The organism is Enterobacter sp. FW301-JW81 (assembly GCF_058788735.1).
The window spans coordinates 1023049-1078855 of the sequence record NZ_JBYTBA010000001.1 but is presented as its reverse complement, the minus strand read 5'-3'; the positions used below and the strand labels follow the sequence as shown (position 1 = coordinate 1078855).

Here is a 55807-nt window from a genome sequence, read left to right as displayed (position 1 = left end):
CCGCGTTCTGGCAGCGGCCGCTGCAGGCGTGTTTTTCCGCCTGGCTGCCGGAAGCGGGAAAGGTCAGAGGCTTCACGCCAGCGCAGCTGGATACGCTCATGGCGAGCGGCCAGCCGGACATCGTGCTGGTAGAAGCTGACGGCGCTCACGGTTTTGCACTTAAAGCGCCGGATGTGCACGAACCTTGCATCCCTTATTCCTGTTGTTGCGTAGTTGCCGTTACCGGAGCGGGGATGCTCGGGAACCCCGTTGGTCCAGCTACTGTCCACCGCTGGCCACTTTTTTCCCGCATCACCGGCGCCACGGCGCATGACGCGCTGACGTGGCCGATGCTGTATCGCCTGGTTCAGCATCAGGAAGGGGCGTTTAAAGGCGCGCCGACGGGCTGTCGGCGTATCTGGCTGCTCAACCGGCTTTCTCAAAATGAGAATTTGCAGCCTGGCAATTTGATAATGAGAAACGACGTCGACGCTATCTGGGCCGGTTCGGTCCAGTCGCGTCCGGCTATTACGCGCAGACGAGTGAGAAAGTGACTCCATTCTGGGGTAATGAAGGGATATCCATTTGAGGTTGTTATGAATATTTTCTCAGAAGCGGCAAGACTCGAAGCACAAAACCGTCCGTTCGCGCTGGCACAGATCGTCGACAGCCGTGGTTCCACTCCCCGACATTCCGCACAGATGCTGGTTCGTGATGATGGCAGCATTGTTGGCACCATCGGCGGCGGCATGGTCGAACGCCGGGTGATTGATGAAGCGCTTGATGCCCTGCGTGAAAAGGCCTCGCGCATGTTTCATGGCCGAATGACACGCACCGGGGCCGATGCGGTGGGCTCGGACTGCGGCGGCGCGATGTCGGTGTACATCAGCGTTCACGGGCTGCGTCCCAGGCTGGTGTTGATTGGTGGCGGGCACGTGAATCGCGCCGTCGCGCACAGCGCTGCGCTGCTCGGTTTTGAACTCGCGGTGGCGGATATTTATCCGGAAAGCCTCCATCCTGAACGTTTCCCGCCGTTCACCCAGCTGGTTTACGCCGAGAGCTTTGCCGCGGCCGTCGATAAGCTGGCCGTTCAGCCAGATAACTATGTTCTGATCGCCACCAATAACCAGGATCGCGAAGCGCTGGATAAGCTGGCCGTACTGCCTACCGCCTGGCTGGGGCTGCTGGCCAGCCGTCGCAAGGTACAGGTGTTTTTACGCCAGCTGCGCGAAAACGGCGTCGCGGAGGAGCATATCGCCCGGCTGCATGCGCCGGTGGGCTACAACATTGGCGCTGAGACGCCGAATGAGATCGCCATCAGCGTGCTGGCGGAGATCTTACAGGTCAAAAATAACGCGCCGGGCGGGCTGATGATGGCCAGCGACTCTCCCACGCAGCCGCTAAGGGTAGCCATTCGCGGGGCGGGGGATATTGCGACGGGCGTGGCGCTGCGGCTGTGGCACGCCGGGTTTAAAGTGGTGATGCTGGAGGTGGAGAAACCGACGGTGATCCGCCGTACCGTGGCCTTTGCCCAGGCGGTTTTTGACGGAGAAATGACGGTAGAGGGCGTGACCGCACTCCGCGTCGATTCCGTCCAGGAGGCGATTCAGGTAGCGGATAACGGTGTGATTCCCGTGTTGGTTGATCCGCTCTGTGAATCGCTGCGCGAGCTGAATCCTGGCTGCGTGGTCGACGCCATCCTCGCGAAAGAAAACCTGGGTACCCACTGCGGGCTGGCGCCGGCGGTCATTGCGCTGGGACCGGGCTTTTGCGCGGGTATCGACTGCCATGCGGTGATTGAAACCAACCGCGGGCACTGGCTGGGTCAGGTTATCTATCAGGGCCGCGCGCAGGACAACACTGGCGTACCGGGTAACATTATGGGGCATACCGCAAAACGGGTGATCCGCGCGCCCGGCGCGGGGGTGATGCGCTCGCGCGTGAAGTTGGGCGATATCGTCACCGAGGGCGAGGTGATTGCCACCGTCGGCGAGACGGAGATTCGGGCACCGCTAAGCGGCATGGTGCGCGGGCTGCTGAACGACGGTCTGGTGGTGGATAGTGGTTTTAAAATCAGCGATATTGACCCACGCGGCGATAAGGCTGACTACACCAGCGTATCGGATAAGGCGAGGGCGATTGGTGGTGGCGTGCTGGAAGCGCTGATGACGCTGACAAACCAGCGTATTAAACAGCAAAATCGTCGCCCGGTTGAGGTGTAAGCCAACGGCGGGGCGGCTAAAAACCCGCCCCGGCGTCACTTCTTGCGGTCGGACGACGTTTACCCTTCGATAATCGTGCCGGTTTTTCCTTCAATACCTTCTTTCGCTTTGCTCAATACGGTAATCAATGCTTTACGCCCCGGACGAGAGCGGGCAAAGGAGGCTGCGGCCTCCACTTTCGGCAGCATAGAGCCTTTGGCAAAGTGGCCCTCGGCAATAAAACGGTCGGCATCGCCTAAGGTGAGTTTATCCAGCCACTGCTCGTTGGGTTTACCAAAGTTAATCGCCACTTTCTCCACAGCGGTCAAAATGATGAGCATGTCGGCATCAATCATCGCCGCCAGCTTCGCGCTAGCCCAGTCTTTATCAATGACCGCGCTGGCGCCGCGAAGATGATTCCCCTCGCGGATCACCGGGATCCCGCCGCCGCCGGCGGCGATCACCACATGGCAGGCATCTATCAGCGCCTTCACCGTCTCTTTTTCAATAATATCGACAGGCTGCGGCGAGGCGACCACGCGACGATATCCGCGCCCGGCGTCCTCTTTCAGGACATCGCCTTTCAGGGCCAGCTGTTCCGCTTCTTCTTTGCTAAAGAAGGAACCTATAGGCTTGGTTGGGTTGCTGAACGCCGGATCGTTGGCGTCGACTTCCACCTGGGTAATCAGCGTGGCGACTGGAATATGCATATTGCGCGACAACAGTTCCTCGCGCAGCGCATTTTGCAGGTCATAACCGATATAGCCCTGGCTCAGCGCCACGCACACCGACATCGGCAGCATCGGGGTATGGGCATCGGTTTTGGCGGCCGCTTCAAACGCCAGGTTGATCATCCCTACCTGCGGGCCGTTGCCGTGCGTCACCACCACCTGGTGGCCGTGAGCAATCAGGTCGACGATGGCCTGCGCGGTTTGTTTAACCGCCTGCATTTGCCCGGCCAGGTCGTCGCCCAGCGCGTTTCCGCCCAGCGCGAGTACAATTTTTTTACTCATGACATCCTCTCTTTAAGATGATATTCCGCTCATGGGGATCGGAGCGGAAGAAAAAGGGGCGCGACGCAGGAAACGGCCCTGTCCGGCGACGCCGCTAAAGGTCCCGTTGCTGAAAATCACCCGGCCGTGCGACAGCGTCTGGCGAATGGAGCCCTGACAGATAAACCCTTCCCACGGTGAATAGTCGGCGTTGTCGTGCAGCATTTCGTGACGAATGGTGGTGGTGCGAAGCGGGTCGATAATCACCACGTCGCCGTCCGCGCCCGGCGCCAGCACGCCTTTTTGCGGCCACAGGCCGAACAGCTTCGCCGGGTTGGCGCTGGTAAGCGCCACAAAATGCTCGGGCGTGATGCGTCCGGTCATTACCCCGTGGGAGAACAGCAGCAGCAGACGGTTTTCTACCCCCGGCAGGCCGTTCGGGCAGCGGCTAAAATCGCCGTTCGATAAATGCTGACGCTGGGCCATCGAAAAGGCACAGTGGTCGGTGGCCATCACGTCGATCGAACCGTCGCTCACCCCGCACCACAGCGCGTCATTGTTACTGGCGTTGCGCAGCGGCGGGCTGAGCAGATACTTCAGCGCATCCTCGCGTTCATAGCAGCGGTCATCGAGCAGCAGATACTGCGGGCAGGTTTCAACCCATACCGGCTGATGACGTGAACGCGCCAGCTTCAGATATTCCAGCCCCAGCCCGTTCGACAGGTGCACAATGTACAGCGGCGCGTTACCGGCGAGCTGCGCGAGGTTAATCATGCGGGCGATTGCTTCCGCCTCGCACTCCAGCGGCCGACTCAGGGCGTGATAGCGGGGCGCGGTTTTTCCCTGGGCCAGAAACTCAGAGCGTTTAAGGGCAATGGCCGCGTCGTTTTCCGGGTGTACGGTGGTGAGCGCGCCCGCGGCGTGCAGATGACGCATCGCCTGCAGCACATCGTCGTCGCTCAGTTTGTACTGGTAGGTTAAATAGAGCTTAAAGCTGCTGATCCCCGCATCGACCATCATCGGAATTTCATCGAGAATGGCGTGGTTGATGTGCTGAATGACGCCGTGAAAGCTGTAGTCAATCACCGCTTTGTAGGCGGCGTAGCCGCGATAGGTTTCCAGTTGGTGACGTAATCGGCAGCCTGCCGGGCCAAATCCCATATGATCGACGATGGTGGTCGTACCGCCGCAGGCTGCCGCGCGGGTGCCGGTAAAGAAATCGTCACAGCTGCGGGCCAGGCCGGTATCAATATTGAAATGGGTATGAACATCAACGCCGCCGGGCATTACGTAGCAACCGCTGGCGTCGATCGTTTCACAGGGTTGTTCAACGGTGATGTTATCGGCCAGCTGGCTAACGAGGCCGTTTTCAATCAGCAGGTCCTGTCTGGCTCGTCCGTCGGCGTTGACGACGGTGCCGTTTTTAATCAGTACGCGCATATAAACTCCAGATTCCCGCCGCGAACGGCGGGAGGAATAGCGGACTACAGTGACTCGGTGGCCAGCCAGCTCAGCGGAATAGCGGCATACATTGCGGCGCAGGTGGCCAGGTGAGACTTCCAGGTTTTTTCGTTTGGCGCGTGGGCTTCAGGCTCTTTACCTGGGCCAAAACCAATCACCGGAATGCCGTGACGGCCCATGATTGAGACGCCGTTGGTGGAGAAGGTCCACTTATCCACTACCGGAGCCTTGCCGAAGAGTCCCTCATACGCGTTGCTCAGCGCGCGCACGGTGAAGTGGTTCTCTTCCACTTTCCAGGTCGGGAAGTAGCATTCGGTTGGATACACCAGCCCGGTCCACGATGGGCGGTCATAGTTGTACATGGAGACAACCGCACCGGCTTTTTGCACCGCAGGCAGGGCGCGAATTTCGTCCAGCGCACCTTCCCAGGTTTCGCCCCAGGTCAGACGACGGTCGATGGAAACGGCGCAGCTGTCGGCAACCGCACAGCGGCTTGGCGAGGTGAAGAAGATTTCCGAGACGGTGAGGGTGCCTTTACCCAGGAATTCGTCGTTGCCCAGCTTATGGGAGAGATCCTGCAGCTCGTTGAGAATCGGCCCCATTTTAAAGATGGCGTTGTCGCCGCGTTCCGGCGCGGAGCCGTGGCAGCTAACGCCAGAAACATCCACGCGAATTTCCATACGCCCGCGCTGGCCGCGGTAAATCTGACAGTCGGTGGGTTCAGTACTGACCACGAACTCCGGGCGAATACCGGACTGTTCGATAATATACTGCCAGCACAGCCCGTCGCAGTCTTCTTCCTGCACCGTACCGGTCACCAGCAGGGTGTATTCATCTTCCAGCCCCAGATCTTTGATAATTTTTCCGGCGTAGACCATGGACGCCATCCCGCCTTCCTGGTCCGACGCGCCGCGCCCGCCGATGAGTTCGTCGGTTTCCATGCCCTGGTACGGGTCGAAGCTCCAGTTTTTGATATTACCGATGCCTACGGTATCAATATGCGCATCCATCGCTACCAGGCGCGGGCCGTGGCCAATATAGCCCAGCACGTTGCCCATAGGGTCGATTTCCACTTTATCGAAGCCGACTTTCTCCATCTCTTCTTTGATGCGGTGCACCACGCGTTTTTCGTCGCAGCTTTCGCTTGGGATGGCGATCATATCGCGCAGAAAGCGGGTCATGTCTTGCTGGTAGTAGTTGGCTTTTTCAACAATCAGTTTAAAAGGAATATGCTTAGCCATGAGGATGTTCTCCAGTTCTTAATTGGTAAGGGTTATTGCGCAGCCGGATGCTTGCCTTCCCAGACGATTTCCCGGTAATGCTTCACGTCGGTATCGCCCTCGGTGCTGACGATCAGCACGACGGAGCGGCTATCCAGCTGCAGCTTGTCCATCAGCGCATCGCGCTGCGGGTGGTAGTGAACGGCGGCGAGCACGCCAAGACCGACCGCGCCGGACTCCCCGGAAATAACGCGCGGATCGTGGCCGATCGGGTTGCCCAGCACTCGCATACCGAGTGCGGAAACCGCGTCCTGACACGAGATAAACTGGCTGGCGCAGTTGCGCAGGACGTCCCACCCGAGCGGGTTGGGTTCACCGCAGGCAAGCCCCGCCATGATGGTGGCCATGTTGCCGCCGACGTTGACGATTTGCCCCTTCACCCCGGAGCGGTAGAGACAGTCGGCTAGCTCAGGCTCAACGATAACGGAATGCAGGTTACCCGCGCCGTAAACGTCGACCAGATAACCCAGCACGCCGCCGGCCAGCGCGCCCACGCCGCCCTGTAAGAAAACGTGCGTCGGGCGGGCGATGCCCATTGCCGACATCTGTTCGACGGCTTCATCAGCCAGCGTGGCGTAGCCCTGCATAATCCAGGTGGGGATTTTGGTGTAACCCTCCCATGCGGTGTCCTGGACCACTTCCCAGCCATTTTTCTGCGCCGTCTGCATGGTGAAGCGCACGGTGTCGTCGTAGTTCATGTCGGTGACGATGCATTCCGCGCCCAGGCGTAAAATGGCGTCCACGCGTTCCTGCGCCGAACCTTTCGGCATATAAATCACCGCGTTCTGGCCAAGCTGCTGCGCTGCCCACGCCACGCCGCGACCGTGGTTACCGTCGGTGGTGGTGGCGAAGGTCATTTTCTCTTTAATGCGTGACTTCAGGCCGTCAAGCGACAGTCCGTTGATATCCAGCTGATACTTTTCACACAGCAATTGTGCAATCGCGTAAGAACCGCCGAGCATCTTGAAGGCGTTCAGGCCAAAACGCCGCGACTCGTCCTTCACCAGAATTTTGCTCACGCCGAACAGGGCGGCCAGATCATTAAGCGCGTACAGCGGCGTCGGCTGATAGCCGCTAATTTTTTGATGAAAACGGCGCGCCTGTTGCGCAGGCTGGCGCGAGAAGAGCGGCGTCGTTTCGCCGGTGTAAAAACGGTTATCGGCAATATCCATTTTCAGCGAGAAAGCAGACATACTCTGTCCTTATTCGTCATTACGGGGAGAGATGCTGGCCCACAGGCCAGCAGGGAAGGCTATTTGATGCGTTTTTGCGCTTCGGCCAGCAGTTGCTCCAGCAACATGCCCGGCTTCGCGTATTTACGGCAGAGGATCATGGCGGCGATGATGTACGGCTTCCAGCTGGCCTCTTTGTAGGTGGCGATACGGTATTTTTCGAACACGGCTTCGGTGACTTCGCCTTCATTGCAGGAGACGCCGGTAATATCCGCGGGCAGGCAGTGCATATACAGCGCATCGCCGTCGCGGGTTTTTGCCATCATATCTTCGGTGCAGTGCCAGTCTTTATGCTGGGCATTCTGCGCCAGGCAGGCTTTCTCCAGCGCCTTCAGGCCGTCGCGATCGTTAGCGCGCAGTAGCTCAGTACGCTGCTCCATGACCTGATACGGCGCCCAGGATTTCGGGTAGACGATATCGGCATCTTTAAAGGCTTCCGCCATATCCGTCACCTGGCGGAAGCTGCCGCCGGACGCTTTGGCGTTGTTTTTCGCCACTTCAATCACGTCAGGAATCAGGTCGTAGCCTTCCGGGTGGGCGAGGGTGACGTCCATACCGAAACGGGTCATCAGGCCAATAATGCCCTGCGGCACAGAAAGAGGCTTACCGTAGCTTGGGGAGTAGGCCCAGGTCATAGCAATTTTCTTGCCTTTAAGATTCTCCAGCGACCCGAAGTATTCACGTAACCACGCCAGATCGGCCATCGCCTGCGTAGGGTGGTCAATATCGCATTGCAGGTTAATCAGCGCCGGACGCTGCGGCAGCACGCCTTGCTTGTAGCCATCATCCAGCGCTTCGCCAACCTCACGCATATAAGCATTACCCGCGCCAAGATACATGTCATCGCGAATACCGATAGCATCGGCGCAGAAGGAGATCATATTTGCGGTTTCACGCACCGTTTCACCGTGGGCAATCTGCGATTTTCCTTCGTCGAGATCCTGCTGCGCCAGCCCAAGCAGATTCAGCGCCGAGGCATAGGAGAAGCGGGTACGGGTAGAGTTATCGCGGAATACCGAAATTCCCAGCCCGCTGTTGAACACGTTGGTGGCGATATTTTCCGCACGCAGCGTTTTTAACGCTTCCGCGACGTCCAGCACCTGCTTGAGTTCATCCGGCGACTGTTCCCATGTCAGCAGAAAATCCTTCTCATGCAGATTCGAATTCAGCGTGTTGATTTCCTTAATCAGTTCGTTAACAGTTTTCATATTTCAATCCTGGTCGTGAATGACGGGCTTATTGATTGCTGGTTACCGCTGCGGCAAATGCCAGCGCTGATATTTCACTAACAATAAGCATGCCAATTTCAAAACGACCTGATTAGCCGCGGATGAAACAGTGGAATTATGAGAGGGCTGTCACGAAAAAGTAGCCGCTGTGGCGATGGGTAATAAAAATGACGGCGAGCGGTTTTGTTATATGTTTATTTGTACAGGCTGTGTTTTCGCGAAATAAAAGACTTTCGCGAGAAAAGTGCGCCAAATTGATAAAATCATCATCAGAATTATCACATTGATATAAAAATGTGATACCGCCTCCATAATTGACGCAAGAATTGAAAAAGAGAAGGCACCTGCATCAATTATTGCTAAGGGCTGCGGTAGTATCATTACAGAGAAATAAACGTTGTCGTTCACCCAGTTAGCTTTCAGTGAGTGATATTATGATACCTTGCAGTTCGTCATCTATTTTGATGCAGATTCAGCCAACCATTCAACGTTTTGCCCGCATGCTCTCCAGCGTACTCCAGCTTGAAGTTGAGATTGTCGATAATACCCTGTGCCGCGTGGCCGGTACGGGAAGCTACGGTAAATTCCTTGGCCGCAAATTAAATACAGACTCGCGACTTCTTCGTTACATTATTGAAACAAAAAAAGAGAAGGTGGTGACCCATTCGCGTTTCGACCCCTTATGCAAAGGGTGTGAGAGTAAAGAAACCTGCAAAGAAAAGGCCTTCCTGGGTACACCGGTGATTTATCAGGAACAGTGCGTTGGCGTTATTAGCCTGATTGCCCTGACGCGCGAGCAGCAGGAAAGAATCAATGATAACATCACCGAGTTTTCCGATTATGTTCGTCACGTCTCTTCAATATTTGTCTCCCGTTTACTTGAGGATCAGAGCGGCGGCGACAATATCCAGAAAATGTTTTTAACGATGCTTGACAATATGGACCAGGGTGTACTGGTTGTCAGTCAGGAGCAGAAAGTCAAATTTGTTAATCAGGCAGCGTTAAAAATCCTTGGTGTGAGCCAGGGGAATATGGTGGGTAAAGAGATTCACTTTCGGCCTCTGACGTTCGCGCAAAACTTTATTCGCGGTCACGTTCAGCACGTCATTTCTATTGATGATAAGAAAGAGCTTATTATCGGTCAGCTGCATGCCATTCAGGATCAGTGGCTGTTTCTGATGGCGTTTCATCAATCACACTCTTCGGCAGAGATTACCGCGCCGCAGGAAGGGCCGCAGATTGAACAGATGGTCGGCGAGTGTCGCCCAATGCGGCAGTTGAAAAAGCTGATTACCCGCGTGGCGCCCAGCCCGTCAAGCGTGATGATTGCCGGGGAAAGCGGAACCGGTAAAGAGGTGGTTGCGCGTGCGGTGCACAAGCTGAGCGATCGCAAAGATAAGCCGTTTATTGCCATCAACTGTGCCGCCATTCCCGAACAGCTGCTGGAAAGTGAACTTTTTGGTTATGTGAAAGGGGCTTTTACCGGCGCGTCAGCCAACGGTAAAACGGGACTGATTCAGGCCGCTAACCATGGGACGCTGTTTCTCGATGAAATTGGCGATATGCCGCTCACTCTGCAAGCCAAGCTGCTGCGGGCCATTGAATCTCGCGAGATCCAGCCGGTAGGGGCTAGCCATCCGGTACCGGTGGATATTCGAATTATTTCCGCCACCAATCAAAACCTCGATCGGTTTATCGCCGACGGTAAGTTTCGTGAGGATCTCTACTATCGGCTTAACGTCATTCCGTTACGCCTGCCGCCGCTGCGTGAACGTCAGGATGATATTGAACTGCTGATTCACTATTTCCTGCATCTGCATACCCGTCGGCTGGAACTGGTGTACCCGGGCGTAGCGCCGGAGGTGATTACGCTGCTGAAAAGCTACCGCTGGCCGGGTAACATTCGTGAGTTGAGCAACCTGATGGAGTATCTGGTCAACGTGGTCCCATCCGGCGAAGTGATCGATCTCTCGCTGCTGCCGCCAAACCTGGTGAGCAGCGGTAAATCCGGCGAACGCGAAGGGGCTTCTGGGACAACGGGAGGCAGAGCCGCAAAAGAGGAGGAGGGCGTAACCGGGCTTGAAGAGATGGAACGGCAGATGATACGCGATGCCCTAAGCCGTTATAGCAACAAGAAACAGGCGGCAGACGAATTGGGGATCGGGATTGCCACGCTGTATCGCAAGATCAAAAAATACGAGCTGACCGTTAGCTAGACTCTGGTCCTGGGCTAATGGCTGGAGACAGGAACGCTTTGTCATAATAGAGGAGGAAAGACCCCAACAGATTATACGAGGCTTATCACCTCAAATATCTAATTTAACATAATATACATTATGCGCACTAACGTCTAAGTACGCTTATTGTAGCATCTCAGTCTCACCATCCCATGGATTCAATTAAGGACCTGCACACATCCACTAAATGCATATCGACTTTCTCACTGCTCCCCGGCATGACGTTGAAATGACCTCCCGAACGAATCACCGCAGCACCCTGTTGATATAACCCTGTAAATCCTCAGCCAGAAAATCAAATACCGTTTTACAGGCCTGGCTATGGCGTAAGTCCTCATGCATCACCAGCCAGACGTCGAGATGAAACGCAAAGAATTCAGGCATTATCCTCTGCAACGGCACTGGAAAATCGGCCAGCTGTACCTGACACATCCCGATCCCGGCTCCTGCGCGTATGAGGTTTAATTGTGCAATATCACTGTCAGTTCGCACGTTAAACCGATCGCGGTTAAGCTGCGGGAATTGCTTAAGCGACTGTAAAATAAATGTAGCGTGATTGTCCATGCCGTTAACCCGCCGGGCTATCGGAACTGGGAACAGCTGGTTTTGCCCATGCTGCATAACACCATCAGCGCAGCGGAGCGAAACGATGCTCTAATCGTTCTTCCGGGCACGATTTATAACTACGGTCCGGATGCGTTTCCCCTCTTACGTGAAGATTCTCTCCAGAATCCTGTTACCCGAAAAGGAGCCATACGAGTGCAAATGGAGCAGGCACTCGAAGCCTATGCTCAGCGTGGCGGCAAGGTGCTGATTTTGCGGGCTGGCGACTTTTTTGGTCCCCACGCAGGCAACAACTGGTTTTCACAGGGATTGGTCAAACCGGGGCAACCACCGAAGGTAATTAAAAACCCTGGGAAAACCGGCGCAGGCCATCAGTGGGCTTATCTGCCGGATGTCGCCGAAACGCTCGCAGCACTGCTGGCGCGTCGGGATGAGCTCGAGCCGTTTGCCAGTTTCCACATGCGTGGGCACTGGGATCCTGATGGGACAGCGATGACCACAGCCATAAAGCGTGTCGCGGAGCGTACCGGTATTAAGGCGAAGGTAAAGTCATTTCCCTGGTGGCTTATCTCTATGATGAGCCCTTTTAACATCACACTGCATGAAATGCGGGAGATGCGCTATCTTTGGGAGCAGAAAACAGAGATGGATAATGCAAAACTTATGGCCTTTTTAGGCCATGAACCGCATACCCCTCTTACCGAGGCCGTGCATGCCACATTAGCTGGCCTGGGCTGTATTTAACATAATCCTAACCTGCACGTTTACAAAGGGTTGAAAGATGTCTGATATACTTCAGCTTTTGAAAAAAGCAGCCCTAAGCAAATGGAAATTGAATTAAATAAAAGCATTAAAGAGAGAATCTTCCATGCTGTCATTTTTGAAGTGATAGCGAACGTTATCATCGCGCTGTCGCTTGCCTGGCTGATGAACGTGTCGGTACTCCAGTCAGGCTCGCTGTCCGTGATATCTGCCCTCACCGCGACGGCTTGGAATTTTGTGTTTAATAAACTCTTTGACTCGCTGCAGAAAAAACACCGCTTTCAGCGAACCTTCCTCATTCGTGCAATCCATGCGGTTGGTTTTGAAGCGGGACTGATCGTCACCTTAATCCCTGTCGCGATGGTGATGCTGAATTTAACAATGACCGAGGCATTTTTTGTTGAGATTGGTCTGGTGCTGTTTTTCCTGCCATACACGATGCTGTTTAACTGGCTTTACGACTACCTGCGCTGGACATTTGTTGGACGGAAACGGTCAGCCATGTAGCGGTTGTGCGTTATAACGCACAATGTTAAACTGGCCTTCTTGATTGACAATAAGCAGTGAGGCGCCGCGTTATGAACAAACTTCTTATACTCTTCCCCGCTCTGTGTTTAAGCGGCTGCGTGGATTTGGGTAAAATTGGAACGCATCCGGAAGTGGCATCCTTCTATATCAATCATCCAAAAAACCAGGTTGCAGATTGCCTCATATACGCATCAGCCAGAGAACATTTATCGCTGGAATTTGATGATACCCTTCCTGATGGCAGCGAAAAATATAATCTGAAGGATAGCAATTCTACCGATGTTGCCTGGGTCGAAGTCAGTAAATTCAGCGGAAAACAGACTTCCGTTGAATTTTATTATGCGCCTCACGATCCAGGGCTGCATAAATCAATACTGTCTATAGTGGATCAGTGTAAAAAATGAAGAGGAAGATAAAATGCGTAATCTCCTGACTAAAGGCATTTGCCTTGCGTTAGCGTTGTCCGCAGCCGGGGCGGCTCAGGCCGTTGAGAAAGAGAGCCATGGCGACAAGTTTACCGGGATCACTATTTTCGCTCAAAAAGAGTCTCAGGGAAGCCAATGGAACAGCGTAACGGGTGAAGCGAAATACATGGTCAGCTATAAGGTGACGCTGGATAACGCGTCGGGCAAAAGTATTGAGCCGGGCAAAGATAATAAAATATGTTTCTTCCTGTTTGATAAAACCGGAAAAACATTTATGAGCACCGGCATTCAACTGGAAATGTTGAAAAAATACGAACCACGGGACAACAGAACGGGCGAGGTTTATTTTGCCAGTTCAAACCCTGACGTTTTAAATATGCCATTTGTCCGTTTCGGCATGGGTAAAGACTGCATAAATTGATGTCTGTCACATTGACGCGTTATTTGGCATGTTCGATCCCCCTCTCCTTCTATACTTTTTATTTCTCACTTTTATAAGGAAGGAACAATGTTCGATCATGTGAAATTCGGCGTCAGTGATTATGAAAAAAGTAAAAGCTTTTTCCTCCAGGCACTTCGGCCGCTTGGCGTGGAACTCATCGATGAAGGCACGCCAGACTACGGTGTTGAAATGAGTTCAGGCGACGTTTCGCTCTGTCTTTTTCAGACCAATGAAAAACCAGCACCTCTGCATCTGGCGTTTGTGGCCGACACGCGCCAGCAGGTCGATGCGTTTTACCATGCCGCCCTGCGCGCCGGCGGATACGATAACGGCGCGCCGGGGTTGCGGCCATACGGTGAAAATTACTATGCCGCTTTTGTCATCTCGCCTGATGGTCATAACATCGAGGCGGTGTGCCATGTGCCGGAGTGCCCGTAGCTCAACGCGTCTTTAATCACTATCTGAGGTCAACAGGACGGATACCCCTCTTTCCGATACCGCACGGATCCAGTCCTTATCGGTATTATCTTCAACCACGATAGTGTTCACCGAAGACACATCGCCAATCACGAAAGATGACGCGGTGTTTATCTTTTCCGGAGACGCCAGGACAACCGTCTCGGCGGCTCTGCCGGAAAATGCACGTTTGATGCTTGCCTCTTCAAAATCACCGGTGGTCAGCCCTGCCTCAGGATGGATCCCGGTCACGCCCATAAAAAACAGGTCCGCATGAATATTTTCGATGCCTTCAATGGCCGCTGCGCCGACTGCGACAATCGAGTGTTTATACAAACGACCGCCGATCAGTATCACCTCGATGGAAGGACGATCGACAAGCCCCAGGGCAATACTCGGGCTGTGCGTCACCACCGTGATACGCAGGTTAGTCGGTAAAAACGTAATCAGCTCCGAGGTCGTCGTGCCGCCGTCGACAATAACCACCTGGCCTGATGAGATCAGCTGTGCGCCTTTGCGGGCGACCCTTTTTTTCGCATCCATCTTCACCGATTGACGCTCGGCGAATGGCGCAATAGCGGAAGATGAAGGCAGCGCGCCGCCGTGAACGCGCTGCAAACGCCCTTCTGCCGCCAGCTCGCGTAAATCACGCCGGATAGTGTCTTCTGAGACGTCGAAAAGAATGCTGAGCGCCTTAGACTGGACCTGGCCTTCGGCTTCAAGCTTTTCGAGGATCAATTGTTTTCGCTGGCTGGTGAGCATCATGAATTCCTGATGTTGCATGTTTTATCTTGAAGTTGCACGATAATGCTGTTTATGATGATTACTCTACGTAAGGAGGAACAAACGTGCAATCAAAACGTGCAGATGTGCGCATCATTGAAAGTGAAACGCTGTCAGATAACTGGTACGTCCTGAAAAAATACACCTTCGACCTGCAGCGACGCGACGGCGAATGGCAGCGTCAGCATCGGGAAGTCTACGACCGTGGGAACGGCGCGACAATCCTGCTCTACAACCGTGATAAAAAAACGGTGATCCTGACCCGCCAGTTCCGTTTCCCCGTTTTTATCAACGGCCATGAGGACGATTTGATCGAAGCCGCTGCGGGGCTGCTGGACAATATGGATCCCGAAAGCCGCATAAAAGCAGAAGCGGAAGAAGAGACCGGGTTTCACGTTTCACGCGTTCAGAAAATCTTTGAGGCCTACATGAGCCCGGGCTCCGTCACGGAAAAACTCTACTTTTATCTTGCCGAGTACCAGCCTAAAGACAGAACCGGCGCAGGCGGCGGGATCAAGGCAGAGGGAGAAGATATCGACGTGCTGGAAATGACGCTTGAAGAGGCATTACGCGGCATTGAAACCGGCAAGATTGTTGACGGGAAGACCATCATGCTGCTTTATCATGTTGCGCTCAAAGGCATTCTCTAGCCTGCCGCTCTCCGGACACCTGCCGCCGTGCAGGTGTTTGCCTGTGCTATTCTTGCAGAAGCCTGCAAAATGGAGAACCGAAGATGGCCGACTGGAACCCCTCTCTTTACCTGCAATACGGCGCAGAAAGAACGCGACCTGCCGCTGAACTCCTCGCCAGGATCCCGCTGGATGATGTTACCACCGTCGCTGATTTAGGCTGCGGGCCAGGAAACAGCACGGCGCTGTTGAGGCATCGCTGGCCGTCGGCACACATCACCGGGGTGGATAATTCCCCCGCAATGCTCGTGGAAGCACGCGCCGCGCTACCTGACTGCCACTTTGTTGAGGCCGATATCCGCCGGTACAGGCCCGAACAGCCGCTGAGCCTGATTTATGCCAACGCCTCGCTGCAGTGGGTCCCTGACCATTACGAGCTTCTGCCTCACCTTGTCTCTCTGCTTAGGCTTAACGGCGTGCTGGCGATCCAGATGCCTGACAACTGGCTTGAACCCACTCACGTGGCGATGCGTGAAGTGGCGCTGGAGCAGGACTACCCTGACCGCGGCCGCGAACCTCTCCCGGGCGTGCATGCCTATTACGATATTTTGTCCGAGGCGGGCTGTGACGTGGATATCTGGCGGACAACCTATTTCCACAAAATGAGCTCGCACCAGGCGATTATTGACTGGGTAAGCGCCACCGGTTTGCGCCCGTGGCTCCAGGAACTGAATGAGAGCGAGCAGAAACGGTTCCTGAAACGCTACCATGAACTGCTCGAAGAGCAGTATCCGCTCCAGGAAAACGGGCAGATACTGCTGGCTTTTCCGCGGCTATTTATCGTGGCGCAACGTCAGCCCTGACCCGGCTATGAGCGGGCTTCTTTGAGCAGTTGCTGAATAACCTTCTCCTGCTGCTCATAATCCCCTTCGCCAAAGGCGGTGTAGCGCAGCTGCCCTTTGGCATCAAAATAGTAATGCGCTGGCCAGTACTGGTTACCGAAAGCATTCCAGATTTGATAGTTGTTATCCGTCACAACCCGATACGGCAACTGCCATTTGGTGACCGCATTTTTTACCGACGAAAGCGGTTTTTCCCAGGGATATTCCGGAGTGTGGACCCCAATCACCACCAGACCCTGCGGCTGATACCTTGTGGCCCAATCCCGCACGTGGGGAAGCGTATGCTGGCAGTTAATACAATCCCACGTCCAGAAATCGATCAGCACAACCTTGCCGCGCAACGATTCAGACGTGACAGGGTCACCGTTTATCCACCCTGTCCCACCGCTGAGCGAAGGCAACTGGCTGCTGGGCTCCGTCATCACTACCGGCTGGAGCTTCACCGGCGCGGCTGCGGGTTTCGCCAGATTTAAGAGCGCGGTCTCCAGACGGTCAGCGACGCCGTTTGCCCCTTTCAGCAGCGAGGTCATCCCCGTCGCGTTTAAGACGACCGCCGCTAACATTGCTACTCCTGCCCCCTGACGAAGTTTCACCATCAGCGCAGACTTGGCTCTTAACGGCGCCATCAGCGTGCGGCCGCCGACAGCGAGCAGGCCCAGCATCAGCGCGCATCCGCTGCCATAGGCGGCCAGCAGTGCGCCAGTGGCGATGGCCGAATGCCCCGCAATGTTAATGCTGAAAATAGCGCCCAGAATGGGCCCCGCGCAGGGAGACCAGAGCAACCCGACCGCAAGTCCGGCCAGAAAAGCCGATGCCGTGCCGCGCGTTTGCCCGCTTCGGGCGTTAAGGACGTTCCCGGCGCCGACTGCAGGGCTCGCCATGCGCTGGGCGAAGGACGGGAAAATTAAGGCCAACGCGGCGGTAGCCAGGATCAATAGCGCGACCCAGCGCCCGACTATGGTTGCCTCCGTTATCCACTCGCTGGCGACGGTGACGACCATCGCGACCAGGGTGAACATCACGATCATCCCCGCGAGCAGTGCCAGAATATGTCGACGCTGCCCCTGAAAACCGGCGAACAGCAGTGGAATAACCGGGAGCGTACATGGGCTGAGCAGGCTTATCATCCCGCCCAGAAAAGCGATTACCAGAAACATAGTGACCTCACAAAACAAGTCCTGCGACGCTGCAGTGAGGCTATTTCATCGTTCTGATGTGTTCAGGATGTGTGTAAAAGCGCGGGATTTGTCTGGCTCTGTATCACCCCGGCCGGTAGATACAAAGCCGTACAATTAACGGCGCGGAAGCGTAATGGAGACCTGCAGCCCGCCCCCGGCGCGGTTCGCCAGGTTCAGCTTTCCATCAAGCTGGGCGGTGAGCTGCGCGGCAATCGCCAGGCCGAGCCCGGTCCCGCCGGTATCGCGGTTGCGCGATGTTTCAACCCGATAAAACGGCTGTAATACCGCCTCTAGTTCGGCCTCGGGGATCCCCGGCCCGTCGTCCGCAATGTGAATAACCACCTCGCTGTCAGACGAATCATCAATGGCTATTACGGCGCGTTCGCCGAATTTGAGGGCGTTATCCAGCAGGTTGGTCATTACCCGGCGAAGCGCCTGCGGACGCGTGACGATCGGCAGGCGGGCATTGACTGCATGAAACTGCACGTTTTTACCGATGTCCTGATAATCGCAAGCGATGCTGTTGATCCAGGCGTTCAGCTCCAGCTTCAGCGAGGTCTCTTCCAGTGATTCGGATGACCGGGCATACGCAATCCCCTCCCGCACCAGACGCGTCATGCTGTCAAGGTCGTTCAGGAGCTTGTCGCGAAGTTCAGGTTCCCCGGCCATTTCGACGCGCAGCTTCATGCGGGTAATCGGAGTCTGGAGATCGTGCGATATGGACGCCAGGATCTGCGCCCGTTCCCGGAGGTAAGACTGAATGCGCGCCTGCATCGCATTGAAGGCGTGCGCTGCCCGCTGCACCTCAAGCGGCCCTTTCTCCGTCATTGGCGTGCTGGCCGCGGGATCCAGTGAATCCACCGCGCGGGTAAACTGTGAAAAAGGCCGCACCACCTGTCGCACGGCGAACCAGGAGCATGCCGCCAGAAGCAGCAGCTGCAGGATGAGCACAGCGGGCAGCCAGCTGGCGACAGGCGGCATGCGCGGGATCAGATCAATGGTCAGCGGCGCGCCATCGCTGAGCGTCAGATGTGCCTGAATATGCGAAATGGCACCGGGAACCGCGGTAAAGCTGAGCGGGTACTGTGCCGCCAGCGTCGCTTTCAGGGTGCGGATGGCATCCTGCGAACGCTTATCCGTCGGCGCGGATCCGGGCTCACCGGTGCCCAGGATATAGCGGTAGTTACCTCGTTCAAGTCGCGGAAGCCATGCGGCGCGTTCGCTGGCCGGTAACCGGTTTAAAATGGCGACGCTGGTTGCGACATCGTTTTCCAGATTACCGAGCATCACCGTGCGGGCGCTGTGCATTCGTTCAACCATGACCAGCGTCAGGCTCAGGGCGTTAGCCAGCAGCAGACCCGGCAGCACGACCATCAGCAAACGGGCCAGCAGCGAGCGTGGCCAGAGGGTCATTCGTTAACCTCTTTGATGATGACCGGCATCGTAAAGACGTAGCCTTCGCTGCGTACGGTTTTGATATAGGCCGGCGTGCGGGCATCTTCATTCAGACGCTGTCGAACCCGGCTTACCAGCAGGTCGATGGAGCGTTCAAACAGCTCGGCGTCGCGACCCTGCGTCAGGTTGAGCAGCTGGTCCCGGGTGAGCACGCGCTGAGGATGGTCAAGGAAAACGCGCAGCAGGCGATATTCGGCACCGCTGAGCGCCACAATCACCCCTTCCGGATCGATTAAGTGCCGGGCGACGGTATCGAGCTGCCATTCACCGAACATCACCAGCCGCCCTGCTTCCGTTACCTGTAAATTGGGCGGCATCGTGCGAAAGCGCCGTAAAATGGCCTTGATGCGCGCCAGGAGTTCGCGGGCGACGAAAGGCTTCACCACGTAGTCGTCCGCGCCCATCTCCAGGCCGAGGATCCTGTCCGTCTCCTCGCTGCGCGCCGTGAGCATCAGGACTGGCAGATCTTTATGTTTGCCGCTGCGCAGCTGTCGGCATAGCGTGAGACCGTCATCGCCGGGCATCATCACGTCCAGCACCACCAGGTCGATATGCTGTTTATCCAGCACGACGCGCATCTCCTTGCCGTTGGCCGCGCCCGTGGCGCGATAGCCAGACTTAACGAGATAGTCGACAATCAGTTCACGAATATCCCTGTCGTCATCGACGACAAGGATGTGGTCAATATGCTCCACCGAAATCTCCAGACCGAAGGGTAACGTACTGAAAATAGCACATTTCAGAGTTTATCAGCGTCGACAACGGCCTTGACGAAATCCTGCGGATCTTCCTGAGGCGGGTTGTGCCCCACGGTTGCTCCGAAGGTCCGGTGCTCATATTTGCCGGTAAATTTACCCGCATAGGCCTGCGGTGCCGGGTGCGGCGCGCCGTTGTTTCCGCCTTCGATGGTGATAGTTGGGACGGTAATGTTCGGCAAGGCGGTCAGTTTTTGCTCGTAGCCGTCATATTTCCGCTCCCCTTTTTCCAGCCCTAAGCGCCAGCGGTAGTTGCTGAGCGTCACCGCGACGTGATCCGGGTTATCGAGCGATTTGGCGCTGGCGTTAAAGACAGCATCGCTAAATTTCCAGTCAGGCGATGCCTGCGACCAGATCAGGCGAGCGAAGTCATGCGTGTTTTTGGCATAGCCTTCTGCGCCGCGCGCGGTGGCGAAATAGAACTGATACCACCACTGCTGCTCTGCTTTTGGCGGCAGCGGCTGTTTACCAATCTGCTGGCTGCTGATGAGATACCCGCTTACCGAGACCAGTGACTTCACGCGCTCTGGCCACAATGCCGCAACGATATCCGCCGTACGAGCTCCCCAGTCGTATCCCGCGAACACCGCCTGCCTGATATTCAGGGCGTCCATCAAATTCACAATGTCTTTCGCCATGGCCGAAGGCTGGCCGTTGCGCGGCGTTTTTGCTGACAGGAAGCGCGTGGTGCCGTAGCCGCGCAGCGAAGGCACAATGACCCGGTAGCCTTTTGCCGCCAGCGCGGGTGCGACCTCGGCGTAGCTGTGAATATCGTAGGGCCAGCCGTGTAGTAAAATGACCGGTTGGCCATCTTTGGGGCCGATGTCGACATAGCCGATATTCAGATCGCCGGCGTTAATCTGCTGTGGACGATCAAAGGCGGCCGCGACGTTTGTGCCGGTGGCTTCGGCCTGGCAGGACATCACGGTGGCAAGCGAAACGGTCATTGCAAGGGCTGAGTAAGCAAGTTTGCTGAACATGTTGGTATCTCCGGTTGAGTACAATTCACGGGGATATAACAACACCTCAATGTATAGCGGATATGTGCGAAAGCGGGTTTATTGCAAGCCTGTGTATGCATCAGCGACGCGGATACAGTGTGATACAAACACAGGCGTTTTAGCTTAAAGAGAGAGGCGGTAGCGGACGTAGTCGTCAGCCTCGCCGTATTTGTCATACAGTTTACGCGCCGGGTTGTTCTCCCGGGTGACCCAATACAGTTTTGCCCACCCTTCGCGCTTGCCTTCCGCTATCAGGGCATCAATGAGCGCCTTCCCGGCACCCGCTCCCCGTTCGGAGGCATCAACGAAAAGATCCTCCAGGTAGCAAACGGGGGCCGTTGACCAGGTGCCTTCGTGGAGAATGCACATCGCGAAGCCGATGACCTTTTCGTCTTTCTCTACCACGCGGCAGAACATCGGGGAATGCGCGGAGAGCGCCCTTTCCCACGTCGATACGGTAACCGACTCATCGAGAAAGCAGTCATAAAAATGGGTGTAGCCGTCCCACAGCGGTCGCCAGTGGGAGTAATCGTCTGCGCGTAAAGGTCTTACCGTGACTGCCATGCGTTCCTCACATTACACATTGATCGCCATTTCAAAACAGCGTAAATCAGCGCCCGCCATCCGCGAGTGATGATATTTTTCGCTCAGCGTAGCAAACCCCAGCTTCTGGTAAAACGACCGGGCGTTAGGCGTTGCATCGAGCGTCAGGCGGGTTATCCCCCGGCTGCGGGCCTCCTTTTTGAGCGCCTCGATAATCCGGGTCGCCATGCCTTTACCGGATGCCGCAGGCAAGGTGAATATCGCCTCCAGGCAGTGGGTATCCAGATCCAGATAGCCGGTTGCCGCAATCTCGCCCTTTTCATCTTCCACCACGTAAAATGGGTATTCAATGACCATTTGCCGGTAGCGTTCGGGCATCAGATCGGGCGTCCAGCGCGCAATGACGTCCGCGTCGTAACTGGCTTTACAGCCGTGACGGATCGCCTGATTGCGAATATTCCAGAGTATTTCGGCTTCCTGCGGCTTCGCTTTTCGTAACGTCATATCACCTCTTTAACGGCTATTTAACCGGATTTCACGTGCCAGTCTGGCAAGCCGCTGAGTGCGACAGTAGAGGGTAAACAGCACAAAGCCGCTGCTGTTCATCACTACCCGACAAAGTAACAGCGCGAAGCATGCAATGGCCAGTGGCCAAAGGCTTCCGTCATGAGAAAACAGGAGATGCAGCGCCTGAACGAGAGTCATGACCAGCAGAATGATGAACACAGCCATAAACCCCAACAATCCCGACGTCTTCCCTCGGGCCAGAAGAACGCTGATAACAATGAGCGCGCCTGTCATTAATAATGATGGTACGAAAAAGCTCAGCGCATGGTGTAAAGGTGACAACCCCCGCAACGCGCTGAGAAAAGGCAGCAGATTTAACGCAAACGCCACTGAAAACAGAGGTAACAGCACCGCTACCGGGTAAGGATTTTGACGAGGAAGCTCGCTGAGGGGACGAGAAAAATACCATTCCTCTTTGCCATGCTGAAGGAGATCCTGAAAAACCCGTCCGATTAAAAGAGCCAAAAAACTCATCAATATTTCCCCATCAAAGAAATGATGCCCATTTTTGGTAGTGAATAAACCCAGCGTGCCTCAACTGAATGTGATAGAGATGAAAATACCAGAACGCAAACAAAATCATAACGCTTAAATATGGAGATCCGCGGATGACGATACCTACCCTCACGACAGAACGCTTGCTGCTAAAACCGCTGGTTGCCGAAGATGCCGCCCAGATACAAAAGCTCTATCCGCGCTGGGAGATCGTCCGCTATATGGTCTCTTCCGTGCCCTGGCCCTACCCGGATAACGGCGCGGAGAACTATGTCAACAACGTTGCGCTGCCGGACATGGCAAAAGGAATTGCCTGGTTCTGGAGCATCCGCCGTCGCGAGGTGCCGGACGCGCTGATGGGCATTATCTGTCTGTACGATGTGGAAGATAACAACCGCGGGTTTTGGCTGGCGCCGGAGTTTCAGGGACAGGGATATATGCGCGAGGCCAGCATTGCCGCAACGGATTACTGGTTTAATACGCTGAACAAACCCGTACTGCGCGCGCCGAAGGCCGCCGCTAACAGCCGCTCCCGCCGTATTTCAGACAGTAGCGGCATGCGGCTTATCAGAACGGAACAGAAAGCGTACGTCAGCGGCATGCTCGATTCCGAGCTGTGGGAGATCACCCGCGATGAGTGGAACGGCCGTCAGGTCAGCTGATAGCGCTTATCCGGCATCAGCCTTTCCGGAATGTTCTCTTCATCGTTCATCTGCAGCAGATCGCGTTCCATCATGTTGCAGATGGCGTCCAGCGGCAGGTCGTTATTTTCGGTGCCAAACGGATCTTCCAGTTCTTCCGCCAGGGTATCCAGCGAGATAAAGGTGTAAGAGATGAGGGCCGAGACAAAGGGCGTCATGTAGTGCAGGTCTACGACCAGCGCAAACGGCAGCATGATGCAGAACAGATACACCGTGCGGTGCAAAATCAGCGTGTAGGCGAACGGTACCGGCGTTGTTGCAATACGCTCGCAGCCGGAAAGGACGATAGACATATCGTTCAGACGGTTGTTCAGGCTGTGGAACAGAATGTCTGAGAGTTGCCCGTTACGCCGCCGCACGGCCAGCCACTCCCCCATGATCAGCAAAATACGGTTCGCCGGCGAGTTGGCGTCCATGACTTTACGTAAATCATCCGCAGCAAGATAGCGAGAGAGTTGCTCAGCGTTCAGTTCCCGGCGCAGGGTCATGCGCAGGCAGTTGGCGAAAGCAATCTGCAAACGGACAAACTCGCCCAGGTGTTTATCGTCGGGCAAGGTATTTTTTACCTCGCGAAACAGCGAGCGTGCCGCTATCATCAACTGCCCCCAAAGCAGCCGGGCTTCAACATAGCGGGAATAACAGGCGTTGTTCCTGAAACCCAGAAAGATAGCGATCGCCACGCCGAGAATGCTAAACGGCGCCACGGTAAATTTGATGCCCAGCGAGGAATACCACGGCAGCATCAGGATAACGGCGATAGAAAGCAGGAAGTTGAGCAGCAATCGGGTATAGATCTTAGGAAGTACCGAACCGTGCCAGACGAAAATCAGTTGTAGCCAGTGCTGTTTAGGACGAACAATCATAGTGAGATTCAGGAAAGAAAAGAGCGCGGCTATTAAACGTGATCCCCCTCACAGTTGCAAGCATGTTAACGGAACATTGCATTTTCTCACCTGATTAGCGAAATTTGCACGGTGTTAAAGTTCTTTTTTAAAAATAGGGTAAATAGTATGTTGTAACTAAAGGATATCGTATTTAAACCCGGCCGAAGCCGGGTGAACTCATTAGCAAAGCGGTTTAACCGCGGCGCGCATGCCCTTCAGCAGTATGGCATCCAGGTCCAGCGTGACCTGGTCGACAAGACCGCTCACCTGCGTCAGATCCTGCTCCCAGTGCTCGCTCACGCTCAGCACCGAGTGCACCAGCTCGCGGGTGCTCAACTGGCGATCCCGGTGCTGCGCCCAAAGCTGCTGATAACGTTCCAGCCAGGACGCATCGTCCTGCACCGGATAGCTCTCCCCGTTACGCTCCGCGCGATAAAATGCGATCAGCGCCGCTAAGGCAAACGTCAGGCGCGCAGGTAATTGTCCCGTCGCCTTCTGCCCCGCCAGCAGCTGCGGCAGGATGCGGGTGCGGTATTTGGTCATGCCGTTGAGCGCGATGGAGAGCAGCTGATGTCTGATGTAGGGGTTACGAAAACGCCCTGTGACCGCGCTGGCAAAAGATTCCAGCTCGTCACGCGGCAGATCGAGCACCGGGATAATTTCCTGATAAATCGCTTTCTCGACGAACGCGCACACCTCTGCATCGTTCATCGCCTCGCCTACCGTGTCCAGCCCCGCCTGGAAGGCGACCGGCACCAGCGCGGTGTGTGCCCCGTTCAGGATGGCGACCTTGCGCTCTTTATAGGGTTTGATGTCATCGACAATCAGCACGTTCAGCGGGTGCTTATCCAGACGAAGCTCGCGCGCAAGGGATGCCGGGCCCTGAATCACAAACAGATAGAAATGTTCGGCCGTATCCAGGAACCCATCGTGGTAACCCAGCTCCGCTTCCAGCGCGGCCACTTCATCGCGCGGATAGCCCGTCACGATGCGGTCAACCAGCGTCGAGCAGAAGCTGTTGGCGTCGTTTAGCCAGCGGGTAAAGGCGGCAGGCAGCGCCCACTCCTGCGCATAGCGCAAGACGAGTTCGCGCAATGCAACGCCGTTGTAATCAATCAGTTCACACGGAATGATGACCCAGCCTTTGTCCGGCGCGCCGTTGAAGTGGCTAAAGCGCTCAAACAGCAGCCGCGTCAGCTTCGCCGGATAGCTCACCGCAGGGGCATCGTCGAATTTGTCACCCGCGTGGTAGCTGATGCCGGCTTCGGTGGTGTTCGAGAAAACAAACCGCATGTCCGGATTGTGAGCCAGCTTCAGAAACGCGTCATAGTCGTCGTAGACGCTGATTTCACGGTTAACGGAGCGGATAAGCCGGGCGTCGCTCACCGCCTTGCCCTGCTCATTCAGGCCACGAATAATCGTGGTGTACAACCCATCCTGAGTGCTTAGCGACGGCGGGAAGTCGCTCTTGATCGGGCGAACGATGACCACGCCGGCGTTAAGGTCGGTATGTTCGTTCAGCAGGTCGATTTGCCAGTCGATGAAGGCGCGCAGAAAATTGCCTTCACCAAACTGAATGATACGTTCCGGATAGTGCGCACCGGGAAAATCACGACGGTTGAGAGTGTCCACGTTGGGTTCCTTTTATAATTAGTCATACAGCATGATAAGATTGGTACGATAACTTATCAAAACTTAACGACCAGAAACCCTGTTTTGATCAATCCGCGGTGCGGTTGTGCAAAATAATTATAAGAACTTATAGAACACGGACGTGGCCGTCATGGCTCCGTCCGGCATCAGCGCATAGCGCGGGATCTCACCGACCTTTTGCCAGCCGGCGCGCTGATAGAAGGTCTCGGCCCCGCTGCCGGTGGAAGTATCGAGCACCAGAACGGAGATGTTCCGGGCCCTGGCCTCAACTTCAAGCGCCTCCATAAGCGCCATCGCGGCCCCTTTCCGGCGCGCTTTCTCATGAACCAGCAGCTTCGCCACGTCCGCGCGGTGCGGCTGGTTTTCCGGCTGGTCGACGATCAGCTGCACCGTGCCAATAATGCCGTCCTGCGGGTCGACGCAGGCCAGCACGAGACGCTCGTTGCGTCCTGCGCTTTCTGCCATACTGCGCCAGAAAGAGCGGGCCTTATCGAGGCTAAAGGGAAGCATAAAACTGACGGATGCCCCGCCGTTTACGCAGTTTTCGAGGATCCCGGCCAGCGTATCAAGATGGGTAAGGATTTCTTCCCGGGTGAGGGTTTTGATTTGCAGTGAGGTATTCATTGTTTTTCCTTACGTTGAATACGCTCACTCTGCATTTAACATCTTCTTAACGCAAACGGATCTGACATAGGCTTTTATTATGTCAACGGGACCGCTGGCGCTGCTGCTTCATGGCATACATCTTGTCATCGGCATCCTTCAGCCACTGGTGAAGATCGTTACCGTTATGATCGAATTCACTCAGCCCCCATGAGAACAGCAGCGACCACGGGTGAAGCTTACGGGCGTTGTAGTTTTCCACCTGCTCGGCAAGATACTGCATCGCAATCCAGGCGCCCTGCTCGTCGGTATCCGCAAACAGCACGGCGAACTCATCTCCGCCGTAGCGCACCAGCAGATCAGCCTCGCGGAAGGAGGCGCGCATCAGCTGCGCCATGACCTTCAGCGCCTTATCCCCTTCCTTGTGGCCGTAGCGATCGTTAATTTCCTTGAAGCGATCCAAATCCAACCAGGCGAGCGTTAGCGGCTCAGCCCGGCGTCGGGCAGCGGAAAGCGTGAATCTCACGAGCTGATTAAAGCCGCGACGGTTGAATAACCCGGTTAACTCATCCGTGGTCGCCGCGCTGATTGCGGCAAATTCATCTTCGGCCAGCGCGCTAAGATCGCCCAGAACGGCAAGATCGGCCGCGGAAAATTCCCGGGGCGCGTAATCAATCAGACACAGCGAGCCCACGCTTGCGCCATCGCGCAAGCGCAGCGGGAAGCCCGCATAGAAACGCACGCGAGGTTCACCGGCCACCAGCGGATTATCCGCAAAACGATCGTCCTGCAGCATATCCCCAACCACCAGCGGTGCTTCGGTGAGGATCGTATGGCCGCAAAACGAGATGTTACGCGGAACGGTGTCGGGCGCCTGACCGTCGGCCGACTTCACGATCAGCGAATGCTCGTCAATGAGGTTGACCATCGCCAGGGGTACCTGGAAGAAGCGTTTCGCCAGGCGCGTGAGCCGGTCGAATGCCGGGGAACTGTCGATCTCAAGCAGGCCCGATTCGCGCAGTGAATTCAGTCGGTCCTTTTCATTTTCAGGGGTTGCAGGTGCTTTCATAATGTCTCCTGACGTAAAGCTTTACTAAAAGCGTAGCTTAAACAGAGACATTGTCAGTGTGTTAAGCCGCTTACTATTCACGTCAATGCCTTATGACGATTAACGCAGCTCTGTTTCGCTCCCGGCGGGCGCAGCAACGTGCTCGTCCGATACCCGGGCGCTGGTGCGGTTTCGACCCGCTTTTTTTGAACGATAAAGATGATCGTCCGCTTCGGCCATCAACGCGTTGAAGACCTCGGTCAGCTGCCATGACTCAGACTTTCCGCTCCCGAGGCCAATACTCACCGTCAAATGGAGCGTTTGCTGACGCCATGTAAAAGGATGATTGGCAACGGTCGTTCTGATACGTTCCGCCAGCGCGTAGCCACTTTGCGCATCGCCAGAGTTGACCACCACCGCGAACTCTTCTCCGCCCATGCGCGCGACCATTCCGTCTTCCCCGACCACCTGCTGAACCTGGCGGGCAAACGACACCAGTACGCGGTCTCCACACTCGTGGCCGTAGTTATCATTAATGCTTTTGAAGTAATCGATATCCAGCAGCATGACGGTCAGAAAACGCGAATGGCGGTGCGACTCTTCATGCTTAAGCGCCTCATAAAGCCCGGAGCGCGAATAGACGTGCGTTAAGAAGTCATAATCCGCCCGCAGCGAAACCTGGCGGATAAGTGAATTAATGGCTGCCATGCTCACGGACACCATCACCGGGCAGATCGCCATCGTGGCAATACCCAGCCGGGCTGAGAACATCATGGGGGTCGTAAACGGCGTCGCCACGGCAATGTTGATTACCGAGTTGGCGACCAGAATGATTTCAACTGCTCCCGTGATAAACGTCAGCAGGCAGGTCGCAGGCAGCGAGTAGCGAACCGCACACCAGATAAGCGCGGGCAGCGGAAAGGCGAGACTCCCCGCCCCGCCAATCACCACCGACGCGGCCACCGAGACGAGCAGCGCAATAACCGGTAACAGCTGCTCCAGACGTAGCCTGAATTCACGCACGGGCATGCCTATAGTGAGCATACACGGCACCACCAGCACGCCGGTTGAGAACTGCTCGCTAAACCAGTCGGCAAACAGCGGCCAGAAGGTATGACTGTCGATCCCGACCGACCCTACCGCGCCGAGCAGCGCGCAAAGCAGCGCCGCTATCAGGCAGTAGTTAAACAGGCGTAACGCGTTAAGCGGATCGGGGGTTTTCTTCAACAGCCGCCTGTCGCGCTGAACCAGCACGGCGACCACGACGATAAAGATCATGTTAGACAGGTTAATCACCACCGAGGCCATACCCCAGTTGGTCGTCACCGCGTCGTACAACAGCATCGCGACATAGCACACCGTATAGTAATGCAGACGATTCAGGTAAACATAGCGGGCGAAGATCCCTGCCATCACGCCATTCAGCGGCCAGAACAGCGACAAGGCCTCAACCAGCCGGAGTTCCGCACCCACAAAATAGAATAAGGTGGTGAGAATAAAGATCGTCGCTGCATTACGCAGCGGCGCGTCCGGTTGAAAGAACCTGAAGGCAGTGAGAGCAGAACGCATTAAATATCATTCCATATGATAGCTTATGGCAATTATTGCGGTCGTCAGCGTTGTCGGGACTAACTTAGGATGCATCTATAACACAATTACAACAGGAGCATAACTCGTCAAATTTGGGTGTTCATCTGTAACACCAGCCAATGGTGGATCACGCCGACGATGTAATGCTGCTGTTGCGCCGTGAGTGCAACCCCCGCCGGAATGCTGTGCCACTTAGCCAGGCAGCCCCGACAGCAGGTGGCCGTAGCGTGCTGGGCGATAAACACCGGATGACCGCGCATGGGAGTCTGCTTACCGTCGTTTGCGGGGTGTGCAGGCGCAAGGCGCTTTTCGACAAAATCAGCGGCATGCTGGTCAATGGTGTCGGGGCCTTTGTCCCAGCAGTACCGGCGTTCCTTCTCGCCTAAGCGAAAGCGCGAACGAAAGGTCGATCGCGCCAGGCGGGAAAAGAGAGGATCCAAATCAGACATCAGTATACGGACCGCCCCAGACGCTGGGTCAGCTTCTCCAGAACCGCCACGCCGGCGAGTGAATTTCCCGTTTCATCCAGCTCCGGGCTCCAGACCGCAATCGCCATTTCATGCGGCACAATCGCCACGACCCCGCCGCCGACGCCCGATTTCGCCGGTAAGCCGACGCGCCAGGCAAACTCCCCGGCGTTTTGATACATCCCGCTGGTTGCCATCAGCGCGTTAACCTGGCGGGCCTGTAGCGGTGATACCACTTCCTGATCGAGATGCGGCGCGTGCCCCTGGTGCGCCAGGAACAGGAACGTTTGAGCCAGCTCAACGCAGCTCATTTTCAGGGCGCAGTAATGGAAGTAGTTTTGCAGCACGGTCGCCACGTCGTTATGGAAGTTGCCGAAGGATTTCATCAGCCACGCGATGGCCGCGTTACGGGCGGAGTGTTCAAACTCAGAGCGTGCCACCAGCGGGTCGTAGGCAATATCGTCAACGCCAGAAAGCTGGCGAACAATCTCAAGCATGCGCTGGCGCGGCGCGCTGAGGCGGCTTTGCAGCATATCGCAGACCACCAGCGCCCCGGCGTTAATAAACGGGTTTCGCGGTTTACCCTGTTCGATTTCGAGCTGGAGCAGTGAGTTAAAAGGCTGGCCGGAAGGATCTTTGCCCACGCGCTGCCAGATCTCGTCTTCTTCATACTGGCGCATCGCCGCAACCAGACTCAGCACTTTAGAAATGGACTGAATGGAAAAACGTTCTGCCGCATCGCCGGCCTGGAACCGCTGTCCATCGATGGTACAGATAGCAATCCCCAGCTTATTCCCGCTGACCGAGGCAAGGGCCGGAATATAGTCGGCAACCTTCCCCTTTCCCAATAACGGACGAACCTGCGCCAGAATCTCGTCCAGCATCTCATTATGGATGACCGCAGCCACACTTTGCTCCTTGCCCTCAGGCTAAAACGGGCTGCGAGTATAACAGAGGCTTATGTATTGCGTCAGGCGCTAAGACGAAAACGCGAAACGGCCTGCAATAAAAGATCGGATTGCTTTTGCAGACGTTCCGAGGCCTCCGAGGCGTCAGAGACCAGCCTGTCCGTCTGGCGTGAGACCTGATTCAGCGCCTGAAGCTGACGCGTCATCTGATGAATACTCTCCCCCTGGCTGAGCGTGGCGGTGGAGATCTCATTCAGCAAACTGCTTAAATTGCCCACCAGACCGGTGACCTGCTGCAAATTATCCTCCATCAGGGTAACGGCGCGGGAGCCGTCCTCAATGCCCTGCAGGGAGCGGTTGATCAACGCCTGGATGGTCTGCGTCGAGTGGCTGCTCTTTCTGGCTAACAGTCCGACCTCCCGGGCGACGACGGCAAAGCCGCGCCCCTGGTTTCCGGCATGGGCAGCCTCAATGGCGGCGTTCAGCGCCAGGATGTTCGTCTGAAACGCGACGCTGTCGATCATCGCCACGATCCCGCGCATCTCTGAAGATCGGTCGACGATCGCCTGCATCGACGCATTCACGGTAGACATCATTTGGTCGCCGCCCGCGGCAGCCAGACGCGCTTCATCCGCCCGCGAGCTGGCGAGCCGGGCATAGCCGGTGTTCCCTTCCACATGGGTTTCCAGCGCCGCGATATGCGCCGTTACGTCCTCCAGCTCTTTCGCCTGGCGCGCCGACTGCTGGTACAGCTTCTGGTTACCCTGCGCGAGGGCGCCAATGTTCTCCACCATGGTGGCGGTCGCATGGCTAACCTGGGTTACCAGCTGCTGCAGGCCGTGCTGCATGGTGGCAATACTGTCGCTAAGCTGCCCGACTTCCCGGTTAAAGCGCCTGACGTCCGGCGGCGTGGCGGAGAGATCCCCCGCCGCCAGCTGGTTAATATGCGCAATGAGCCGGCGCAGCGGCGTAATCACCCACCGGGACATGCCAAACCAGACGGCAGCGGCGATGGCCAGCAGGAGCACCGGCGCAAACATAAATAACGTTTGCAGCCCGGAGAGCTGCGCCATCAGGCTCTGACGCCCCTGCATGGCCTGCTTCTCGCTTGCCTGCTGATAGCGCGCATAGTTGTCGTTAAAATCAGTCTGAAAAGCCTGAGACGGTACGGCAAAAAAAGCGTCGATGGTGTTGGTTTTCATCAGCCCTTGCGCCTGCTCCTCGATCGCGCCGTAGAAAAGCTGATAGCTGTTCACCAGGGCATCGTCTTTCGGCGGGTTCAGCGCCAGCCAGGCCTTCCACGCCTGCTGAGAAACCGCCAGCGCCTTTTGCGCGTCATCCATCAGGCTGTGCCAGCTTCCGTCGGAGCCGGTCTCTTTATCCTGCATAAACCAGACGCCGGAGCGGTTAAGCAGATCGCTTGCGGCCAGAAGGGAGACGCGGGCCAGATCCAGCCTGCTCTGCTGCTGCCAGGCCAGCAGATTGCGCTGCTCGTTGCGCTGGGCTTCGTTCAGGGAGGCGTTAAGCAGGAATGACGAGGAGAGCTGCAGCGCGGAGAAAAGGCCAATGATACAAAAAATACCCGTCAGCAGGCCAAAACGACGAGGAGTGAGACGCTGCGCAATACGGCGAAAAATTTGCGTTAGGTTCATGATTTTCTTCATTAACAATGCGTTAGACGCGTGGGAGTCTACGAAATGAAAATGACAGAACCATTGCAGGGAAATGACAACGGCCCTCGTGATGAGGGCCGAATAAATTACACGCGATCCTTCCACACCGTCTGCACGTTGCAGAACTCGTGAAGGCCAAAGTGGGAAAGCTCGCGGCCAAAGCCGCTTTTCTTGACGCCACCGAAGGCCACGCGCGCGTCGCTGGCGCTATAGCCGTTGATAAACACGCCGCCGCACTCCAGCTCGCGAGAGAATTTATCCGCAAGGGCTGCGTCAGCGGTAAAGACGGTGGCAGACAGGCCAAAGTCGCTGTCGTTGGCAAGCGTCAGGGCGTGCTCCGCGTCTTTCGCAACCGTAATGGCCGCGACCGGGCCAAACAGCTCCTGGCGGAAGGCGGTCATCGCAGGCGTCACGTTGCCGAGCACGGTCGGGGCGTAATAATTGCCCTCACCGCTGATTTTCTCCCCGCCCAGCAGCAGCGTTGCCCCTTCTGCCAGCGTGGCCTGCACCTGCTGATGCAGTTCATCCCGCAGGTCATAACGCGCCATCGGGCCAATAAAGTGCTCTTCCCGATCCGGTGCGCCCAGCTTCAGCGCAGAAACGGCCTCGACAAAACGTTGGGTAAAGGTCTCGGCGATACCCTCCTCGACGATAAAACGCTTCGCCGCGGCGCACACCTGCCCGGTATTCTGGTAGCGCCCCGCCACCGCCGCCTTCACGGCAAGATCGAGGTCGGCATCGTTGAGAACGATAAACGGATCGGAACCTCCCAGTTCAAGCACGCATTTTTTCAGCGCAGCCCCGGCCTGAGCGCCAATTGCCGCGCCGGCACGCACGCTGCCGGTGACGGTCACCGCCGCAATACGCCGATCGTTAATCGCCTGGCTGACGCCGTCATTGGTGGCATTCACCCAGCCGAAAACGCCGGCAAGAATACCGGCGTCAGCCGCTATCTGCGCAATCAGTTCGGCCGAGCCGAGCACGTTTGGCGCGTGCTTGAGCAGATAGCTGTTTCCCGCCAGCAGGATGGGCACCGCGCCGCGCAGCACCTGCCAGAGCGGGAAGTTCCACGGCATCACCGCGAGAATCGGCCCCAGGGGGCGGTATTCAATCACCGCGTTATGGTTTTCCACCAGCGTGGGTTCCGCACGCAGCATCGCCGGGCCGTGCTCGGCATACCAGTCGCACAGCGCGGCGGATTTTGCCACTTCCGCCCGCGCCTGCAGGATGGGTTTTCCCATTTCACGGGAGATCGTCTGCGCCATCTCTTCAGCGCGGTTTCGCAGCGCGGCGCCGAGATCGCGCAGCTTCTGCGCCCTGTGCGAAATGCTTTCACGACGCCACTGGCGATACCCCGCGTCGGCCTGAGAAATGGCGCGTTCAACCTCTTCCGGGGTCGCCCACGGATACGCGGCGAGGGTTTCACCCGTCGCCGGGTTAACAGAGAGGGCATGTGTAGCAGATGAATAAGTCATGTTGTTCTCCACGTATTTCGGTTGATTGATTGTGGTCCACTCTGCTATTTCTTAAAAATGAATAATATTAACCACCTTGTTCACGAAACGAGAATGCTATGGACTTAACCCAGCTTGAAATGTTTAACGCCGTCGCGCAGACGGGCAGCATCACTCAGGCGGCGCAGAAGGTGCATCGCGTGCCGTCCAACCTGACGACCCGCATCCGCCAGCTGGAAGCTGACCTGGGCGTTGAGCTGTTTATTCGTGAGAACCAGCGTTTGCGTTTATCCCCCGCCGGGCATAACTTCCTGCGCTACAGCAGGCAGATCCTCGCCCTGGTGGATGAGGCGCGCATGGTCGTGGCGGGCGATGAACCGCAGGGGTTATTTGCCCTCGGCGCGCTGGAGAGTACCGCCGCCGTGCGCATCCCTGAAACGCTGGCGCTGTTTAACCAGCGCTACCCGCGCATTCAGTTTGCCCTTTCTACCGGGCCATCCGGGACGATGATTGACGGGGTGCTGGAGGGAACCTTAAGCGCCGCCTTTGTGGACGGGCCTCTGTCGCACCCGGAGCTGGAGGGTATGCCGGTCTACCGGGAAGAGATGATGTTGGTCACGCCTGCCGGGCAGGCGGAAGTCTCACGCGCCGCAGAGGTCAGCGGCAGCGACGTTTACGCCTTTCGCGCGAACTGCTCGTACCGTCGACACCTGGAAAGCTGGTTTCATGCGGACAGAGCCGCACCCGGCCGCATTCATGAGATGGAGTCCTATCACGGCATGCTCGCCTGCGTTATTGCGGGTGCGGGCATCGCGCTGATGCCGCGCTCGATGCTGGAAAGTATGCCGGGACACCATCAGGTTGAGGCCTGGCCGCTGGCGGAAAACTGGCGCTGGCTCACCACCTGGCTGGTGTGGCGGCGCGGGGCGATGACCCGCCAGCTGGAAGCCTTTATAGCGCTGCTAAACGAACGTCTACAACCAGCGCCTTCTCCATAAACAGGCTGAGCGGATCGTCAACGTACGGGGCAAATGCCGGGCGCATTACGTATCCGCACTGTTCGTAAAGCCGAACCGCGGCGTGCTGTTTGATGCCCGTCTCCAGCCGTACCGTATGGCAATGGCGGCTAAGGGCCTCATCTTCCAGGGCGGCCAGCAGCGTCTCGCCGAGGTGCTGCCCACGATGAGCCGGGTCGATGTAGACCCGCTTCATCTCCCCCGTTCCGTCGCCGTTGAGCACGATGGCCCCGCAGCCGACCGCCTGAAGCTGCTGGTCGCGAATGACCATCAGGATAAGCGAGGCTTCCGGCAGCGCAGCCAGGTCGAGCAGATGATTGCTTTCGGCGGGATAGAGTTCGCTCTGGTAGCGGTCAAGCGCTGCGATCAGGGTGAGAATGTCCGGATGACGTGCAGATGCAGAGGAAATGGAATACATGGCAGGCTCCTTGCTAGTTTGTTTTTAACATAGCGCAGGCCTGCCGGGGTGCTTCATAGTATTAACTTATGTCATGACGCCAGCGTCAGCGGGATATCCAGCGCCCGAAGCTGCGCCTGCGTCGTTTCATCCAGCCTGCCGTCGGTGACGATATCCGTGAGGGTATTAAGATGCGCCACGTTAAACAGCGACCAGGCTCCGTACTTGGAGCTGTCCGCCAGCAGCACGCGACGTTTTGCATTGGCAAGTAAATCACGCTTCAGCGCGGCCTTCTCTTCCGTTGGCGAGGTTATGCCGCGGGTGATATCCCAGCCGTTGCAGCTGACAAAAGCCACGTCCGGCCAGACGTTTTGCAGCAGGCGACGCCCGTGTTCACCGATGCAGGACTGGCTCGAGTCATCAATGCGCCCGCCGATGATCGTCACCTCAATCTGGCGGAACTCCGAGAGAAACAGCGCGATGTGCAGGTCGCTGGTGATCACGCGAAGCGGCAGATGCGTCAGCTGGCGCGCGAGTTCAATCATCGTGGTACCGGCATCAAGCACAATGGCGTCACCCGCCTTAACGAAGCTCGCGGCCGCGCTGGCGATGGCGTGTTTCTCCGCCAGGCTGCGCTGCATTTTTTCATGCGTCGTGGGCTGGGAAGGAATAAACCGGTTGAGGGTGACCCCGCCATGGGTACGGCTGATCACCCCTTCCTGATCGAGCTTGATCAAGTCCCGGCGAATCGTCGCCGGCGAGGCATCGGTAATCGCCACCAGCTGATCCACCGTCACCAGATTGTGCCCTTTCAGGTAATCCATTATCTGCTCTAACCGGTTATATCCCTTCATATCATTCCCGTGTGATTTGCATAGCCAACTGAATAGACACCGTCATGCTCTCAGACTTGGCTTTACCGGTCCATGCAATATCGAACGCGGTTCCGTGGTCTGCAGAGGTACGGATAAACGGCAAGCCGGCGGTGATATTCACCCCGTCGTAAAAGCCGAGCAATTTTAGCGGAATATGCCCCTGATCGTGATACATCGCAACGATCATGTCATACATTCCTTCGTGGCATTGCATAAATACCGTATCCGGCGGACACGGTCCGGTGACGTTTAACCCCTGCGCTTTCATCGCCGCAACGGCCGGGCCGACAATCTTGATCTCTTCATCACCAAACAGGCCGTTCTCCCCCGCATGCGGGTTAACGCCGGCAACCGCGATGCGAGGATGTTCGAACCCGACGCGCTTGAGGAAGCTATCCGCAATGCCAATCACGGTTTTTACCCGATCCTGATTGAGCGTATCAAGGAATTTGCGCAGCGCAATGTGGGTGGTGATGTGAATAACCTTCAGCTTATCGGTATACAGCACCATGGCGTAATCTTTGCTGTTGGTCAGATGCGCCAGCAGCTCGGTATGCCCCGGATAAAGGTGACCGGCCAGGTGTAGTGCCTCTTTGTTCAGGGGCGCCGTTGCAATTGCTTTCACCTCGCCCGCCATCGCCAGCTCGGTGGCGCGCTTCACGCAGCGATAGGCCAGGTCCCCTGCCGCAGCCTGCACGACGCCCGGCTGGAGCGCATCGGGATCCGCAAGCGGTTCGTCAAGCACGTTGATCACGCCGGGGGCAAAACGCGCGTTGCTCACCGCGTCGATAATCCGCATATCCGCCTGCCCGGCGATCCCTTTCTCCAGCACCCGCTGCAGCGTTCTGGCACAGCCCACCACCACCACGGGCGCCCCTGACAGCTCGCCCCCGGTGAGGGATTTGATAATGATTTCCGGGCCAATGCCGGCCGGGTCACCCATGGTTACAGCGATGATTTTAGTCACTCAGTCTCTCCTCGATAAAATGCAAAACCTCAAGCAGCGTCTCTTCCTTTCCGAAGCCCCCTGCTTTGGTCATTACCGGCCGCTGCCAGCTACAGCCCAGAAATTGTCCGACCGGTACGCACCGTGCGATGCACCCGGTAATTTCAAACCCGCGGGCATCCAGTGCCCTGGCGACGGACATCGCCACATCGCCACCGGAGACGTACAGCGCGTCCGGCTCGTTCACCGCAAGCACCTGTCGGGTCAGCTCGCCTAAAAACGTACAGATCTTTTCGCCCAGACCCGCGCGGGTGACGTGATGCTGCAGGCAGAGCTGCTCCACCTGATGGCGAGCCTCGAGGCCCGCGCAGGTATGTACGATGCAGTGATGCCCAGCCTGGAGCACCCGCGCAATTTCTTCGATATAACTGGCCGCGTCGCCGCGCAAAGCGTCATTCACATCGATAAATACCGACGAGACGCCCCTCTTGCCTTTAGCCCGCGTAATTTGTCGTTGAGCGATCTCACTCATCGAGCCCACCACGGCCAGCAGCTGTTTGCGTCGCGCCGGGGCCAGATGGCGGGCCAGCGCATCGCACAGCCCGGCCGAGCCCACCAGCAGCGGGGTCTGCGCACAGCCCAGCGCGGCGGCGATAATAGCGTCCAGCTCCTTGTCGGTCTGCGCATCAACGATGATCCACTCCGTTCCCTGCGCCAGTTCGGCTGTCAGCGTTTCCACGGTCACGTTTTTAACGCTCACGTCGGTAAACAGGTCAGCTATAGCGGCAGACGGGACGGGCGTTTTGGGATCGCTGGCAAATTCGGTTTCATTCACCGGAATGCCGTTTACCAGACACCTGCCGTGCCGCGTGATGCGCCCTGCCGCAGGGTATGCCGGGGCCACGATCGCCTGGCGCTTGCCGCTTAACGCCTTCAGGGCTTGTGCTTCCGCCCCCGCGTTGCCGCGCAGCGTGGAATCCATCTTTTTGATGAGCCAGCGGGCATCTTCGATATCCGCCCCGAGCGCGGCCACCTTTTCCGCCGCCTGCGATGCCCGCAGCGCCCGGGAATCGGTGTTGACGATCAGCGCATCGGTCGGCTGGGTAAAAGGCGTATGAAACGCCACGCTGACTTTTTTGCCGCACAGCGCCAGGCTGACGCCGGCATCGTTAGCGCCGGTAAAGTCATCCGCGACGACTACCACCTCTCTGTATAGATTGTTCACTTTCATCCCCACTCCGGGTTCGCCTTTCCTGTTAATGATTATATTCAATCATGATTGATTATATGTGAGCAAGATCAAGTTAATCAGTTTGCGAATAAATTATAAATTTAGCCACACGATGACCATGAAGCGTCTTATTTGAGCGAAATCAATCATGGGCACAGAGACAGGAGAAAAGCGTGGTAACAATCAACAGCACCATTATTAGCGGCGCGAATGCCATCGCCGCCATCAGGCCGTTACTGACTGATAAAGCGCAGCTTTTGCTGGTGACGGACGGTAATATTGCGCGTCTGGAGGCGGCAAAGCAGATCCGCGCGATCCTCGAAGAGGACAACCGCCGCGTCACGATTATCGACACGGTGCCGCCTGAACCCTCCCACCATGACGTGAGCCAGCTGCTCGCCGGGCTAACGGGAACGTTTGGGCTGGTCGTCGGGCTCGGCGGCGGTAGCGTCCTGGATGTGGCCAAGCTGCTTTCCGTGCTCTGCCATCCGCAGTCACCGGGGCTGGAGAGCCTGCTGGCGGGCACAAAACCCGTGGCGCGCATCCCCTCGCTGCTGATTCCGGCCACGGCAGGAACCGGATCGGAAGCCACGCCGAACGCCATTCTGGCTATCCCGGAGCAAAACACGAAGGTGGGCATTATCTCCCACGTCCTGTTGCCCGATTACGTCGCTCTGCTGCCGGAGCTGACGACCAGCATGCCCGCGCACATTGCCTCATCCACCGGAATTGATGCCCTGTGCCATTTGATTGAGTGTTTCACCTCAACGGTCGCCAACCCGGTCAGCGATAACGCCGCGCTGATGGGCCTGTCAAAGCTGCTCAACAATATTGAAACGGCCTGTGCCGAACCGGGCAACCTGCTGGCGAAGCTGGAGATGCTGTGGGCGTCTTACTACGGCGGAGTCGCCATTGCGCACGCCGGCACGCATCTGGTTCACGCCCTTTCCTATCCGCTCGGCGGCAAATATCACCTGCCGCACGGCGTCGCCAACGCCATTCTGCTGGCGCCCTGCATGCGAGCGGTTCGTCCCCACTGCGTGACGAAATTCGCGCAGGTCTGGGATTTGGTGGCCGGTGCGGAGACGACGCTGTCAGACGAGGAGAAATCCCACGCGCTGGTGGATTACTTTGCCGCGCTGGTGCGCAGGCTCAACCTGCCGGACAACCTGGAGACGCTGGGTGTCCCGCGCGAGGACATCGCCGCACTGAGCGATGCGGCCCTTAACGTTAAGCGGCTAATGAACAACGCCCCTTGCCAGGTCAACCATGACGAAGTGCAGGCAATTTACCGGACGCTGTTTCCCCAACATTAATATCGAAGGAGTGAGAAATGCGAAACACAATCAGGGGCGTGCTGACGGCCATCGTGACCCCCTTTGACGCGGAAGGCGCGCTGAATCTGTCGGGCCTTAAGCGGCAGATTGACCGTCAGCTCAGCGCGGGCAACGGCATCTTCTGCGGCGGCACCAACGGCGAGTTCTTCGTGCTGAACGAAGAGGAAAAAATCGCCGTCACCCGTACCTGCGTAGAAACTGTTGCCGGGCGCGCACCGGTCGTGGCGCACATTGGGGAAATCTCAACCCGCGATACCATCCGTCTGGGGAAACAGATCGCCGCCCTGGGCGTCGATGCCGTATCCGTCATTACCCCTTACTTCGTGCCGCTAAAGCAGGCAGAGCTTGTCGCGCACTACACCGCGATCGCCGACGCGCTGACCGTACCGGTATTTCTGTACAACATACCGGCGCGTACCGGCAACACCATAGAGCCCGCCACCGCACGCGCGCTGGCCGAACATCCCAACATCATCGGCATCAAGGACAGCGCCGGAAGCTACGAGAGCCTGCGCGGATTCCTCAATGCTGTAAGCGACATTGACGGGTTCGACGTGCTCAACGGTCCGGACTCGCTGATCCACCAGGGCTTCGTTGACGGCTGTTCGGCCTGCATTTCCGGACTGGCGAACGTGGCGCCTGAGGCCATCAACGCCATCTGGTCACGGTTTAACGCGGGCGATATCGAAGGTTCTCGCCTGGCGCAGGAGAGCGTCACGCAGCTGCGCACCGACCTGTACAGCGTGGCGTTTTCGCCTGCCGCCGTCAAAAAAGCGCTGCAGCTCATGGGAGAAGAGGTCGGCGAAAGCCGCTATGCCGTGGCGTTTAACGATAAGCAGCTTGCAGAGATACGTCGAATAGTGACAACGTCACGCTTTTAACCGGCGTAGGTTTCGTCCATAAGAATACCGGGCGCCTGAGGTGCCCAGGATTCACTCGCCCTGAAGAGAGGCAAAGATGAATAATTTTACCGCTGAAGATACCCTAATCATCGTGGGCATAGTCATTGCCTACATCCTGTTCACCACCTGGCTGACCTTCCGGATCCGCAGTAAAAACTCCGGGGACTTTATGGAAGGCTCCCGCGCGATGCCGGCGTTTATCGTCGGGATCCTGCTTATGTCCGAGTATATCGGCGCTAAATCCACCATCGGTACCGCACAGGCGGCGTTTGAAGACGGGTTTGCCGCGTCGTGGTCCGTAATCGGGGCCGCGATTGGCTTCCCGCTCTTTGGCCTGTTGCTGGTAAAGCGCATCTACAACACCGGGAAAATCACCATCTCGGGTGCGATTGCTGAAAAATACGGTAACAGCACCAAAAACATTATCTCCATCATCATGATCTATGCCCTGCTGCTGGTTAACGTGGGGAACTACGTCAGCGGCGCGGCGGCCATTTCCACGGTACTTAAAGTGAATCTTCCCGTGGCCGCCTTTATTACGGCTATTGTCAGTACCTTCTATTTCGCCTTTGGCGGCATGAAGGGCGTGGCCTGGGTTACGGTACTGCACAGCGCGCTGAAATACTTCGGCATCCTCGCCATCATGGGCTTTGCGCTGTCAAAAACCGGCGGTTTTACGCCGATGATTGAAAACATGCCGGACTTTTACTGGACCTGGGATGGCAACATCGGCGCGTCGACTATTTTCGCGTGGCTGATTGGCACCATCGGCTCCATCTTCTGTACCCAGTTTGTCATTCAGGCGATTTCCTCCACCAAAGACGTGAAATCCGCCAAACGCTCAACTTGGGTCGCCTTCTTCTTCTGCCTGCCGATCGCGCTGGCCATCGCGGTGATTGGCGTGGCGGCAAAATACCTGCACCCGGAGATCGACAGCCTCTATGCGATGCCGATTTTCCTGCAGGATATGAACCCGTGGCTGGCCGGCCTGGTGACCACCTCGCTGGTGGCGTCCATCTTCGTCAGCGTGAGTACCGTTGCGCTGGCCATCGCCTCCCTGGTGGTCAAAGACTTTTACGTGCCGATGCGCAACCCAACGCCCGAGCAGGAGTTTAAGGCCACCCGCTGGATTTCCCTGCTGATTGGCTTCCTGCCGCTGATTTTTGTGCTGCTGGTGCCTGAAGTGCTGAAGCTCTCGTTCTTTACCCGCGCCATTCGCCTGTCGATTTCCGTGGTGGCCGTCATCGCCTTTTACGCCCCGTTCTTCCGCAGCACCCGCGGTGCCAATGCGGGCCTGATTGGCGCCTGCGTCGTGACCTCGGTCTGGTATCTGCTGGGCGATCCTTTCGGTATTAACAATATGTATATCGCCCTGATAACCCCAGCCGTCATCATGGCCATCGACCGCCTCATTCCGGGAAAAGCGCAGGGTAAAGCGCCAACCCCCGCTGAAAATAATGGAGTCTGATATGTCTGTAACCGTAACCCGCGACGGGATTCTACGCCCGCAACAGGATGCTCACGTGAAAGCCGCCATGCTGCCTTCCTCTTGCCCACAAAACCACGCGGCGAACCTGCTGCCGCTGCCGGACGGCTCGCTGATGTGCGTCTGGTTTGGCGGTACCCAGGAAGGCATTGCGGATATCTCCGTATGGGGTTCACGCCTGGCGCCGGGCAGCCAGCAGTGGAGCGATGCGGTAAAACTGTCGGACGATGCCACGCGTTCCGAACAAAACCCGGTTCTGTTCCTGGCCCCGGACAACGTGCTGTGGCTGCTGTGGACCGCGCAGGTTTCCGGGAATCAGGATACGGCCATCGTGCGCTATCGCCAGTCCCGGGATTTGGGTAAAACCTGGGGAGATATCGCGACCCTGCTCGATAAACCGGGCACGTTTATCCGCCAGCCGATTGTCGTGCTGGACAACGGCAGCTGGCTGCTGCCGGTGTTTTACTGCCGCACCCGGCCGGGTGAGAAATGGGTCGGCAATGACGATATTAGCGCGGTAAAAATCACGGAAGACGGTGGCAAAACGTGGCGCGACGTCGAGGTGCCGGAGAGCCTGGGCTGCGTGCATATGAACATCACCCCGCTTCGCAACGGCACCCTGGTGGCGCTGTTCCGCAGCCGCTGGGCGGACAATATTTATTACAGCCAGTCAACGGATAACGGTGAAAGCTGGTCCGTACCGGAGCCCACGGAGCTACCCAATAACAACTCGTCTATCCAGGTGACCACGCTTGCGAGCGGTGAGCTGGCGCTGGTCTTTAACGCCATGAGCGCCGCTGGCGCGCGGGAACGTCGCACCTCGCTATACGATGAAATAGACGATGGAGACGGGCGCAAGGAGCCAGTTGTCACCCACGGTCGGGCTGCCTTCTGGGGCGCACCGCGCGCGCCGATGACCGTCGCCATTTCGCCGGACGGCGGGAAAAGCTGGCCATGGCAACGTCATCTGGACGAGGGGGATGGCTACTGCATGACCAACAACTCGCTGGAAAAGCTCAACCGCGAATTCTCCTATCCCAGCATCAAGCAGGGTCCTGAAGGGGATCTGCATATCGCGTACACGTACTTCCGCCAGGCCATCAAATACGTGCGGGTGACACCAGAATGGGTCAAGGAGTCAGTATGATTATCGGACATCTCAACGCCCTGCCGCTGGCAGGGCTCCCGCCGGCGCTGTACGCCCTGCTTTCGCGCCCGGACTGCACGCTTAAGGCGCTTAGCGAACGCGATGACGGGCGCTGGCAACCAGACGATGCGCCATGGTTTTGCCACGTCGGCCCGGCGCAAACCCAGCCGCGTGCCGAGCGGCATACGGAGTATCATCATCAGTGGGCGGATATCCAAATCGTGTTAGCCGGTGAAGAGCACATATACGCTGGCGCGCTTCCCGCAGGCCGGCCGGGGGACGAGGAGCGCAAGCCGGATCTTTTTATTGCTTCATCCGCCGAACACAGCGTGAGGATCCGCCTGGCCGCGGGCGACTTTGCGGTGTTTTGTCCCGGTGAACCTCACCAGGCGCTGTGCGCCGCAGAGGCACCGATGACCGTGCGCAAAGCGGTGTTTAAAATTCCGCGCGCGATGCTGGAGGTCTGATATGCGCCACGCCGTCGTTACCGGAGCCAGCTCCGGAATTGGGGAGGCCATCGTTAAGCGTTTGCTGGCGGAGGGCTGGCAGGTCACCGGGCTCAGCCGACGGGCCGTGATGCCGGATACCCCTGAATTCACCTGCCTTCGCGTTGATATCACCGACCCAGACGCGCTGAGCAGCGCCCTGCACACCATCGCCACGCCCGGGGCGGTGATCCATGCCGCCGGGATGATGGCCGCCGCGCCGCTGGGCCAGCTGGAAAGCCGCGTTAGCGCGTCACTGTGGCAGCTTCACGTCATGGCCTGTGAGGCGTTGTTTAACCATTTTGCCCCCGCAATGGCCCCGGGTGGACGGCTGGTGGCGATAGGCAGCAGAACCTCCCGCGGGGCAGCGGGACGATCGCAGTATGTTGCCACCAAGGCGGCGATGGTGGGGATGGTCAGAAGCTGGGCGGTGGAGCTGGCCCCGCGCGGGATAACCGCTAACGTGGTCGCGCCGGGCGCCACCCAAACGCCGATGCTCAGCGCGCCGGGGAGAGAAACTTCGCCCCCCAAATGTCCGCCAATCGGGCGTCTCATCGCGCCTGAGGAGGTGGCGGGACTGGTGAGTTTCTTGCTTAGCGACGACGCCGCCGCCATCACCGGCCAGGAGATGGTGATATGCGGCGGCGCCTCACTCGGCTAGCGCAGGAAGATGCGCCCTTTCAGATACAGGGTCGCTTGGCCGCCAATCAGCACGCGGTCGCCCTTCAGCTCGCAGCGCAGGTCCCCGCCACGGTACGATACCTGGCGGGCGTTCAGTGACGTTTTACCCAGCTTTTCGCTCCAGTACGGGATCAGCATGCTGTGGGCAGACCCGGTGACCGGATCTTCCGGTACCCCTTCCCCCGGGCAGAAGAAGCGGCTGACGAAGTCATACTGCTCTCCCGGCGCCGTCACGCAGACCATTTTATCCAGCGGAAGCATCGCCCCAATATCCGGCGTTAACGCTTCCACCTGTTGCTGGCTCTCCAGCACCACCATGTAATCGCGTCCGACGCGCACCTCTTTCGCCTCTGTGATGCCCAGCGCGCTAAGCAGCACCACGGGTGGGTTTTCGACAGGCTCCGTCGTCCACGCGGGGAAGTTCAGCGTCAGCCAGTCGCCGCTGCGTTTTACGGTCAGTTCGCCGACAAAGCGCGTGGTGAAGGTGATTTCGGTATGCGGATAATCAAGGTATTCGAAAATGACGTGTGATGCGGCAAGCGTGGCATGGCCGCAGAGGTTAATTTCATCCAGCGTGGTGAACCAGCGCAGCTCAAACCCGCCGTCGGTGCGCACGAAAAAGGCAGTTTCAGACTGGTTATGCTGCTGCGCCATTTTGAGCAGCGTCTCGTCCGGCAGCCACTCTTCGAGAGGACATACCGCTGCGGCGTTGCCGCCGAAGGTTTTGTCGCTGAAGGCATCCACCAGATAAAAATCAATTTCCTGCATTGTCTCTTCCTCTCTTGTTATGGCTATTTAGCGCAGAAAAACTGTGCCTTTCAGATAAAGCGTGGCCTGTCCGCCCATCAGCACGCGCGAGCCTTTCAGCTCACAGCGTATATCGCCGCCTCGTGCTGAAACCTGGCGGGCAAACAGCGTCGTTTTACCCAGCTTCTCGCTCCAGTAGGGGATCAGCATCGTGTGCGCGGAGCCGGTAACCGGGTCTTCCGGTACGGACACGCCCGGGGAGAAAAAGCGGCTGACAAAATCGTATTCCCCCTCACCGCGCGCCGTAACGCTCACCTTATGCTCGCCAGGCGTCATTGCCGAAAAGCGCGGCGCGAGGGCTTCAACCTGCTGGCGATTGTCCAGAACAATCAGCCAGGCGCGCCCTTTACGGGCTTCTACGTAGCGGCTGATGCCCAGCGCCGAGAGCATCTCCGGCGGGGGCGTCTCTTCATGGGTTGGGCATGCCGGGAAGTCCAGCGTCATCCACTCCCCCTCCCGGCTGACCGTCAGGCGACCAGACGCGGTATCGAAGTGGATCCGCGAATCGGGGTAGTCCAGCTCGCTAAACAGGACATGCGCCGCCGCGAGCGTAGCGTGGCCGCAGAGGTTGACTTCGGTAAGCGTGGTAAACCAGCGTAGCTCAATGCCGCCTTTGCTGCAGACGAAAAAGGCCGTCTCTGACTGATTATGCTGCTGCGCCAGTTTCAGCAAGGTCTCGTCGGGTAACCATTCCTTGAGCGGGCAAACGGCGGCCGGATTGCCGCCAAACGAGGTCTCGCTGAACGCATCGACCAGATAAAAATCAATCTCCTGCATTGTCTTACCGCCTGTTTTTATTGTGTTGTTCTTTTATATTCAATGAAAACAGCGTCCCCGGCTACCGCTTTCATAAGGTAAATATTGAGATCTGCATCACATAATGGTTGAGTTTTCGCCGTTCAACGTTTTAAGATCGTCTCCTCTTCTTTTCAGCAACGAATCTCCGACATCCCTATGACAACGAACACAGTTTCCCGCAGGGTTGCGTGGCTACGCGTGGTCACGCTGGCCATTGCCGCGTTTATTTTTAACACCACAGAATTTGTTCCGGTTGGGCTGTTGTCTGACATCGCTGAAAGTTTCCAGATGGAAACGGCTCAGGTGGGCATTATGTTGACCATCTACGCCTGGGTGGTGGCGCTGATGTCCTTGCCGTTTATGCTGCTGACCAGCCAGATAGAGCGGCGCAGGCTGCTGATCGGGCTGTTCGTGCTGTTCATCGCCAGCCATGTTTTGTCGTTTATGGCGTGGAATTTTACGGTGCTGGTCATTAGCCGAATCGGCATTGCCTTTGCCCATGCGGTGTTCTGGTCGATCACCGCGTCGCTGGCTATTCGCCTGGCGCCGGCGGGTAAGCGCGCTCAGGCGCTGAGCCTGCTGGCGACAGGTACCGCGCTGGCGATGGTGCTGGGTCTGCCGATTGGCCGCATCGTGGGGCAATACTTCGGCTGGCGTACCACCTTCTTCGCCATCGGCATGGGCGCGCTGATTACGCTGGTCTGCCTGATAAAACTGCTGCCCGCGCTGCCCAGCGAGCATTCTGGCTCGCTGAAAAGCCTGCCGCTGCTGATGCGCCGCCCCGCGCTGCTGAGCATCTACCTGCTGACCGCCATCGTGGTGACGGCCCATTACACGGCGTACAGCTACATTGAACCGTTTGTGCAGGTTGTGGCGGGCTTTAGCGCCAGCTTTGCCACCGTCTTACTGTTGATCCTCGGCGGTGCGGGCATTATTGGCAGCGTGCTGTTCGGTAAGCTCGGCAACCGCCATGCCTCCACCCTTGTGAGCAGCGCCATCGGCCTGCTGCTGGCCTGCCTGCTGCTGCTGATGCCCGCCGCGGGCAGCGAGAGCCATCTGGCGATCCTCTGCCTGTTCTGGGGCGTGGCAATCATGGTGATTGGCCTGGGCATGCAGGTGAAAGTGCTGGCTCTGGCGCCGGATGCAACGGACGTGGCGATGTCGCTCTTTTCCGGCATTTTCAATCTGGGCATTGGCGCGGGGGCGCTGGTGGGAAACCAGGTCAGCCTGCACCTGTCGATGTCGGCGATTGGCTATCTGGGCGCCATTCCGGCACTGGTGGCGCTTGTCTGGTCAGTGCTCATCTTCCGTAAATGGCCGGTGGCGCTGGAGGAACAGGGGCAGCACGGGTGAGGGTTGTTGGTGCCGGGTGGCGGCTTCGCCTTACCCGGCCTACGAAATCCGTCTTTTTGTAGGCCGGGTAAGCGCAGCGCCACTCGGCAATCACATCAATGATAAGTCTTAATAATTTCCAGCACGCCGTTAATAATAAACTGCACGCCCATACAGACCAGCAAGAAGCCCATCAGACGGGAAATCGCCTCAATGCCGCCCTTGCCTACCCAGCGCATAATGGCGCCGGAGCTGCGCAGCGACGCCCACACGATAATCCCGATAATCGCAAAAATCAGCGGCGGCGCAACCGTCAGCACCCAGTCCGGGAAGGTTGCGCTGTCGCGCACCGTCGACGCGGAGCTGATGATCATCGCGATGGTACCCGGCCCCGCCGTGCTCGGCATAGCGATCGGCACAAAGGCGATATTCGCACTCGGTTCGGTTTCCAGCTCTTCGGATTTGCTGGCCGCTTCGGGCGACTCATGGGCCTTTTGCGCCGGGAACAGCATGCGGAAACCGATAAAGGCCACGATCAGCCCCCCGGCGATGCGCAGGCCAGGGATGGAGATCCCGAAGGTGTTCATCACCACCTGCCCGGCGTAGTAGGCCACCATCATGATGGCAAACACGTACACCGAGGCCATCAGCGACTGATGGTTGCGCTCGGCGCTGTTCATATTCCCTGCCAGCCCGAGGAAAAGCGCCACCGTCGTTAACGGGTTAGCCAACGGCAGCAAGACCACCAGCCCAAGGCTGATTGCTTTAATTAAATCCAACATAGTGCGTTGTTGTCCTTATCCATAGTTAACTCAGCAATTATAGGGGGAAAGTTTGTCATTCAGCCACGGGCGCAACGTAAGGATTATTTTCCTTGGGAAAAGATAACTGACAGTTATCTATATGATTTGAAAGACCTCAAAAAAAGTTCATGAAACGTTTTAGCAATTCGTGGCATCGGCCGACTCATTCAGTTGACTTATACTTGCCTGAGCAATAATATCTGCCGTGACTAACTACTTGCCAGGGCAACCATTGTGAAAAGCACCAGTGATATCTTTAACGACGTTGTTCCGCTGGGTCGTCTTATTCATATGGTAAATCAGAAAAAAGATCGCCTGCTCAACGACTATCTGTCACCGCTGGATATCACCGCAACACAGTTCAAAGTGCTGTGTTCCATTCGCTGCGAAGTGTGTATCACACCGGTTGAGCTGAAAAAGGTGCTCTCTGTCGATCTGGGTGCGTTGACCCGCATGCTCGATCGTCTCGTCTGCAAAGGATGGGTAGAACGAAGCCCTAACCCCAATGACAAACGCGGCGTACTGGTGAAGCTGACCAGCGATGGCGCGGCCATGTGCGAGCAATGTCATCAATTAGTAGGACAAACACTGCATCAGGAACTAACAAAAAACTTAACGGCAGATGAAGTGGCAACCCTTGAGCTCTTGCTGAAGAAAATACTGCCGTAAACAGAAAAAGAGGTATGACGATGTCCAGACGCAATACTGACGCTATCACCATTCATAGCATTTTGGACTGGATCGAAGATAACCTGGAATCGCCGCTCTCCCTTGAAAAAGTGTCTGAGCGTTCAGGTTACTCCAAATGGCACCTGCAACGGATGTTCAAAAAAGAGACCGGCCATTCATTAGGACAATACATTCGCAGCCGCAAGCTGACGGAAATTGCCCAGAAACTGAAAGAAAGCAATGAGCCGATCCTTTATCTGGCGGAGCGTTACGGATTTGAATCGCAGCAAACCCTGACGCGTACGTTCAAGAACTATTTTGACGTGCCGCCTCATAAGTACCGAATCACCAGCGTGCCGGGCGAATCCCGATACCTGTATCCGTTAAAACACTGTAGTTAATCATCGCCTGTAACAGACGTAACCGAGGAAATCATGAAAGTTACCGCCTCCGCCGCCCTCGCCTTGCTGGTGCTGTTCTCCAGCCAGACCTTCGCGGAGCAAACCCCTCGTGCAACGCAGCAAAATAATCCTGATACGATGATTTTGCCGTCAGCACATGACCAGACGCCTTATGATTTCAACCATATGGGTGCTGGTAGCGACAAATCCGACGAATTAGGCGTGCCTTATTATAATCAGCACGGCCTCTGATTCGTTTTTGCCCCGCAGACGCGGGGCTTTTTTTATGCCTTTCTTACCCGCGTCGCCCGACGCACGCGCAGGCCAAAGACATTAATGTACAGCCCGGCCATGATCAGCACGGCGCCCAGCAGTTGCAGCGCGCTCAGCGTTTCATCCAGTAACAGTGCCGCACTGGCAAGCCCCACCACCGGAACCAGCAGGGATAACGGCGCGACGCGCCAGGTTTCATAGCGGCCCAGCAGCGATCCCCAGATCCCGTAGCCCACAATGGTGGCGACAAAGGCCAGATAGACCAGCGAAAGGATCGTGGTCAGGTCGATCTCGACCAGGCTGTTGAGCATGACCTGCGGGCCATCCAGAATCCACGCCGCGACCATAAACGGTAAGACGGGGATCAGGGCGCTCCACACCACCAGGGACATCACCTGCGGGCGCGCCTCGTGCTGCATAATTAGCTTGTTGAAGATATTCCCGCAGGCCCAGCTCAGCCCCGCCGCCAGCGTCAGCATAAAGCCCAGCAGCGCCACGTGCTGACCATTCAGGCTGGCCTCTATCAGCACCAGCACGCCAAACACCGCCAGCGTAATTCCCGCCAGCTGTTTACCCTGCAGGCGTTCGCCAAACACAAACGCGCCGAGAATAATGGTAAAGAACGCCTGCGCTTGTAAGACCAGCGAGGCGAGACCGGCCGGCATACCGAACTTGATGGCGCAGAAGAGAAACGCGAACTGGCCAAAGCTGATGGTCAAACCGTAGCCCAGCAGCAGTTTTAAGGGAATTTTGGGACGGGCAACGAAGAAGATGGCCGGGAACGCAACCAGCATAAAACGCAAACCGGCCAGCATGAGCGGAGGCATGTTGTGCAGCCCCAGCTTGATGACCACAAAATTGAGTCCCCATACTACGACCACCAGCAACGCCAGCAGCCCGTCTTTACGCGTCATACCCTGCCCCTGAATTATTAATAATTTGTTAACACTTCAAGGTAACAGAAAAAAGTACGCCACGAGAAGATCATTAATTCTGGCAGTCAGGCGAAGCACTTACGGATAAATTGGGCGCTATACAAGCCCCTTATGTCGTGATACTCCTTTTAGAACACAACATAAAAAAGCATAAGCATTTGTCGGGCAGGAATATGAAACCATCTATCAGGCGCTCAACCGCGGCGCTGCTGGCATCGTCATTGTTATTAACCATCGGTCGGGGGGCAACGCTGCCGTTTATGACCATTTATCTCACGCGCGTCTACAGTATGAGCGTCGAGAATATCGGTTATGCCCTGACGATTGCGTTGACCATTGGCGTGGTATTCAGCCTGGGGTTTGGCATTCTGGCCGACAAATTCGATAAAAAACGCTACATGCTGATCGCCATCGTGGCTTTTATCGCTGGATTTGTGGCGATCCCGCTGGTGGGGAACGTCACGCTGGTGGTGCTGTTCTTTGCGCTGATCAACTGCGCCTATTCCGTTTTTTCGACGGTGCTTAAAGCCTGGTTCTCCGACGTGCTGACCTCCAGTGAAAAAGCCCGCGTTTTTTCGCTGAACTACAGCTTCCTGAATATCGGCTGGACGATCGGGCCGCCGATTGGCACCCTGCTGGTGATGTACAGCCTTCAGCTCCCGTTCTGGCTGGCGGCCTTCTGCGCCGCGCTGCCGCTGGGGTTTATCCATTTCTTTGTGCAAAAGAGCGTGGCGTTAGATACCGCCGAGGAGAAGATGCCCTGGCAGCCGTCGGTACTGCTGAAGGACCGCGCGCTGTTCTGGTACACGCTCTCTGGCCTGCTCGCGTCATACGTCGGCGGCTCGTTCGCCACCTGCATTTCACAGTATGTCCTGGCCGCGCATGCGGACAGTAATTTCGCCGAAAAGGTGGTCGCCGTGGTGCTGCCCGTCAACGCCGCCGTGGTGGTGACGCTGCAGTATGCGCTGGGTCGCAAGATCTCTGCCCGCAATATTCGCCCGCTGATGACCGCAGCCACCCTGTTTTTCATCGTGGGGCTGGCCGGCTTTATGCTCTCCGGTGAAAACCTGGTTTACTGGGGCATCGCTGCCGCCATCTTTACGCTGGGTGAGATTATCTATGCGCCGGGCGAATACATGCTGATCGACAACATCGCCCCGCCGGGGATGAAAGCCAGCTACTTCTCCGCCCAGGCGCTGGGCTGGCTCGGTGCGGCGGCAAACCCGATGATCACCGGTATTATCCTGACCAACCTGCCGCACTGGTCGCTGTTCGTGATTATGATGGCCGCCATTGTGGTCGCATGGCTGATGATTTTACGCGGGATGAGCGTGAAGGCGTGGTGCGAAACGCCCAACGTGGCGTAGCGCCTGTAGGCCGGGTAAGGCGGAGCCGCCCCCCGGCAACAGCAACAGCCTAGTGGTGCAGCATCTCCTCCACAACCTGCTGTTTATACATCTCGTTCGGATAATAGGTTGGCCAGTTATCCATCTCCTTCAGCAGCGCCTCGTGGGAGGTGTTGCCCATAAAGATGTGGAAATGCGAAGAGGCCTTCGGCGCGATGGTGTGGTCGCTGAACTGAACAAACTTCGGTGCCTTGCTGCCGGCATCCTTACACTCAAACAGATAGCGAACGCCCTTTTTCCCCGATGCGTAGGTCAGGATTTTGTAGCCGCTGTAATCATAGCGACAGCTGCTGACCGTTTTGCCCTTATGAAATTCCATCACGTTATTTTCGATGCCGATGGCATCCACGTCCGTCGCGTAACCCGTGCGATAATAGGCTTTTACCTGGTCGAAGGATTTGCTTTTATCCTTCCGGGCCTTTTGTTTAAAGACCGGATCCAGCGAGCCGTCCAGCAGGAAGGGATACACGGACTGCCAGGTACCGTCCCAGTCCGACAGCGGTCTGTCCTTAACGTCTTTGTCCTCAAAGACGCCATTCGCCGCCTTTTGTTCCGCTTCGCTCATCGCGTGCCCGTGTGAATGGGCAAACAGCTGGCCGCTGACCAGCATCGCCCCCAGAGTCATGGCAAATTTCCCAATATGTGCAGCCAAAATAACACCCTCGTTCCGTTTTATAAGAACCAGAATGTTATATTATAACATTTCAGATCGCAACCAGCCCGCGAACGCCCTCCTGCTCCATGTTTTCTCCCCGCCCGCGCTGAATAATGGTGCCGCGCGACATCAGCAGGTAGCTGTCGGCCAGCTCGGCGGCAAAGTCGTAAAACTGCTCGACCAGCAGGATCGCCATATCCCCCCGGTTCGCCAGGGTGCGGATCACCTGGCCTATCTCCTTAATCACCGAAGGCTGTATGCCTTCCGTGGGCTCATCGAGGATCAGCAGCTGCGGGCGGCTCGCCAGCGCGCGCCCAATCGCCAGCTGCTGCTGCTGCCCACCGGAGAGATCGCCCCCGCGGCGGTGCTTCATCTCTTTGAGCACCGGGAACAGCTGCCAGATCTCGTCCGGCACCTGCTTCGCGTCACGGGGGGAAAAGCGCGACAGCCCCAGCAGGAGGTTCTCCTCCACGGTCAGGCGCGGAAAAATCTCCCGTCCCTGCGGGACGTACGCGACGCCAGAGTGCACCCGCTGGTGCGGCTTGCTGTGGGTGATCTTTTTGCCCTGCCAGATGACCTCCCCGGTTTTCGCCGGGATCAGCCCCATCAGACACTTCAGCAGCGTGGTTTTCCCTACGCCGTTGCGCCCCAGCAGGCAGGTGACTTCGCCGGTGACGGCCTCAAAGCTCACGCCGCGCAGGATATGGCTTCCGCCGTAATACTGATTCAGTTCGTTGACCTGTAGCATCACCTCTCCTTAACGTCCCAGATAGACCTCAATCACCTGCTCGTTGGCCTGCACCTCGCGAAGCGAACCCTCCGCCAGCACGCGCCCCTGATGCAGCACCGTCACGCGATCGGCGATGGTTTCCACAAAACCCATGTCGTGCTCCACCACCATCAGGGAATGTTTCCCCGCCAGCGTTTTGAACAGCTCTGCGGTATATTCCGTTTCTGCGTCGGTCATCCCGGCGGCCGGTTCATCCAGTAGCAGCAGGTGCGGATCCTGCACCAGCAGCATACCAATCTCCAGGAACTGCTTTTGCCCGTGCGAAAGCAGTCCGGCGCGGCGGTCCCGCTCGTTGCTTAGGCGAAGCAAAACCAGCATTTCATCGATACGGTCGCGCTGTTCACCGCTGAGCGTTGCCCGCAGGCTCGCCCAGACGGATTTATCGGTTTTCATCGCGATTTCCAGGTTTTCCCACACCGTCAGCGCTTCAAAAACCGTGGGTTTCTGGAATTTACGCCCGATGCCCTGGCGGGCGATGGCCGCAGGCTCCAGCCCGGTCAGATCGACGGACTGATCGTAAATGGCCCGCCCGCTTTTTGGCCGCGTCTTGCCGGTGATCACGTCCATCAGCGTGGTTTTACCTGCCCCGTTGGGCCCAATCACGCAGCGCAGCTCGCCCACGCCGATATTCATCGTGAGATCGGTCAGGGCCTGAAACCCATCAAAATTCACGTTAATGGATTCAAGCTGAAGCACCGGATCGGTCTGCTCGCGGTAGCGGTCGCCGGGCAGCTGGCGGGTGAATAACCCTTCGGCTGGCTGCATTATTTCTCTCCCTTACGAAACAGGCCGTAGACGCCGCGCGGTAAAAACAGCGTGACGGCGATAAAAATCAATCCCAGAAACAGCTGCCAGTACTCCGGCATCGCGACGGTGAAGAAGCTCTTCGCCCCGTTGACCAGCGCCGCGCCAATGACCGGTCCCACCAGCGTGCCGCGCCCGCCCAGCGCCACCCAGATGGCGGCTTCGATCGAGTTCGTCGGCGACATTTCGCCGGGGTTGATAATGCCCACCTGCGGAACATACAGCGCCCCGGCCAGGCCGCACAGTACCGCAGAGAGCGTCCACACCAGCAGCTTGAACCCGCGCGGATCGTACCCGCAAAAGGTCAGGCGGTTTTCGGCGTCGCGAACGGCGGTCAGGATGCGGCCAAACTTGCTCTTCGCCAGAGCAAACCCGGCGCCCAGCGCCAGGAGCAGCAGCAGCACGGTTGCCAGAAACAGCGCGACGCGCGTGGTGGTTTCCGTCACCGAAAACCCGAGCAGCGTGGTGAAGCCGGTAAAGCCGTTATTGCCGCCAAAGCCGGTTTCGTTGCGAAAGAACAGCAGCATCCCGGCATAGGTCAGCGCCTGGGTCATAATAGAGAAATAGACCCCTTTGATCTTCGAGCGGAAGGCAAACCAGCCAAACACCATCGCCAGCAGTCCGGGGACCAGAACAATCAGCACCAGCGCCCAGGCAAAATGCTGGGTGCCCCACCAGAACCACGGCAGTTCGCTCCAGGAGAGGAACGACATAAAGGCGGGCAGACCGTCGCCGGACGCCTGGCGCATCAGATACATGCCCATCGCGTAGCCGCCCAGGGCAAAGAAAATGCCATGCCCCAGAGAGAGCATGCCGGCATAGCCCCACACCAGATCCAGCGCCACCGCCACGATGGCGTAGCAGAGGATCTTACCGAGAAGGGTCAGCATCCAGGTCGATAGCGCCAGCGGATGCGTCGCGGGCAGTAAGGCAAAAAACGGCAGTATCAGCAGGCACACCACCAGCAGGCTGCCGGCAATCTGCGTTGTGCGCGGCGCTTTACGCGCCAGCGTTAAGGTCAGCGGCTGGCTCATCAGTCAATTACCCTCCCTTTCAGCGCAAACAGTCCCTGAGGGCGTTTCTGAATAAACAGCACGATCGCCACCAGAATCAGGATCTTACCCAGCACGGCCCCCATCTGCGGTTCAAGAATTTTGTTAAAGATCCCCAGGCCAAACGCCGCGGCGACGCTGCCTGCGAGCTGGCCAACCCCGCCAAGAACGACTACAAGGAACGAGTCGATAATATAACCCTGGCCCAGCTCCGGCCCGACGTTACCGAGCTGGGAAAGCGCCACGCCGCCCAGGCCCGCAATGCCGGAGCCAAGCCCGAAGGCCAGCATATCGACCCGGCCCGTCGGTACCCCGCAGCAGGCGGCCATGCTGCGGTTTTGCGTTACCGCGCGCACGTTCAGGCCCAGGCGGGTTTTATTCAGAATGAGCCAGGTGAAGAACAGCACCAGCAGCACGAAGCCCAGCACCACGATGCGGTTCCACGGCAGGGTCAGGTTGGCAAAAACCTGCACCCCGCCGGAAAGCCAGGTCGGGTTCGCCACCTCCAGGTTCTGGGCGCCAAAGGTCATGCGCACCAGCTGGATAAGCATCAGGCTAATCCCCCATGTTGCCAGCAGCGTTTCCAGCGGACGGCCATACAAATGGCGAATCACGGTGCGCTCCAGCACCATCCCGATGCCCGCCGTCAGGCAAAATGCGACCGGCAGCGCGATAACGGGATAGAGCCACAGCCACTGGGGAGCAAGCCCGGCCATCGCCTGCTGCACCATCCACGTGGCATACGCGCCCAGCATCAGCATCTCGCCGTGTGCCATGTTAATCACGCCCAGCAGGCCGTAGGTAATAGCAAGCCCCAGCGCCGCCAGCAGCAGCACCGACCCCAGCGACAGCCCCATAAACGCCTGGCCCAGCAGGTCGCCCCACATCAGCCGATGCTGGATCTGGCTAAGGCTCTCCTGCGCGGCTGCGCGAACCCCGGCGTCAGGCTCGGTTTGTGCCTGAGTAAACGGGGTAAGCCTGGACTCCACGTCCGGATCGTCGGACTGCCCGAGCCGTTCGACCGCCCTGCGGCGCACCTCTGCCTGCGGGCTGGCAAGCTGGAGATTCGCCACCGCCAGCAGCAGCGCCTGACGCGCCACCGCGTCCGATTCATCCTTTAGCCGCGTTTCCAGAAAAGACAGCATACTGGGTTGGGCATCCCGCTGGAGCTGGCGCGCCGCCGCGCGCCTTTCGGCAACGCTGTCACTGACGAGCTGATGGGTGGCGATGGCCGTTGCAGCAAGCACCCGCAGGCGGTTAGTCAGGCGAACGGCTTTGGTTGGCCCTGCCGCCGCCTGGCTTTCGCCGAGCGGAAAGACGCCGCCATTACGCTGTGCAAAGGCGTGCTTCTGCGCGTCGACGTAGAGGTTTTCCTTTTGCAGCGCCTGGAGCAGCGGCAACCTTGACGCATCCGGCGACGCGGCCCACTGCGTCAGCAGTTCCGCCTGCTGGCTGCGGCTGGCGGCAACAAAACGATCGGCGTCCGATGCCTGCGCCATCCC

Annotated in this window: 57 protein-coding genes and 2 pseudogenes (2 of these 59 running past the window's edge); 23 read left to right on the top strand and 36 right to left on the bottom strand. The window is 57.3% G+C overall.

Annotated features, from left to right (window positions below; translation table 11 throughout):
• On the top strand, nucleotides 1-533 hold the 3' portion of the coding sequence (gene yqeC / locus AC3WOK_RS05205) for a selenium cofactor biosynthesis protein YqeC (RefSeq protein WP_492354237.1). The gene continues 226 nt to the left of window position 1, outside the view; 533 of the gene's 759 nt are visible here — the last part of the coding sequence; its start codon lies beyond the left edge, outside the window; it ends in the stop codon at nucleotides 531-533.
• 42 nt (nucleotides 534-575) lie between these two features.
• Nucleotides 576-2201, top strand: a complete 1626-nt coding sequence (gene yqeB, locus AC3WOK_RS05200; RefSeq protein ID WP_492354076.1) for a selenium-dependent molybdenum cofactor biosynthesis protein YqeB — start codon at nucleotides 576-578, stop codon at nucleotides 2199-2201.
• A 59-nt stretch (nucleotides 2202-2260) separates the two neighbouring features.
• On the opposite strand, the gene arcC is transcribed toward yqeB, so the two are convergent.
• From arcC to ygeW, 5 genes are read right to left on the bottom strand one after another with little or no spacing between them, the layout of a single operon-like run.
• Nucleotides 2261-3193: a carbamate kinase gene (gene arcC, locus AC3WOK_RS05195; RefSeq protein WP_492354075.1), complete on the bottom strand. Its 933-nt coding sequence runs from the start codon at nucleotides 3191-3193 to the stop codon at nucleotides 2261-2263.
• Nucleotides 3194-3205: 12 nt separating this feature from the next.
• Nucleotides 3206-4612, bottom strand: coding sequence for a dihydropyrimidinase (gene hydA / locus AC3WOK_RS05190; protein WP_492354074.1), 1407 nt, complete (start codon nucleotides 4610-4612; stop codon nucleotides 3206-3208).
• A 44-nt stretch (nucleotides 4613-4656) separates the two neighbouring features.
• The gene (locus AC3WOK_RS05185) at nucleotides 4657-5874 is read right to left on the bottom strand and encodes a YgeY family selenium metabolism-linked hydrolase (RefSeq protein ID WP_492354073.1); all 1218 of its coding nucleotides are present in this window, start codon (nucleotides 5872-5874) and stop codon (nucleotides 4657-4659) included.
• Between the two features lie 32 nt (nucleotides 5875-5906).
• Nucleotides 5907-7106: a diaminopropionate ammonia-lyase gene (dpaL, locus tag AC3WOK_RS05180; RefSeq protein WP_492354072.1), complete on the bottom strand. Its 1200-nt coding sequence runs from the start codon at nucleotides 7104-7106 to the stop codon at nucleotides 5907-5909.
• 59 nt (nucleotides 7107-7165) lie between these two features.
• Nucleotides 7166-8353: a knotted carbamoyltransferase YgeW gene (ygeW, locus tag AC3WOK_RS05175; RefSeq protein WP_492354071.1), complete on the bottom strand. Its 1188-nt coding sequence runs from the start codon at nucleotides 8351-8353 to the stop codon at nucleotides 7166-7168.
• A 455-nt stretch (nucleotides 8354-8808) separates the two neighbouring features.
• On the opposite strand from ygeW, the gene AC3WOK_RS05170 reads away from it, so the two are divergent.
• On the top strand, nucleotides 8809-10590 hold the full coding sequence (locus tag AC3WOK_RS05170; protein WP_059310079.1) for a sigma-54 interaction domain-containing protein: 1782 nt from the start codon (nucleotides 8809-8811) through the stop codon (nucleotides 10588-10590).
• Between the two features lie 267 nt (nucleotides 10591-10857).
• On the opposite strand, the pseudogene AC3WOK_RS05165 reads toward AC3WOK_RS05170, so the two are convergent.
• Nucleotides 10858-11163 (bottom strand): annotated as a pseudogene (locus tag AC3WOK_RS05165) (LysR family transcriptional regulator); the annotation flags it as partial.
• Here AC3WOK_RS05165 and AC3WOK_RS05160 point away from each other — a divergent pair.
• The 5 genes and pseudogenes from AC3WOK_RS05160 to AC3WOK_RS05140 form a co-directional block, all read left to right on the top strand.
• A pseudogene (locus AC3WOK_RS05160) lies at nucleotides 11158-11919 on the top strand (Rossmann-fold NAD(P)-binding domain-containing protein); the annotation flags it as partial. The pseudogenes AC3WOK_RS05165 and AC3WOK_RS05160 sit on opposite strands and share 6 nt — an antisense overlap.
• Nucleotides 11920-12000: 81 nt before the next feature.
• Complete coding sequence (locus AC3WOK_RS05155) at nucleotides 12001-12444, top strand: PACE efflux transporter (protein ID WP_492354070.1); 444 nt, start codon at nucleotides 12001-12003, stop codon at nucleotides 12442-12444.
• Between the two features lie 71 nt (nucleotides 12445-12515).
• Nucleotides 12516-12869 carry a hypothetical protein gene (locus AC3WOK_RS05150; RefSeq protein WP_492354069.1) on the top strand — a complete coding sequence of 118 codons (354 nt, stop codon included), beginning with the start codon at nucleotides 12516-12518 and terminating at the stop codon, nucleotides 12867-12869.
• A gap of 13 nt (nucleotides 12870-12882) precedes the next feature.
• Nucleotides 12883-13311 (top strand): DUF4354 family protein, encoded by a 429-nt coding sequence (locus AC3WOK_RS05145; protein ID WP_063428210.1) that lies wholly within the window; start codon nucleotides 12883-12885, stop codon nucleotides 13309-13311.
• Between the two features lie 87 nt (nucleotides 13312-13398).
• Complete coding sequence (locus AC3WOK_RS05140; protein WP_492354068.1) at nucleotides 13399-13770, top strand: VOC family protein; 372 nt, start codon at nucleotides 13399-13401, stop codon at nucleotides 13768-13770.
• Nucleotides 13771-13782: 12 nt separating this feature from the next.
• Here the strand turns inward: AC3WOK_RS05140 and AC3WOK_RS05135 are convergent, their stop codons facing one another.
• Nucleotides 13783-14550 carry a DeoR/GlpR family DNA-binding transcription regulator gene (locus AC3WOK_RS05135; protein WP_492354236.1) on the bottom strand — a complete coding sequence of 256 codons (768 nt, stop codon included), beginning with the start codon at nucleotides 14548-14550 and terminating at the stop codon, nucleotides 13783-13785.
• Between the two features lie 86 nt (nucleotides 14551-14636).
• Here AC3WOK_RS05135 and AC3WOK_RS05130 point away from each other — a divergent pair, with 86 nt between their 5' ends.
• A complete protein-coding gene (locus tag AC3WOK_RS05130; RefSeq protein WP_264438654.1) occupies nucleotides 14637-15221 on the top strand; it encodes an NUDIX hydrolase in 585 nt (194 codons plus the stop codon).
• Nucleotides 15222-15304: 83 nt separating this feature from the next.
• Nucleotides 15305-16063 (top strand): trans-aconitate 2-methyltransferase, encoded by a 759-nt coding sequence (tam, locus tag AC3WOK_RS05125; RefSeq protein ID WP_059310086.1) that lies wholly within the window; start codon nucleotides 15305-15307, stop codon nucleotides 16061-16063.
• 5 nt (nucleotides 16064-16068) lie between these two features.
• Here tam and AC3WOK_RS05120 read toward each other — a convergent pair whose 3' ends face one another.
• The 7 genes from AC3WOK_RS05120 to AC3WOK_RS05090 form a co-directional block, all read right to left on the bottom strand.
• Entirely contained in the window at nucleotides 16069-17259 is a 1191-nt protein-coding gene (locus tag AC3WOK_RS05120) for a cytochrome c biogenesis protein/redoxin (protein ID WP_447855648.1), read from the bottom strand.
• A 135-nt stretch (nucleotides 17260-17394) separates the two neighbouring features.
• Nucleotides 17395-18693 (bottom strand): ATP-binding protein, encoded by a 1299-nt coding sequence (locus AC3WOK_RS05115; RefSeq protein ID WP_447855647.1) that lies wholly within the window; start codon nucleotides 18691-18693, stop codon nucleotides 17395-17397.
• Nucleotides 18690-19430, bottom strand: a complete 741-nt coding sequence (locus AC3WOK_RS05110) for a response regulator (protein WP_047348509.1) — start codon at nucleotides 19428-19430, stop codon at nucleotides 18690-18692. Before AC3WOK_RS05110 ends, AC3WOK_RS05115 begins: the two co-directional genes overlap by 4 nt.
• Before the next feature lie 44 nt (nucleotides 19431-19474).
• On the bottom strand, nucleotides 19475-20470 hold the full coding sequence (locus tag AC3WOK_RS05105; protein ID WP_492354067.1) for an alpha/beta fold hydrolase: 996 nt from the start codon (nucleotides 20468-20470) through the stop codon (nucleotides 19475-19477).
• 144 nt (nucleotides 20471-20614) lie between these two features.
• Nucleotides 20615-21055, bottom strand: coding sequence for a GNAT family N-acetyltransferase (locus AC3WOK_RS05100; RefSeq protein WP_059310091.1), 441 nt, complete (start codon nucleotides 21053-21055; stop codon nucleotides 20615-20617).
• 12 nt (nucleotides 21056-21067) lie between these two features.
• A complete protein-coding gene (locus AC3WOK_RS05095; RefSeq protein WP_447855643.1) occupies nucleotides 21068-21538 on the bottom strand; it encodes a GNAT family N-acetyltransferase in 471 nt (156 codons plus the stop codon).
• 9 nt (nucleotides 21539-21547) lie between these two features.
• Nucleotides 21548-22075: a hypothetical protein gene (locus tag AC3WOK_RS05090; protein WP_492354066.1), complete on the bottom strand. Its 528-nt coding sequence runs from the start codon at nucleotides 22073-22075 to the stop codon at nucleotides 21548-21550.
• Nucleotides 22076-22209: 134 nt separating this feature from the next.
• On the opposite strand from AC3WOK_RS05090, the gene AC3WOK_RS05085 reads away from it, so the two are divergent.
• Nucleotides 22210-22758, top strand: a complete 549-nt coding sequence (locus AC3WOK_RS05085; RefSeq protein ID WP_492354065.1) for a GNAT family N-acetyltransferase — start codon at nucleotides 22210-22212, stop codon at nucleotides 22756-22758.
• Here AC3WOK_RS05085 and AC3WOK_RS05080 read toward each other — a convergent pair.
• From AC3WOK_RS05080 to sad, 9 genes are all read right to left on the bottom strand, one after another.
• A complete protein-coding gene (locus tag AC3WOK_RS05080) occupies nucleotides 22746-23660 on the bottom strand; it encodes a bestrophin family protein (protein ID WP_059310095.1) in 915 nt (304 codons plus the stop codon). The two genes, AC3WOK_RS05085 and AC3WOK_RS05080, sit on opposite strands and share 13 nt — an antisense overlap.
• 201 nt (nucleotides 23661-23861) lie before the next feature.
• A complete protein-coding gene (locus tag AC3WOK_RS05075) occupies nucleotides 23862-25313 on the bottom strand; it encodes a tagaturonate reductase (RefSeq protein WP_492354064.1) in 1452 nt (483 codons plus the stop codon).
• A 117-nt stretch (nucleotides 25314-25430) separates the two neighbouring features.
• Nucleotides 25431-25958, bottom strand: coding sequence for a GNAT family N-acetyltransferase (locus tag AC3WOK_RS05070; RefSeq protein WP_063428195.1), 528 nt, complete (start codon nucleotides 25956-25958; stop codon nucleotides 25431-25433).
• Nucleotides 25959-26040: 82 nt separating this feature from the next.
• A complete protein-coding gene (locus tag AC3WOK_RS05065; RefSeq protein WP_492354063.1) occupies nucleotides 26041-27006 on the bottom strand; it encodes a sensor domain-containing diguanylate cyclase in 966 nt (321 codons plus the stop codon).
• 99 nt (nucleotides 27007-27105) lie between these two features.
• The gene (locus AC3WOK_RS05060) at nucleotides 27106-28554 is read right to left on the bottom strand and encodes a GGDEF domain-containing protein (protein WP_492354062.1); all 1449 of its coding nucleotides are present in this window, start codon (nucleotides 28552-28554) and stop codon (nucleotides 27106-27108) included.
• A gap of 107 nt (nucleotides 28555-28661) precedes the next feature.
• On the bottom strand, nucleotides 28662-29024 hold the full coding sequence (locus tag AC3WOK_RS05055) for a DUF4186 domain-containing protein (RefSeq protein ID WP_059310100.1): 363 nt from the start codon (nucleotides 29022-29024) through the stop codon (nucleotides 28662-28664).
• Entirely contained in the window at nucleotides 29024-29950 is a 927-nt protein-coding gene (gene glsB, locus AC3WOK_RS05050; protein ID WP_059310101.1) for a glutaminase B, read from the bottom strand. Before glsB ends, AC3WOK_RS05055 begins: the two co-directional genes overlap by 1 nt.
• Nucleotides 29951-30012: 62 nt before the next feature.
• On the bottom strand, nucleotides 30013-31602 hold the full coding sequence (locus AC3WOK_RS05045; RefSeq protein WP_492354061.1) for a methyl-accepting chemotaxis protein: 1590 nt from the start codon (nucleotides 31600-31602) through the stop codon (nucleotides 30013-30015).
• A gap of 107 nt (nucleotides 31603-31709) precedes the next feature.
• A complete protein-coding gene (gene sad / locus AC3WOK_RS05040; protein WP_492354060.1) occupies nucleotides 31710-33098 on the bottom strand; it encodes a succinate-semialdehyde dehydrogenase in 1389 nt (462 codons plus the stop codon).
• Nucleotides 33099-33196: 98 nt separating this feature from the next.
• On the opposite strand from sad, the gene ptrR reads away from it, so the two are divergent.
• A complete protein-coding gene (gene ptrR, locus AC3WOK_RS05035) occupies nucleotides 33197-34075 on the top strand; it encodes a putrescine utilization regulator PtrR (protein WP_047348523.1) in 879 nt (292 codons plus the stop codon).
• Here ptrR and AC3WOK_RS05030 read toward each other — a convergent pair.
• From AC3WOK_RS05030 to dtnK, 4 genes are all read right to left on the bottom strand, one after another.
• Complete coding sequence (locus AC3WOK_RS05030; RefSeq protein ID WP_492354059.1) at nucleotides 34029-34511, bottom strand: GNAT family N-acetyltransferase; 483 nt, start codon at nucleotides 34509-34511, stop codon at nucleotides 34029-34031. The two genes, ptrR and AC3WOK_RS05030, sit on opposite strands and share 47 nt — an antisense overlap.
• Before the next feature lie 71 nt (nucleotides 34512-34582).
• On the bottom strand, nucleotides 34583-35344 hold the full coding sequence (locus AC3WOK_RS05025; RefSeq protein ID WP_028017416.1) for a DeoR/GlpR family DNA-binding transcription regulator: 762 nt from the start codon (nucleotides 35342-35344) through the stop codon (nucleotides 34583-34585).
• Between the two features lies 1 nt (nucleotide 35345).
• Nucleotides 35346-36332, bottom strand: coding sequence for a D-threonate 4-phosphate dehydrogenase (locus AC3WOK_RS05020; protein WP_492354058.1), 987 nt, complete (start codon nucleotides 36330-36332; stop codon nucleotides 35346-35348).
• Nucleotides 36325-37542: a D-threonate kinase gene (gene dtnK, locus AC3WOK_RS05015; RefSeq protein ID WP_492354057.1), complete on the bottom strand. Its 1218-nt coding sequence runs from the start codon at nucleotides 37540-37542 to the stop codon at nucleotides 36325-36327. Before dtnK ends, AC3WOK_RS05020 begins: the two co-directional genes overlap by 8 nt.
• 173 nt (nucleotides 37543-37715) lie before the next feature.
• Between dtnK and AC3WOK_RS05010 the strand changes: the two genes are divergently transcribed.
• The 6 genes from AC3WOK_RS05010 (at nucleotide 37716) to AC3WOK_RS04985 (ending at nucleotide 43560) form a co-directional block, all read left to right on the top strand.
• Complete coding sequence (locus AC3WOK_RS05010; RefSeq protein WP_492354056.1) at nucleotides 37716-38858, top strand: iron-containing alcohol dehydrogenase; 1143 nt, start codon at nucleotides 37716-37718, stop codon at nucleotides 38856-38858.
• Between the two features lie 17 nt (nucleotides 38859-38875).
• Nucleotides 38876-39760 (top strand): dihydrodipicolinate synthase family protein, encoded by an 885-nt coding sequence (locus AC3WOK_RS05005; protein WP_492354055.1) that lies wholly within the window; start codon nucleotides 38876-38878, stop codon nucleotides 39758-39760.
• A 76-nt stretch (nucleotides 39761-39836) separates the two neighbouring features.
• Nucleotides 39837-41249: a sodium:solute symporter family protein gene (locus AC3WOK_RS05000; protein ID WP_492354054.1), complete on the top strand. Its 1413-nt coding sequence runs from the start codon at nucleotides 39837-39839 to the stop codon at nucleotides 41247-41249.
• Nucleotide 41250: 1 nt separating this feature from the next.
• A complete protein-coding gene (locus tag AC3WOK_RS04995) occupies nucleotides 41251-42414 on the top strand; it encodes a sialidase family protein (RefSeq protein ID WP_492354053.1) in 1164 nt (387 codons plus the stop codon).
• Entirely contained in the window at nucleotides 42411-42881 is a 471-nt protein-coding gene (locus tag AC3WOK_RS04990; protein WP_063956333.1) for a NanQ anomerase/TabA/YiaL family protein, read from the top strand. The genes AC3WOK_RS04995 and AC3WOK_RS04990 overlap by 4 nt, the downstream gene beginning before the upstream one ends.
• Before the next feature lies 1 nt (nucleotide 42882).
• Nucleotides 42883-43560, top strand: coding sequence for an SDR family NAD(P)-dependent oxidoreductase (locus AC3WOK_RS04985; protein ID WP_492354052.1), 678 nt, complete (start codon nucleotides 42883-42885; stop codon nucleotides 43558-43560).
• Here AC3WOK_RS04985 and AC3WOK_RS04980 read toward each other — a convergent pair.
• Both AC3WOK_RS04980 and AC3WOK_RS04975 read right to left on the bottom strand, forming a co-directional pair.
• Nucleotides 43557-44348 (bottom strand): PhzF family phenazine biosynthesis protein, encoded by a 792-nt coding sequence (locus AC3WOK_RS04980; protein ID WP_059310112.1) that lies wholly within the window; start codon nucleotides 44346-44348, stop codon nucleotides 43557-43559. The genes AC3WOK_RS04985 and AC3WOK_RS04980 overlap by 4 nt on opposite strands.
• Before the next feature lie 27 nt (nucleotides 44349-44375).
• A complete protein-coding gene (locus AC3WOK_RS04975; RefSeq protein WP_492354051.1) occupies nucleotides 44376-45164 on the bottom strand; it encodes a PhzF family phenazine biosynthesis protein in 789 nt (262 codons plus the stop codon).
• Between the two features lie 177 nt (nucleotides 45165-45341).
• Here AC3WOK_RS04975 and AC3WOK_RS04970 point away from each other — a divergent pair, with 177 nt between their 5' ends.
• Nucleotides 45342-46538 carry a sugar transporter gene (locus tag AC3WOK_RS04970; protein WP_063956329.1) on the top strand — a complete coding sequence of 399 codons (1197 nt, stop codon included), beginning with the start codon at nucleotides 45342-45344 and terminating at the stop codon, nucleotides 46536-46538.
• Between the two features lie 95 nt (nucleotides 46539-46633).
• On the opposite strand, the gene AC3WOK_RS04965 is transcribed toward AC3WOK_RS04970, so the two are convergent.
• Nucleotides 46634-47299, bottom strand: coding sequence for a MarC family NAAT transporter (locus AC3WOK_RS04965; protein ID WP_492354050.1), 666 nt, complete (start codon nucleotides 47297-47299; stop codon nucleotides 46634-46636).
• A gap of 255 nt (nucleotides 47300-47554) precedes the next feature.
• On the opposite strand from AC3WOK_RS04965, the gene marR reads away from it, so the two are divergent.
• From marR to marB, 3 genes are read left to right on the top strand one after another with little or no spacing between them, the layout of a single operon-like run.
• Nucleotides 47555-47989, top strand: coding sequence for a multiple antibiotic resistance transcriptional regulator MarR (marR, locus tag AC3WOK_RS04960; protein ID WP_025756418.1), 435 nt, complete (start codon nucleotides 47555-47557; stop codon nucleotides 47987-47989).
• 20 nt (nucleotides 47990-48009) lie between these two features.
• Nucleotides 48010-48390 carry an MDR efflux pump AcrAB transcriptional activator MarA gene (gene marA / locus AC3WOK_RS04955; protein ID WP_008502237.1) on the top strand — a complete coding sequence of 127 codons (381 nt, stop codon included), beginning with the start codon at nucleotides 48010-48012 and terminating at the stop codon, nucleotides 48388-48390.
• A gap of 33 nt (nucleotides 48391-48423) precedes the next feature.
• Nucleotides 48424-48642 (top strand): multiple antibiotic resistance protein MarB, encoded by a 219-nt coding sequence (gene marB, locus AC3WOK_RS04950; protein ID WP_047348538.1) that lies wholly within the window; start codon nucleotides 48424-48426, stop codon nucleotides 48640-48642.
• 32 nt (nucleotides 48643-48674) lie between these two features.
• Here marB and eamA read toward each other — a convergent pair whose 3' ends face one another.
• A complete protein-coding gene (eamA, locus tag AC3WOK_RS04945) occupies nucleotides 48675-49577 on the bottom strand; it encodes an O-acetylserine/cysteine exporter (protein ID WP_063956325.1) in 903 nt (300 codons plus the stop codon).
• A gap of 194 nt (nucleotides 49578-49771) precedes the next feature.
• Between eamA and ydeE the strand changes: the two genes are divergently transcribed.
• On the top strand, nucleotides 49772-50965 hold the full coding sequence (gene ydeE / locus AC3WOK_RS04940) for an efflux MFS transporter YdeE (RefSeq protein ID WP_492354049.1): 1194 nt from the start codon (nucleotides 49772-49774) through the stop codon (nucleotides 50963-50965).
• A gap of 49 nt (nucleotides 50966-51014) precedes the next feature.
• Here ydeE and zinT read toward each other — a convergent pair whose 3' ends face one another.
• The 5 genes in view from zinT to urtB are tightly spaced (at most 52 nt apart) and all read right to left on the bottom strand, a layout consistent with a single transcriptional unit that may run on beyond the window.
• Entirely contained in the window at nucleotides 51015-51656 is a 642-nt protein-coding gene (zinT, locus tag AC3WOK_RS04935) for a metal-binding protein ZinT (protein WP_059310117.1), read from the bottom strand.
• Nucleotides 51657-51708: 52 nt separating this feature from the next.
• Nucleotides 51709-52407, bottom strand: coding sequence for an urea ABC transporter ATP-binding subunit UrtE (urtE, locus tag AC3WOK_RS04930; RefSeq protein ID WP_059310118.1), 699 nt, complete (start codon nucleotides 52405-52407; stop codon nucleotides 51709-51711).
• 9 nt (nucleotides 52408-52416) lie between these two features.
• Nucleotides 52417-53214, bottom strand: coding sequence for an urea ABC transporter ATP-binding protein UrtD (gene urtD, locus AC3WOK_RS04925; RefSeq protein ID WP_059310119.1), 798 nt, complete (start codon nucleotides 53212-53214; stop codon nucleotides 52417-52419).
• On the bottom strand, nucleotides 53214-54287 hold the full coding sequence (gene urtC, locus AC3WOK_RS04920) for an urea ABC transporter permease subunit UrtC (protein WP_492354048.1): 1074 nt from the start codon (nucleotides 54285-54287) through the stop codon (nucleotides 53214-53216). Before urtC ends, urtD begins: the two co-directional genes overlap by 1 nt.
• Nucleotides 54287-55807, bottom strand: the 3' portion of a protein-coding gene (gene urtB / locus AC3WOK_RS04915) for an urea ABC transporter permease subunit UrtB (RefSeq protein ID WP_492354047.1). It continues 54 nt past the right edge of the window; 1521 of the gene's 1575 nt are visible here — the last part of the coding sequence; its start codon lies off the right edge, out of view; the stop codon is at nucleotides 54287-54289. The genes urtC and urtB overlap by 1 nt, the downstream gene beginning before the upstream one ends.

What these genes read in the sequence shown, in the direction of transcription:
- yqeB (WP_492354076.1), top strand. Translation starts at nt 576, where the DNA reads ATGAATATTTTCTCAGAAGCGGCAAGACTCGAAGCACAAAACCGTCCG.
- arcC (WP_492354075.1), bottom strand. Translation starts at nt 3,193, where the DNA reads ATGAGTAAAAAAATTGTACTCGCGCTGGGCGGAAACGCGCTGGGCGAC.
- hydA (WP_492354074.1), bottom strand. Translation starts at nt 4,612, where the DNA reads ATGCGCGTACTGATTAAAAACGGCACCGTCGTCAACGCCGACGGACGA.
- AC3WOK_RS05185 (WP_492354073.1), bottom strand. Translation starts at nt 5,874, where the DNA reads ATGGCTAAGCATATTCCTTTTAAACTGATTGTTGAAAAAGCCAACTAC.
- dpaL (WP_492354072.1), bottom strand. Translation starts at nt 7,106, where the DNA reads ATGTCTGCTTTCTCGCTGAAAATGGATATTGCCGATAACCGTTTTTAC.
- ygeW (WP_492354071.1), bottom strand. Translation starts at nt 8,353, where the DNA reads ATGAAAACTGTTAACGAACTGATTAAGGAAATCAACACGCTGAATTCG.
- AC3WOK_RS05170 (WP_059310079.1), top strand. Translation starts at nt 8,809, where the DNA reads ATGATACCTTGCAGTTCGTCATCTATTTTGATGCAGATTCAGCCAACC.
- AC3WOK_RS05155 (WP_492354070.1), top strand. Translation starts at nt 12,001, where the DNA reads ATGGAAATTGAATTAAATAAAAGCATTAAAGAGAGAATCTTCCATGCT.
- AC3WOK_RS05150 (WP_492354069.1), top strand. Translation starts at nt 12,516, where the DNA reads ATGAACAAACTTCTTATACTCTTCCCCGCTCTGTGTTTAAGCGGCTGC.
- AC3WOK_RS05145 (WP_063428210.1), top strand. Translation starts at nt 12,883, where the DNA reads ATGCGTAATCTCCTGACTAAAGGCATTTGCCTTGCGTTAGCGTTGTCC.
- AC3WOK_RS05140 (WP_492354068.1), top strand. Translation starts at nt 13,399, where the DNA reads ATGTTCGATCATGTGAAATTCGGCGTCAGTGATTATGAAAAAAGTAAA.
- AC3WOK_RS05135 (WP_492354236.1), bottom strand. Translation starts at nt 14,550, where the DNA reads ATGCTCACCAGCCAGCGAAAACAATTGATCCTCGAAAAGCTTGAAGCC.
- tam (WP_059310086.1), top strand. Translation starts at nt 15,305, where the DNA reads ATGGCCGACTGGAACCCCTCTCTTTACCTGCAATACGGCGCAGAAAGA.
- AC3WOK_RS05120 (WP_447855648.1), bottom strand. Translation starts at nt 17,259, where the DNA reads ATGTTTCTGGTAATCGCTTTTCTGGGCGGGATGATAAGCCTGCTCAGC.
- AC3WOK_RS05115 (WP_447855647.1), bottom strand. Translation starts at nt 18,693, where the DNA reads ATGACCCTCTGGCCACGCTCGCTGCTGGCCCGTTTGCTGATGGTCGTG.
- AC3WOK_RS05105 (WP_492354067.1), bottom strand. Translation starts at nt 20,470, where the DNA reads ATGTTCAGCAAACTTGCTTACTCAGCCCTTGCAATGACCGTTTCGCTT.
- AC3WOK_RS05100 (WP_059310091.1), bottom strand. Translation starts at nt 21,055, where the DNA reads ATGGCAGTCACGGTAAGACCTTTACGCGCAGACGATTACTCCCACTGG.
- AC3WOK_RS05095 (WP_447855643.1), bottom strand. Translation starts at nt 21,538, where the DNA reads ATGACGTTACGAAAAGCGAAGCCGCAGGAAGCCGAAATACTCTGGAAT.
- AC3WOK_RS05090 (WP_492354066.1), bottom strand. Translation starts at nt 22,075, where the DNA reads ATGAGTTTTTTGGCTCTTTTAATCGGACGGGTTTTTCAGGATCTCCTT.
- AC3WOK_RS05085 (WP_492354065.1), top strand. Translation starts at nt 22,210, where the DNA reads ATGACGATACCTACCCTCACGACAGAACGCTTGCTGCTAAAACCGCTG.
- AC3WOK_RS05080 (WP_059310095.1), bottom strand. Translation starts at nt 23,660, where the DNA reads ATGATTGTTCGTCCTAAACAGCACTGGCTACAACTGATTTTCGTCTGG.
- AC3WOK_RS05070 (WP_063428195.1), bottom strand. Translation starts at nt 25,958, where the DNA reads ATGAATACCTCACTGCAAATCAAAACCCTCACCCGGGAAGAAATCCTT.
- AC3WOK_RS05065 (WP_492354063.1), bottom strand. Translation starts at nt 27,006, where the DNA reads ATGAAAGCACCTGCAACCCCTGAAAATGAAAAGGACCGACTGAATTCA.
- AC3WOK_RS05060 (WP_492354062.1), bottom strand. Translation starts at nt 28,554, where the DNA reads ATGCGTTCTGCTCTCACTGCCTTCAGGTTCTTTCAACCGGACGCGCCG.
- AC3WOK_RS05055 (WP_059310100.1), bottom strand. Translation starts at nt 29,024, where the DNA reads ATGTCTGATTTGGATCCTCTCTTTTCCCGCCTGGCGCGATCGACCTTT.
- AC3WOK_RS05045 (WP_492354061.1), bottom strand. Translation starts at nt 31,602, where the DNA reads ATGAACCTAACGCAAATTTTTCGCCGTATTGCGCAGCGTCTCACTCCT.
- sad (WP_492354060.1), bottom strand. Translation starts at nt 33,098, where the DNA reads ATGACTTATTCATCTGCTACACATGCCCTCTCTGTTAACCCGGCGACG.
- ptrR (WP_047348523.1), top strand. Translation starts at nt 33,197, where the DNA reads ATGGACTTAACCCAGCTTGAAATGTTTAACGCCGTCGCGCAGACGGGC.
- AC3WOK_RS05030 (WP_492354059.1), bottom strand. Translation starts at nt 34,511, where the DNA reads ATGTATTCCATTTCCTCTGCATCTGCACGTCATCCGGACATTCTCACC.
- AC3WOK_RS05025 (WP_028017416.1), bottom strand. Translation starts at nt 35,344, where the DNA reads ATGAAGGGATATAACCGGTTAGAGCAGATAATGGATTACCTGAAAGGG.
- dtnK (WP_492354057.1), bottom strand. Translation starts at nt 37,542, where the DNA reads ATGAAAGTGAACAATCTATACAGAGAGGTGGTAGTCGTCGCGGATGAC.
- AC3WOK_RS05005 (WP_492354055.1), top strand. Translation starts at nt 38,876, where the DNA reads ATGCGAAACACAATCAGGGGCGTGCTGACGGCCATCGTGACCCCCTTT.
- AC3WOK_RS05000 (WP_492354054.1), top strand. Translation starts at nt 39,837, where the DNA reads ATGAATAATTTTACCGCTGAAGATACCCTAATCATCGTGGGCATAGTC.
- AC3WOK_RS04995 (WP_492354053.1), top strand. Translation starts at nt 41,251, where the DNA reads ATGTCTGTAACCGTAACCCGCGACGGGATTCTACGCCCGCAACAGGAT.
- AC3WOK_RS04990 (WP_063956333.1), top strand. Translation starts at nt 42,411, where the DNA reads ATGATTATCGGACATCTCAACGCCCTGCCGCTGGCAGGGCTCCCGCCG.
- AC3WOK_RS04985 (WP_492354052.1), top strand. Translation starts at nt 42,883, where the DNA reads ATGCGCCACGCCGTCGTTACCGGAGCCAGCTCCGGAATTGGGGAGGCC.
- AC3WOK_RS04980 (WP_059310112.1), bottom strand. Translation starts at nt 44,348, where the DNA reads ATGCAGGAAATTGATTTTTATCTGGTGGATGCCTTCAGCGACAAAACC.
- AC3WOK_RS04975 (WP_492354051.1), bottom strand. Translation starts at nt 45,164, where the DNA reads ATGCAGGAGATTGATTTTTATCTGGTCGATGCGTTCAGCGAGACCTCG.
- AC3WOK_RS04970 (WP_063956329.1), top strand. Translation starts at nt 45,342, where the DNA reads ATGACAACGAACACAGTTTCCCGCAGGGTTGCGTGGCTACGCGTGGTC.
- AC3WOK_RS04965 (WP_492354050.1), bottom strand. Translation starts at nt 47,299, where the DNA reads ATGTTGGATTTAATTAAAGCAATCAGCCTTGGGCTGGTGGTCTTGCTG.
- marA (WP_008502237.1), top strand. Translation starts at nt 48,010, where the DNA reads ATGTCCAGACGCAATACTGACGCTATCACCATTCATAGCATTTTGGAC.
- marB (WP_047348538.1), top strand. Translation starts at nt 48,424, where the DNA reads ATGAAAGTTACCGCCTCCGCCGCCCTCGCCTTGCTGGTGCTGTTCTCC.
- eamA (WP_063956325.1), bottom strand. Translation starts at nt 49,577, where the DNA reads ATGACGCGTAAAGACGGGCTGCTGGCGTTGCTGGTGGTCGTAGTATGG.
- ydeE (WP_492354049.1), top strand. Translation starts at nt 49,772, where the DNA reads ATGAAACCATCTATCAGGCGCTCAACCGCGGCGCTGCTGGCATCGTCA.
- urtE (WP_059310118.1), bottom strand. Translation starts at nt 52,407, where the DNA reads ATGCTACAGGTCAACGAACTGAATCAGTATTACGGCGGAAGCCATATC.
- urtD (WP_059310119.1), bottom strand. Translation starts at nt 53,214, where the DNA reads ATGCAGCCAGCCGAAGGGTTATTCACCCGCCAGCTGCCCGGCGACCGC.
- urtC (WP_492354048.1), bottom strand. Translation starts at nt 54,287, where the DNA reads ATGAGCCAGCCGCTGACCTTAACGCTGGCGCGTAAAGCGCCGCGCACA.